Below are 41,926 nucleotides of genomic sequence, written 5' to 3'. Positions count from 1 at the left end.
TTGCTTTCTCAAGACGGTTTCCGCGCGTCAGACGCCTCATCTCCGTCTTGAGAGATGGCCACGATTCTATGATTTGAGCAAGAATTAAAGGGTTAACTAGTTCTTAAACTGGATGGCGTGCCCAACAGTTTCTTTTTGGTGAATCGTTGCCGTTGTCAGCTGACAACAACGGCCCCAGCCGGTGGAGCAAGCCTCTGTTTATAATTATAGCGTGAGTCGGCGGGACTGAACGGGCCCCGTCATTTTGTACCCTCGCCACCTGCTGCACCGATCAGTGTTGCTACCGTACGGATGCGCCGGCGCCCGCCTTCGATGGGCGCAAACTCCCTCACTTCTGGTCCAGTTACCGCGCGTCAGCGCTTACTTAGTTGCAGCGCTCGCGCCTTGATTCCTTGATTCCCGGCTTCCCAGCAAGCCGTTGCCCCGAAGTTCGCCTCCCTCGTAATCTATCGTCACGACCGGTGTTCTTACGAAGAGCACCCTTCCCGCCTCGCCTGACCTTGGCTCCGGCGCTCGGGCTGGATCCGGGCGGCGTGAAGTTTGCGATGTTGGCCCGCTGCGGCAAGCTGGGCTCTCGCGGTGTTCGATGCGTTACCGCGGCAACTTCGGCTTGGGCAATGAGCGAGCACTACACGGTCACAGGTCTCCGCAGGACGACAGATGTCGAGCAATCGACTCCACGCTTGCTCTTGCGCCGTCTGGCCACACCGAGGCGGAGCACCAGCCGCAACGGCGACCACTGGCGCGGCGCTAAGAACGGCCCCCCCACATCGGGGCCCTTGCGAACCGTTGCGGCAAAGAAAGCCAGTGTACGCTCGGGTCACCACCTCGACCCACGCCGTGCCGTAGATCGGCCTTGTGCCAGGACGGGTCCAATCCCGACGCGTGGCGTTCCAGTGCCCGAGGTTCGACGCTCCGATCGAAAGCCGGAGGCTTCCATGTCCGGGAGCGTCGCCCTCCTTTGATGGAGACCCATAGGTTTGTTGTCAGCTGACAACATCCATCCTCTTGGTCCGGTCCGCGCAACGAAACATGCCTGTGATCCGATCAGGCAGGCGAACGCGCTGCCGGCCATGGGGAAACAGTGCATCGTCAGAGCGGGCCGAGCGACTGCTTCGGCCAGTTCATCAGGGAGCCATCCGAAGCGTCAGGCATTGGAGCGGTCCTCCGTTGGCAGCAAGGTCGGCCAACGAGTCCGATCGGCGCGTTGAGTGAGACCGATCGGGCAGTCGAAGACGAAATGGTGCCATAATACCACTAACCCGGAGCATTTGGCCACTGACAACAAGTGCCTGCCAAGGAGATGTTGTCAGCTGACAACAACTGCGCTTGCGATCATATGTGGGCTCATTTTGCAGACACTCGTCCCCTCCAATCGCACCAAACGAGGGCCTGGAAGATCCTCGACCGTTGTTTGGTCGGGGGCGGGGAGCGTGATCCGCAGAGCGAGAAGCCGGCCGACAAGGCATTCCGCCATGGCCTCTACGACCATACCTTGACGACGACGAAGGCCCGAGCGCCCGGAGTAGAGAGCCGGTGGGAGACGCGTTCGGCGAGGGGGGAGGGCGCCTTCCACGCCGCGTCCGCTGATCGATCTCATGCCTGGCGAGCGTGAATTTGCTGCTTGCCGCCAAGAACGCTGTTTGCGTCTGACGTCCAACACTAGCAACAAGCGGCGATTTGCGACCGGAGTGGGAGAACCCGCACCCGCGCGGTCGGGATCGCTGGAGACCAAGGGCGGGCAGGCCATTGCATTAGCCCGCGATCGGACGCTTCCGCCGCACCCACCGCCGACCAATGCACCGCTTCGAACCCCGCGTTGTGGAGGAAAGGGACCCAGCACGGCGACAGGTTCATGTCGATCAGGAATGCGCTACAAATCAACCTCGCGCTCCTCGGGCGCGCGAGGCCGCGTGGCTCAGGGCCTCGAGCACGTCCTCGCGCGCGAGATAGGGATAGTCGGCAAGCAGCGCATCGATGCTGCGGCCGGCGCCGATCTGGCCCACGATCATGCCGACGGTGACGCGCTGCCCACGTATGCAGGGTTTTCCGCCCATCACGGAGGGATCTTGCGTAATTCGCCTAAACTCGCTTATGCATTACGCCTCGACAATCGCAATGCCAGCCTCTCAAAGCCGGTGCTGAGCGGGCATTCGAGGTGGCACGGGCATCCGGGAAGGGAAACGACGACGATCTCTGGTCGATCTTAGAGGCCCGCGGGCGCGATTTTCCGGGGCTGTACTCGGCAGACTCACTGGTTTGCGTCTCGGCGCCCAACACCATAGCGATGGTTCTAGCGAGAGGTCGGCGGGAACACGCACCGCTATGACGGAAGCTACCTTTATGATAGCTTCCGTTTCAACGATCCCCGCTAAGGTTATCAAGACCTTGTCATCCGGCTACCAAATCCCAGATCCGCTACCCTGGGCCCCTATCGCCAGTCTGCTCGCGTCCGCCGAGGATGCTCTCGCTCGGCTCGACGAGCGCCTCGCCAAAAGTCCGATCCGCGAAGGGTGGATCAGCCGGACGCACTTCACCGATGCGTGCGCGAGTCTATGGCTGGAAGGTGAGCTCGTCCACCTCGAAGATCTCGTTCTTCACGATGAAGGCATGGACATCCGCGCCCCCACACACGAGCTCACCCGCGCCCACACGGTCCTGCGCACCCGCCGTCGCATCGCCGCGGAAAAACCCGACTGGGCGCTGTCTGCGGCCGGCCTGGCCGAACTGCGCGGTCGGGGTGAGCAGGCCAAGGAGGGGAAGAGTAGCCGGAACGAAGGCGAAGCAGCGATGGACCACGATGGGGGAGGGGACCAGAACGAGGAGGATCTCGATGGCGCGCTCGGCATCATCGAGATCGATCCGCATCTGGCCGCCACTTTCGCCGCTGTCGATGCCGCGAATGCCAAGACCGAGCGGATGCTCGCCAGCGCGAGCCAAGTCCGATCCGAGCGGGACTCACTGGTGTACGATCTCGACTGGGACGAGGACGAACGTCTCGACGACTGGCACGCCATCATCGATCAGAGCCACACACTACCGCCAACGCTCGCGGCCGCGCTCGCGGCGGAAGCCTGGGTCACGATCGAACCGCTGCAGCACACACTCTGGCTCGGCCGGCTGCTCGCCGCTGGCCTGCTGCGCGCCCGCGGCAAGACCCGTTGGCATCTTCCCTGCTTGCATGAGGGACTCAAAGCCATCCCGCGTGAACGCCGGCGACCGCGCGACGCCGCAGCGCGGCTCGCCGTGCAGCTTGAGGCGATGACGGCCGCCGCCGAGGCCGGCTGCAAAGACCACGATCGCTGGCTGATGACCAGAAACCTGCTCGCCCGCAAGCTCGCTGGCCGCCGCGCCACTTCAAAACTGCCGGCACTCCTCGACTACGTGCTGGCCCGGCCGATCGTCTCGGCCGGTATGATCGCGGAAGAGCTCGGGATTACGCCCCGTGCGGCCCAAAACCTCGTCACCGAGCTCGGCCTGCGCGAGGCGACCGGGCGGGGACGCTATCGGGCCTGGGGGATTTTGTAGGGCGGCTGAAACCGCTGCCCATCACGGCAGCGGATCAATGCGGATGTCGGCCGCGAGTGTGATGGTCAGCACGGAATTGACGAGCAGATCCTGTGGACGTTCGCGACCAGCATCGGTGAGATGCGCGATCACAATGTCCATCAGCCGTTGCGCCTCGAGGCGCGCGACCGACGGCAAGATGATCAGACCGGGTGAGCATCGACGCTGCCGGCGAGCTTTCTGAAATCATCGGCATTTTCGGTGACGATGATGCGGTCTTCCTCAATAGCGCGCGCGAAGACGACGTGATCGGGATCGCGCAGCCGGCCGCGATCGGACGGATGGATCGCATCGTGCAGACCGTCCTGGTTGAGATGCTGGCTGAGCGAAGGCGAAATGCACTCGTCGATGAAAAACTTCACGCCGCCGATCCCCGGTGGCGCAGCACCGGGCGGCCAACCTGTGGATGAGTTTTTGCGTAGAGGAGGGCCGCCTCGAAAGCCCCGCGTGGGATATCGGGATAGTCCTCCATCAAGGTCTCGATCGTGTCGCCTGACGAGAGGCGGCCGTGGATCGCGCTCACGGTCAGGCGGGTGCCCTTGATGACCGGACGCCCACCTTGGACGCCCTCGGCGACCTCGATGAAGGCATCCCGGTCCGCAGCATAGCGCTCCGCGCGCTCGACCGCGTCGCGGGTCAGGGGGCCGACACGCAGAACCACTGCCGGCGCCACTTCGATCTCGGCCGTCTTCATGGCTGAAGGCGAGAGTGCGGCCAGTTCGCGCGCGACAAGCCTCTTGTCATTGACGGTTAGCCGCCGACCAAGAGACTTCACCGCAGCGGCAAGGGCAACCGCATGCAGCGGCAGCAGCCTGCCGCTGGCACCGCGGCCCGCGCCGAAGACTTTCTGCTCGAGCGCCTTCTCAACAACTGTCTTCGAGGTCTCGGCCAGAGCTGCGACTTCATTGGGGGTCAACAGGGCGGCACGCATAATTCACTCCTTGCCAGGAACGAATTATGGGAGCCTGGAAGGCGAGAATTCAAGGGGCCCCAAACAAGACACCCGATCCGGGTACCAGATGCAAGAAATAGCTGCGCTCTTTGCAGGCCGGACTCGACGACCAAACTCGGATACTCGTCGACGGCATAACCGCAGCGAATGATCTGGGCCTGACTGACGCCGTCCCGGCCAAAGTCGTGGTGCGTGCACACCGATGCTCGTCGCCGCGCGATCAAACTCGGCAACCTGACGCCTTCGTCCGACCCGTTGCCAGTAAGCTATTCTGTCCGGGCCACCAGCGATGCGCGCCATCCAAGCGCTTCACTGGTTGCGCGATCTCCGCGTGCAGAAACCAGAAAGGCCCCGCATTCGACGGGCCACGAATGTCACCACTCTTGCTCCGCAGCTTTTCGGAGCGCGGCGGCACGGCGTTGCGCAAAATGTGCTTCGACCTCGGAATCATCGAGATTGGGCCGGGTTTCCGCCAGCGCCTGGCTCACCTTCTCACGAAACCAGCTATCGTAAGCTTGGCTGTTGCTCACGAGTTCCAGAGGAAGCATCCCTTCATTGGCCGTGCGCGTCAGCAGGATCCGAACGGCGTCGGATACCGTGAGACCCATGTTTTCCAGAACCGCAGTGGCCTTTTCCTTCACGTCCGCATCGATGCGGGTTTGGACCAAGGCATTCGAAGCCATAGCGACCTCCCTATTCTCACGCGCAGCGAAATGTAATACATTTGAATGACATGCACCAGTGGCTATCACGGCCCCGTGACCCGAGGCTGTGACAGCGGGCAAATGGCCCCGCCTTTCGGCGGGGCCATTGCCGTGGGCCCCTCAATCCCGATTCGGGCGGGACCAGATGAGCTGGAGACCTTCCTGGCCCTCCACCTCGATCAGGGTGGCATAGATCGGAGCCGGGAAGCTCGGATCGTCCAGCTTGACCGAGAGGTAATCGCGCTCGGTGTCCCGGGCGGTCTTCTGCCAAGCGGCTCCCAGCTCGACATTGCCGGCGAAGATGCGGAAATGCGGTCCCTTGTCGGAGGGGTTCTCGACCCGGACCAGCTTGGCTTTGGCATTGAGAGCGAGGGTGCGAACAGTGCCGGTGAAGCCGTTGCCGGTCGAAGTGAAGGTGCCGATGGTCGCCATTGTCGTGTCCTTTCAGTTTTCCGGGCCGCCCATCGCGGCCTCGATGGCTGGCGGCAGACCGGAGGCGATCGACCCGCACCCCGAAGGGGCCGGCACGCAGTAGAGGGCAGCCAGGGCACGACTTTCTTGGCTTGCGCGAGGAATGGACGCGCAGCGGCCAGGGGAAGAAAGTCGTAACCGGCTGTTGCGGGGATAAGAGCGAGGCGGCGCTTTAGCGACGACGGCCTTCGGTCAGACATGCCAAATCGAGGACGACGTGGGTGTGCCTGAAGAGACGGCCGAGGAACACGACTTGCGATCATCGAAACGTTGACCGAGGAAAGAACCCGATCACCGCTCATCGCACACATCTGGCAACCCCTCAGGCTTGCGGGTCGACACCCCAAACGGTAAGCGCGCTAGTCTTCCGTCAAGAGAGCCACGCGGCCCGAAAGTGAATCCGAAGGCCGCGAGCGAGATTGCTCGGCACAGCGACGACCTGTGCAAAGTCAGAACGTCGTCCTCCTCGAAGGACGGCACGCAAGCCCCAATCAGGTGGCGCAGCACGAGGAATGAAGGGACGCTGGCCCTGGAGCGGCCAACAAGGCCGCATCTCTGCGCTGAATCACCGGATAGCTAAGGGGGCCGGCAAGCGCCGGCGTAAATCACGCTATAGGCTCATCATGCTGCCTCCTCGACGTCTACGGGCTTCGGCTGCTGGTCGTGCAGATAGGCGACGGCGCGTTGCGCATGCGCAGCTGCCGAGAAGATAAAGCGCTTCTCACTCGACAAAACGTCCAACCACGATGCGAGGTAGCTGGCATGATCCGGTCGCGGTTCGAGTTCGGGAGAAATCCCGAGATCCGCGCAGAGGAAGCAGCTCCCGAGCTCGGCGACCAGCTCTTCGCGTGCGCGCTCGCTCCGATCCTTGCCATATCGGCTGAGATCGCGGTTGACGCGGTGAACGGGAGCGGTCCAATGCGCGGTCTCATGGGCTCTGACGGCGACATAGGAGGCGGTGTCGCGAAAACTGTCGATCGTCGGCATCTGAATGTGATCGGACGAGGGCGCGTAAAACGCCATCGAGCCGCCATGCCGAACAATCGCGCCGGTATTGGCAAAGAAAGCGTCGGCGTTCGCGTTACGCTCAATCGTTGATGCGACAGCGGCCGGCCGACCGTAATAATGCTCGGGCAAGCCATCGATTTGATCGACACAAAAGACGGTATAGGCCTTCAAGAAGGAGATATCCCTTTCGATTTCGTCGCCGCGAGCGTCGGTCTCTGTCTTGGTGAAGCGGCTCGCGTAAACCACGGTGCTGCCAGTCTCGCCCTTTCGGACGTGCGCGCCGAGTTCGCTGGCCTGCTTGAACGTCATCCAAACCGGAGAGCAGAAGCCGCGCGCGATGGCTTCTGACCAAAGCAGCACGACGTTGATACCCGTATAAGGCTGGCCGTTGTGTCGCAGCGGTCGCCTGATGTGGCCTGCGATATTCGCGGCCGCCCAAGGTTGGACCCAAGGGCGCACACCGCGTTCGAGCTCCGCGACAATGCGGTCCGTGATGCGGACGTACAGGTCGCCTCGCGCCTTTTCTCCGTTCCTGTTCATTATAATGACTCCGTTCGGGAGGCCGCGCCCATCGCGGCTCCTCACGGGGTCCGCCACCGCCGGGCCCAAGGTCCGCGCACCCGCAAGGGCCGAAGCACCGCGAAGGACGGCAAAGCCGTTGCGCGGGCCTTGGGTCCGGCGCAGGACCTCGGACCGGGAGGGGCCGACGATGGCGAGCAGCACGGGCGGCGGCTCCCTTTGTTGCAGCGGCAGCCCGAAAAAGGGCCGATCTTGCGGACCGGCCCGTCGGTGGCCGAAGGAAGAGGCGCGGGGCCGAGGCCCCGCGCTGAGGGTTAGTCGAACGCCGACATCTGCGCCTTGGCCGCCTTCCGGCCCACGATGTCGGTCGTGTTGTCGACAGGACGCTCGAAAGGCTTCCAGGTTTCGCCGACGACCTTTTCGTAGGCGGCGACGGCGCCTTCAGCGGCCATACGAAGCGCGTGAGCCTGTACGCCCATGTCGGCGGCGAATTCACGCTTGCGCTGTGCCTGGCTATCGAAGCCGACCGGACCATCAAGGTCCCCATCGCGGCTGTCGTTGGCGAGCTTGGCAGTCGCATCTCGCGCTTCAGTGACTGCGCGGGTGTAGAACTGGCCGGCGCCATGCGCGGAGCCGACATAAGCGCCGACGATCCGCTGAAGGTGAATCTGCATTGCGCGTTCACTCAGGCCGTCCTTGAGTGCGTCGGCGGTTTCGATGATGAGCCGCTCGTGCAGGTCGCGGATGCTATCGCTGTCCAGGATCGCAAGGCCGAAGCTTTCGGAGATGCGCTGTGCCTGTGCCGAGTCGGGGCAGGCGAGCCGGACCATTTCGAGAGTGGTGCCCTTGCGAAGCGGGATGACACGGGCGCTGGCGCGAGAGGAGCGAGCAGGTTTGGTCATGGTGAATTCCTTAGCTGGTTTCGCCGTCAGGTTCGATCCGGCCCCTGCCGGACCTCCCTTCGGGTGCGGTCGCCCAGCGCCGCCGGGATGAGGGCCGCTTCAAGGTCCGGGGACCGCCAGGCGAGCGAGGTCCGGCTGCGGACAAGCAGGGTCCAGCTTGCTGGAGCCCTGCGCCGAACGCAGCCGGGCCTTGCCGAGATCGGCGGTTCCTGGTCGCTTGCGACTTGGCCTTGAAGCGGACCGCCGGCGGCGCAGACGGCAGCAAACCCGAGGGGAGAGCCGACAGGGTGCGGCCCGGGTTGGCGAATGCGGAAAGGTTCGACCAACAGACCGCAAGCTTCGCGCCGTGCGTGCTCGAGATGTTCGCCTGAAGCGAGCCGCAAGGTCGGCTTTGGCCCCGCTAGGCCGCAGCGCCATGTCGCTTGCGCGGACGACAGTCGGCTGGACTGGGACATTCGTCCTTGCACTCCGGGTCGTCACGAGCGGGGCGAGACTCCGGCGCGCATCGAGCCCGCAGCATCTCGATCGCAGCATCTTGCCGGGCGAGCTTGCGCGAGAGTGCATCGATCTCCGGCTGGCGCTCTGCGGTGATCGCCGCAAGGTTTGAGCGATAGCGTTCGAGGAAAGCGCGCGGGTCAGGCAGCTTCCCGCGACGGTATCCGGACCGCTTACGGCCAAGCTGCGGGATCAGCGTCGTCATGCGGCGGATGATCTGCCGATCGATCATGTCGATCTGGCGCTGCGTCTGGCGACGCGCCTCCTCCATGCGCGAAAGTTGGGCGAGGCGTTCGGGGGAAGCCTTCATGGCGACGTCCTTCCCTGCCAACCGATGAAGCTCGATGATCCCGAATAGACCGGGTGGCGAGTCTCATCGACGACGAAGCCGAAGCGGCCAATCCGGTACTCGTCGGACGGGACGAGGAAACGTCGCTCCTCGGTACCCGCGCCGCGTCTGCCGCCCGGCGTGGCGATGACTTCGACAAAGCCCGGCTGCTGATCCGATGAGATCGCCGACACGACGATCCAGTTGTCGGCGTGGTCCTTCTCGAAGGCGCACCGATCCTTCTCACGGGATTCGCCGGGCTGTAGCACGATCCGGAAAATTGCCTCCCACGCATCGGGCCAGCTATCCTTGATGGTGCGTTCGGCGCAGCACCGCTCGTAGCTGGTGAACAGATGCGGGAAGGTGATCGCCACGATCGCCCAGGCCTCGTCTTCCTCGTACCAGCCGCTCCGCGCGCGCAGTACAGGGCTGACCCTGCGGTTGCGCTCGGCCGAGAGATGGAAACCGCCGTGGCCCGCCGTCGAATGGCAGACAATGCCCTCCGCATAGACGGTTGCACCCTGCGACGAACCCCATGGCGTGTTCGCATTGGAGCCGGTCTCGCGACGGCCGAGCGCACGCATCTCGCGCTGATGCTCGGCGTTCTGCACGACCTTTGTCCGGAAGGCCGCCTCGTCGGCGAGCCCGCCTGAATGGCCGTAGAAGTCAGAGCGCTTCCATTCGGCGATCGGCCGGTTGATGCGCCAGCCGGTCGCGAGATAATGGCGGGCGTCGCGTCCCGCCAACATGGCGAACGCCGTATCGCCGACGCGAGCGACGAGATAACCGTCGCCACTGCGGCCGAACTCGACCTCGGGAAATCCAGAATTCGAGTCCGTCATGGTGGCGAGGGGTGAGGGCGTCCTCATGCGGCCGTCCTCCCCTCCATGACGTCGGCTGCCGGCGCATCGGTTGTCACCTCGTCGAGAACCGCATCCGGATAGCCGTGGCTCTGCAGCCAGGTTTCGGCGTCGGCGCGGCTGCTGGCGAGATAGACGAGTTCGGTGTCCTCGCCAGGTCGGCTGAGCACGCGGACTGCACCGACCCTCGGGCGCTCGGTCACGACGAACCTCAGGTCGCTGTCGACCGAGAAGGTCCGGTGGACGCGAAGCACCACAACACCGCCGCCGCCATAGTCGCTGGCGTGCAGTGTGATGGTGGCGCCAATGACGGTGTTGCCGACGCGGCGTTCTGCCTGCTTGCGGATCAGCCGACCGCCGCTGTTGCGGTGTTCCCAAGCCGCGAGCTTCTTGCGGTGCTGCTCCGGTGGCCGCGGCGTGCCGTCAGAAAACCGGATGATCGCTCCGAGCGGGACGAGGTCGTAGATCAACTGCGCGGACATGGATGTCCTCCTGTTCATGGGTGTTGGAAACGAAGCCGCCGCCGGCTGGGCCGGCGGCGGGATGTCGTTCGGATCGCCGATGGCGGCCCGAGCTACTCAGCCGCCTCACGGAACGCCTCATCACCCGAGGCTTCGCCGCTGTCCTCGTTGCCAGCGTCCGGGTCCTCAACCTGGTCTTCGACCTCGTCAGCGGTGACGGCGTTCTTCGCCAGCCACGCCAGCAGGTTGACCTTGTCTGGAGCGAACAGCGCTGCCGGATGAACGAAGCGGCCTTCCTTGAAGTGCTCGACCAAAGCGGCGCGGGTGTCCTTCACCTTCTGGCGCGGGAGAACCGACGCGTCCTTGCACGAGCCTTCCAGCGCGGCGCGCGACAGGCACGACAGGAAGTCGTCAGTGCCCATGTTCGGCAGGAAGTTGTCCGCTCCGACCACCTCGCCGGCGAGGCGCGCAACGATGCCGCTGTCGGTGCGGTTTTCCCGGCACGAGAGAACCTCAACGAGGATCGAGCGCGCCGCAACGCGCAGTGTCTCCATGTCGAGGACGAGCTTGCCATCCTGATCGAACAGCGTCGCTGCATGGCGTGCAATCCGGCGGTTGCCGTAATAGGTGCCGCCGCTACCGGAATCGACGGAGACGTTCTGGCCGGCGAAGGCGAGGATCAACAGCGCCATCAGCGCGTCATCCTCGACGGGCGCGCGCGCCAGCGCCTCATGGAGGGCATCCGTTCGGAAGTCGCCGATGATTTCGACGCCCTTGCGCGTCACGTCGGGACGCGGCTTCGAGGCCGCTGTGCTCTCGTCGGCAGCGTCAGTACCGGCCGCCGTGCCCTTGTTCTTCGACTCCTTCGCCGCGGGCATGCGGTAATGCACGCTCTGCACCCGGCCGTCACGGTCGAGATACATCGCCGTGCAATCCGTCTTCGACGGCTTGCCGTAGACGCGCTCCGCCTTCGGCGGCAGCTTGACCTCGCCCCAGTTCGTCGTCTCGGCGATGATGCCCTTCTTCGGCAAGTTGTTCGTCATCCACTCTTGTTGCGCGCCAAGAAACGCCTCGACATCTGTGGTGTAGCGGCTGTCCTCGTCCGCCGGCGCGAACAGGTCCTCGACCCATTGGATGCCGTAGGCCTGGGCCAGGTCGTCGCCGAAGCTGGCGTGACGAGCGTACATGCGCACCTTGGTCAGGGCCTGAGCCACGCTCCCCCACGACACCTGCGGATCCGCCTTGGAGGGCTTGTGCTTCTTCCAGACCTCCTTCTGCTCGTCGAGCGACGCCGAGGCGATGGTACGAAGCTGACGTTCGTCTGGCATGTCGCCCTTCGCCATGTGATCGAGCATGATCGGCAGCACGTTGGCGAGCAGGCGGAGCTTCCTGATCTGCCGGACGGGCAGGGTCAATGCGACGCCGATTGCCTCTTCGGTCCAGCCGAGCGCGACGAGGCGTTCGATCGCGCGCCACTGGTCGACGGGATTGAGCGCTTCGCGCGCGATGTTCTCGATCATCGAGCGCATGGCACCGTTGTCGTTCGCTGCCTCGTCGACGAGGACGTCGATCTCCTCGAGGCCGGCGGCGATCGCCTGCCTCACGCGGCGATGACCCGCATTGATGACATAGCCGTTGCCGCCACCGGTCTCGGGCGTGATGACGGGCGGCTGGACGATGCCGACGGCCTTGATCGTCGCGAGCAGCAGGGCGTCGGCCTGCGGCGTCGACTTCGTCTGGCGCATGCGGTCGGGATTTTCGTTGAGCGCACGCGGATCAATCTTGATGAGTTGCATGGGACTTCTCCTGTTCGGGTTCGCGGACCGCGCCTTGCGGGCCCTTCCTCGTCTTCTTCCCGAAGACACCCCCGGGCCCCGCGGAGCGGTCGGGCCGGCACAACTGCGGCCGAGCATCCCTGCCAGGCCGGACAAGCAGGGCTAACAGCCCTGCGAAGGACGACGGGCTGGGATCGCGCAGGCGGCGGTTGAGCGTCAGCGTTGCCGACCTGACCACTCTGCGAGCGGGTCTTCCCTTCCTCCCTCATCACGCTGCGATTGCGCTCCCGCCCGTGCCCTCCACATCCGTCGCAAGGGCTTTCTCGACCTCCGCCAACTGCCGCCGCTTCGCGGCGAGATCGGCTGCGAATGCGAATTCGCCGTCCTCGCGCGATCGGTACGAGGCGAGCCGGCGACGCGCGTCGGCGAGACGCTGGCGATAGCGCTCCCGCTCGCCCTCGAAATCGTCAAATGCATGCTCAAGGCGAGAGATCGCGCCGAGCGGCGTCACCGTGACGGCCAACTCGATCTCACGCTCTTCCCCGGTGCGGATCAGCATGGTGCCGTAGCGATAGCCATCGCGGCCGTAACGCTCGCCGGAGTATTCGAGGTCGAACCCACCGATCGTTGCGATGATGGTCTCGCCCTCCTGCTGGAGTTGCAGGAGGGTAAGGATTTCCTTCATCAGCGCGCGGCCGGCCCCCTTGCGCTCGACATAGCGCTTGCCGGCCACGGTCGCGGCGAAGGCGTCGCCGGCGGTCGGAACAAGGCGCTCGATATCCTTGCCGACCTCCGCGATCCGCCGCGTGCAGAACTCGATATCGCGTTCTGCGTCCCGGATCTGCCGGCGGACGGCGTGCTGGTCGTCGATATGCGCCGCACGCAGACGTTCCAGCCGCGCGATGTCAGCTTCGAGCCCTGCCTTCTGCATCAGCCGCTGATCGCCGCTCGCGATCGCCTTGGCCATCGCAAACTGATTGGCCTGGCCTTCGCCGAGATCCTCAAGCCGACGGATGGAGGTGTCGCCCGAGAGCGCCGCGGCGATGAAGCGGGCCTTGCGCTCGTTGTTCTGCCACATGCTCGCGTCGAGCGAGCCCTCGGTCGCATAGGCGAAGATGTCGATCACGTCGTGCTGGTTGCCCTGGCGCTCGATCCGGCCCTCGCGTTGCGCGATCTGCGACGGCAGCCAGGGCACGTCGAGGTGATGGAGCGCCTTCAGCCTGAGCTGTGCGTTGACGCCGGTGCCCATCGTGTCGGAGGAGCCGATCAGGAAGCGGACCTTGCCCGCGCGCACGTCACCGAACAGACGCTGCTTGGCCTCGGACTTCTTGTAGTCCTGCATGAAGGCGATCTCGGACGCGGGAACGCCCATGCGAATGAGCTCGTCTCTGATCCAGCGATAGGCCGAGAAGCCGCGCGTCTTCTCGACGCTAATGGTTCCGAGGTCGGAGAAGATCATCTGCGCGGCGCCCGGCAGCTCGTACGGCTTGCCGTCGGCGCGCACGTAAGTTTTGTCCGACGTCTCCTCCCAGATGCGGAAGGCGTTGGCGACGAGGAGATTCAGCTTGCTGTCCAGCTCATTGTCGTTCGACGGATCGACGAGGCGCAGGTCGATCGCCGCGTGGCGGCCGTCGGTGATGACGGAGAGCAGGATGTCGTCACCCAGCTCCGGCGGCCGGTCGCGCGTCTCGATCGCCTTGATCCGCGCGTCGAGCAGGGCTTGGTAGCGCTTGAATGCCGGCGTCGGCTTTGCGGTCACGATCTGGCGCTTGCCCGTCGAGATCGCCGGGACCTTCACGTACTGCCGCAGGTCCTCCGGCATCACCACGTCAGCGAAGGACCGGAACATGGCGATCAACTCGGGGACATTCACGAACGTGGCGAAGCGTGTGACCGGCTTGTACCTGCCGGACGGCTGGAGCTCGAGCTCCGTCGAGACATCGCCGAAAGTCGAGGCCCAGGCGTCGAACTCGTGGAGCTTGCGATCCAGAAGTGCGCCGTATCCGAGATAACGCTGCACCGAGAACATCTCACCGAGCGTGTTGGTAATCGGCGTGCCGGAGGCGAGCACCAGCGCCCGCCCAGGGTTCTTGGTCTCGATGAAGCGCGACTTCACATAGAGGTCCCAGGCGCGCTGCGAGCCGTTGGGATCGACGCCCTTTAACGTCGACATATTGGTAGCGAAGGATAGCTTACGAAACTCCTGCGCCTCATCGAGGATGATCTGGTCGACGCCGATCTCGGAGATGGTCAGGAGATCATCCTTGCGCGTGGCCAGCGCTTCGAGCCGTTCCTTCAATCCCTCCTTCAGGCGCTCGAGGCGTTTGCGCGAGACGCGATCGTCGCTCTCGACCTTGGTCAGGAGCTGCTCGTAGAGTTCGAGCTCGTTCTGGATCATCTTCTGTTCGAAGGCGGACGGCACGCCGATGAAGCGGAAGGCCGAATGGGTGATGATGATCGCGTCCCACGTTGCGGTCGCGGCGCGGGACAGGAAGCGGACCCGCTTGTCCTTGGTGAAGTTGGTGTCATCGGCGACGAGGATGCGGGCACCGGGATAGAGCGCCAGGAACTCGCGCGCCGCCTGCGCCAGGCAATGGCCGGGAACGACAAGCATGGCCTTGACAATCAGGCCGAGCCGGCGCTGCTCCATGATCGCGGCCACCATCGTCATCGTCTTGCCGGCGCCGACAGCGTGTGCGAGGTAGGTCGCTCCAGAGGCGATGATGCGCCAGATGCCGCGCTTCTGATGTTCGTAGAGAACGAATGCGCCTGAGGCGCCCGGCAATTTCAGATGCGAGCCGTCGAAGGCGCGCGGCACAATGTTGTTGAAGCGGTCATTGTAGACCCGCGCCAGTCGGTCGGTCCGGTCCGGATCGGACCAGATCCAATTCTGGAAGGCGGACTTGATCCTCGAGAGCTTCTCCTTGGCGGCCTCGGTGTCGACGACGTTGAGGACGCGTCGCTCGCTGTCGCCATCCTTGATGGTGTCGAAGATCTGCGGGACGGAGGAATTGAGCGCATCAGAGAGAAGCTGGCCTGCGTGCCGCCGCTCCGTGCCCCATTCCGACGTGCCGGCGGCCATCCAGCCGAGCTGGCGGGCCTCCACGGCCCACGAGGCCAGTTCCGGCATGTGGTGGATCCTGATCTCCGCACCCATCGTCTCCTTGACGAAGGCGACGATGTCGGCGGCGGGAATCCACGGCGCGCCGAGGCGCGCGGTGATGTCCGAGGGCCGAAGATCGGCGGGCTGCACCTCCTGCAGCGCCCTGACGTTGCGCTCATAGGTCGGATCGAGCGCGGCCGCGGCCTCCGCCGCCGCAAGCTTCGACCGGACCGCGCCGGATAGATAAGCGTCCGCCGTCTGCCAGGAACCGTCGGCAGGATCGTGGAAGATCGCGCTGCCGAGCTCGGCGATCACGTCGTCCGCGTCGCGGTGCACAAGCTCAGCGATGTGGCCGGGATCGACATGGCCGCGCTCGTTGAGAACGACGGCCAGCGCGTCGGCGGCGCTGGTGATGACGGGCGGCGCTGGCGGGGCAATTACCCGCTCGGTGAAGATCGGGCCGGGCCTCGCTGTATCGGATTCGAGGTCGTAGTCCTCGATCGAAGCGACCAGCCAGCAGTCCGGGTCGTCTAGGAAGGGCTGGAGGTTGGGGCGGCGATGCGTCTCGCGGACCTCGCCGGTTTCCGGGTCTTCGCTCGTCGACACGACGGTCGTGTTGATCGGGCCGAAGGCGCGCACGAAGTTCGACCACACGATGCGTAAGCGGACCTGTGCGTCCTTCCACGGCCGGTCGAGTTCCTGATATTTCAGCACCTCGCGGACCGCGTCGCGGATCGGGATCAGCTTCTGGATGATCCGAGCGTGCTTCTCCGGAACACCATCGGAACTGCGGCCCTTGCGCACCGTGACGGCAACTGGCCGGCCGCCAAGCATCTGCATCAAGCCATGCCGGCTATCAAGCAGATAACTGCCCTCGCGCGCCGTGAGGCTCGCCGAGCTCTCCGACTTCGCCGGCACGGCCTCGCACTCGTCGTTGGGGTCGACCGCCTCCGGTTCGCCGTCATAGATTGCGTTTGGAAGGAGGGTGATCGCCTCGTCCAGTGCGGTCGCGAGGTCCTCGCCGTCACGCGGCGCACAGGTGTAGGTCTCGCCAAACGGGCCGGAGGTCAGCGCGTGCGCGCCGAGCACAAGGTGGCGATGGCACGCGAACCAGCGGCTGACCCGGCTTGCGCCCTCGTCCTCGGTCGCCGGGCGCACCTCGTCGAGCTCGAGCCACGAGAGGTCGCCTTCTGCCTCGCCGTGCTTGCGCCGCCGGAAGAACAGGATGTCGACCACGACGTCGGTGCCGGCATCGGCGCGGAAGCTACCCTCCGGCAGACGGATTGCACCGAGGAGATCGGCGTGCTTCGCGATCAGCGCGCGCGCCGAGCCATCCGCCTTATCCATCGTGCCGTGCGACGTGACGAAGGCGGCGAGACCGCCCGGCTTCAGCAGCTTGATCGCCTTGACGATGAAGTAGTCATGGAGCCGCAGACCGAGCGAGCGCAGCGCGCGGTCCGAGCGGACGGTGCGATCGGAAAAGGGCGGATTGCCGATAACAAGGTCGAACCGCGCCGGCAGCTCGGTGCGCGCGAAATCGCCGGTGACGATCCGCGCCCGGGACTGCAACAGCCGCGCGATGCGCGCCGTGACGGGATCGAGCTCGACGCCGGTGACGTGGGAGACCTCGCGCAGAACCGGCGGCATCAGCGCCGGAAACAAGCCGGTGCCGATGCCGGGCTCGAGCACGCGGCCACCGCGCCAGCCGAGGCGCAGCAGACCCGCCCACATCGCCCGGACGATGAACTCCGGCGTGAAATGGGCATACTGCGTACAGCGTGCCAGCGAAGCGTAGTCAGCCTCATCGACCGCATCCTGCAGATCGGCCCCGATCTCGTCCCAGCCCTTCGCGAATTCGGTTTCGCCTGGTCGGCGGAAGACGCCATTGGCGAGCTCTGAGGCGCCGAAGCCGGTAAAGCGGATCAGTTGCCGCTGCTCCTCGGCCGTCGCGGGGCGCTCCTCGGCCTCGATCTGTGCGGCGAGCCGAACTGCGGCAATGCTGTCGCGGGCGCGCTGCTTCCAGCCCTTTGCGAGGCCGCGCTCGCCGGAAAGATAGAAATTGTCGCCGCGCTTGCGGGGACCGGACTCTGAGCGCCGCGCCGATCCTACCGCCGGCGCAGCCGAGGCCGGCGTCGAGGGCGGCGGATCATCGTCATGGTCGTCACCGCCGAAATCGGCAGCGAAGGCCGTGACGCCGAGGCCCAGGCTGGATGAAAGGGCGGTATTGCCGAAGAGGTCGAGGGTGAAAGGATCGTCATGCGACATGGAAAATGTCCTCCAGTTGGGCGCGCGCCGCCGTCCGCCGACGCGGGCTGCGGCGGACGGCACGGCGTTGCGGGAGTTGATGAGTGGGCCGGCGCCGGGCCGGGGCTGAAATGCGACGCCCGGCGCGAGACCGGGCTATCGCGGGGCGGGGAGGGAGGTCGGGCTAGGCCGCGACCGTATCCGGCAGATGGCGGAACTGCACCGGTAGCTTGGCCGCGATCTCTGCCTCGGTGAGGTCGTCGAGCAGCTTCAGAACCGTGCCCTTCTCGCCGGCATAGACGAGTACAGTGCGGCGGCCGCGCATGGCCTGTGGCCAGCGCTCGCCGGCATAGCCGCGATAATCGTCATGCGTGCTCGACCAGATGTGCTCGAGCCGCTCGTCGCGCGTCATCGCGCGCAGGGGCCGTGACTCGCGCTCGATGATCGCAGCCTTCATGCGCTCCGGCGACAGCCGATCGGAAAGATCGCAATAGCCATGGAACCAGCGCCGCTTTCCGTCGATGGCAAAGGCGAAGAAGATGCTGGTGACGCTGCCCGTCATGAATTCGCGCATCGCGAACATGTCAGCGCGCATGAACAGCGGCGGCAGGATCTCGAGCATGTCGTCGTGCTCCCGCTCGTTGATTTCGAACCACTCACCGGCGAAGAGATGTTGGCCTTTACCTTCGGCCATCGCGGGATCACCACGATGGCGGTTGAACAGGCGGTGCATCTCGTGGCGGGTCGCAACGCCTTCGAAGACCTTGCGGATAGTGGGGGAGGTGTGCATGGGCGGCTCCTCTAGGCCTGGTCGGACTGACAGCGCGAGCGATCCGCCTGATCTCTTCGTCACTTCAGTCCTTCATCACACCTCCTCGCCGGCCGCATCGCAGGTCCGGCGGGTCAAGGGCCGCGGAACGCGGGCGAAGCCCCGCCCTTGACGCGCCGGCCGCGCATGCGGCAGCGCCTCATTCCCATTTCATTTCCCTTCCATCATTGTTCGATCTCCGTTTCCTTTGCTCAACGCCGAGGGATCGAGACGCACTCTGCGGAAGCCTTGGCGCGGCGCCGCCACGCGGCCTGCGCGTCGCTCTCGCGCGCTACATCAAGAGGTCGCCGTCAGGCTCTTAAATCCTCGTTCCAGTCGCCGGCGCACGGCCGCAATCGGTCATAGCGCGCACTTGCATCCGCCGCGATGGCGCGAACACGGTCGGCGTAGATGTCGCCCTGCCGATTGTTGTCGGTTGCTGCCACGAGCCAAGCGTTGGCGCGCTTGGCCAAGCCGCGGATGGCGTCATCGGTTGCCGGCGACCAACCGCCGCCGGTGCTGACATAAAGGGTGTCAGGGCGCAGGACCTCGATCGCGGCGAGGCTCATGGCATCGATGGCCGCCTCGGTGATGCAGATCCGCTCGGACTCCTCCGACCCGAACCGAAAAAGCTCCTTGGCGCCGTCCGTGGCAAAGCCCCGCCATACCGGTCCACGTTCCTCCCAGCCTGTGAGCGCTCCAGTGGAATCGTGATGCGCCGCCCACATGCTGCCTTGGGGGCCTTCTCGCAATCGGTCGTTAGCGACCGCCTGCTTCACGATGTCTGCCGGCAGGCCGCGCTCGCCGGTGAGATAGCGCCAGGCTGGCGAGCCGGGGCGCGGCCTGAAACGACGTTTCCACCGTTCTGCAACGGACGCGAGGGCCTTGGGCCTTGCGGGGCGCTGCCACGCAGGTAGGCTGGGAACGAAGCCAACCACATCCGCAACACGATCACATGCCTCGACGAAACCAGCGGCACCGAGATGTTCGGCGAGCAAAAACACGTCCCCTTTCGCCGGCGACAACGGATCGAACCAGCCGCGGCCTTGGTGGATGACAATGACGATGCTGCTGTCGCGGCGATACTTGATCGCGCGCCGGGTGCTTTCCTTGACGTCGACCTTCCAGCCGTCTTTTTCCAGCACAGCCGCACAGCCAACCTTGTTGCGCAGCGCTTCGATTTCTCTCTTGTCCATTTGTCTGCACCGGGGTCGCGCAAGCGACGTCCAGCCCCTTCTTCTGTTGGTCTCAGTTGTTCCTAGTCTTGCGGCACATCCCCGACCGGCCGCGAAGCCTGCCGAATGCAAGGGCGCGCTGACCAACCGTCAGTCGCCGGATCGTCGGCGCGGCGAAGCCTCCCTTGCAGCCGGCATGGCGCGAGCGGCAGCCGGTCACCCGGCTCAATGAGCCGGGCACCAGGGGTCGTATTCATGAACGATGGCGTCCTGATCGCCGTCGTATTCGCTGGAAACCATCACGCCGAACTCGTTCTCAGTCTGAAAAAGGATGACCGGCACCATCAGCGTGCGGGCCAGATCGAAGGCGTGGTTCTGAGCGAGGGTGAGATTGTACGACATGAAGGGCTCCTGTCTTGCGGCGGGGACCATCCCCGCTCGACAGGCGCCGACGTGTTCAGGGGCGGCTGCGGTCACCTCGTAGGCGAAGCCGGAGAGGTCGCACGCTTGCGTAGCGAACCCCTTGCGGGTTGATCGTGGAAGGCCGCACCAGAACCAAGGAAAGCCCATTCGAGAGCGGGGTTGGTCCTTCACCGGACGCATGTGAGCCGAAACGCACATGGGTTCGTTCCGCGGATGCAGTGTCGGTCTGATTGTCCGCGAGAACAGCCGCCGTCCTTTTGTCCAAGCAAAAGTCGATTTGCCCACCTGGCGGGTGCTCTGCGCAATTTCCGCGTCCGTTCGACGTCTTCGAGGCCATAGGCATCGCTTGCATTTGGGAGTTCGGATCCGACGCTTATACGGGAGCCTGCGAGAGACCCAGTAGCTGTTCGGGACTTAGGCCGCTTCGCGTCAGGGATGGCAGCCCGTAAGGGGGAAGACCCGCCCGCGGGGCTTCAGCGAAGCCAACAGCCCGGCCCGCAGGGCGACGCCCATCTTCTTCGCAGTCGAAGGCGCACGACAGCCAACATATTTTCCGAGACCAGTCGCGAGCACCTCATGGCTTTCGTCATTGATATTAAACTTTTGAATCGAGAGCCCTGATCGATTCGATAAGTTAATTGGACAGCGCTTTCGATGGTTGCGATTCTTGCGCATGTCCGAACTCACGGTGCCATACCTCGTGCTCCAACGGTGCGATCCGGCCTGCAACATGGCCAGGTTCTATGTCCTCACGATCGAACCGACTCTGTTCGGTGACACAGCGTTGGTGCGCGAATGGGGGCGTCTCGGCCAACGCGGCCGCCGGCGGATGGATCTGTTTGCTGGGAGGGTCCAGGCCGTAGAAGCACTCGAGGCGTGGCTCGTCCGCAAAAGACGCCGTGGTTATGTTCCAAAGACTCCCGCACCTTGAATGCAGCCGCCCAACCTACCATCCCGATTGAGCCGCGATATTGGAACTTCTTACAATCGGACAGTTGTTTTGCGCATTACGGGAGCAATCCCTGCCGAAACGCGAGGGCCACGGCGTGCGGGAGGGTCAATGCAGCAAGATTTCGCCTGGCATTGTCCAGATGAAACTTCACTCCTCGCGGCGTGACATTGAGAAGCTCCGCAATGTCCTGCATCGTCTTGCCGTCAGAGATCCACGCGAGACACTGCCGCTCGCGCTGTGTGAGTGGGCTCGCCATCCCGCTGCCTGCTGACACGCGTCCGATCTTGGCGCTCACATGGGCATGGTAGGTGAGACCCACCCTGTACAACACGTCTTCCGATGTCTCGATGAAGCGATCGAGCCCAAGACTGCGATCGTCGACCGCCAGCGTGAATGCCGCGTACTGGTTTTGGCTGGAGGGAATACGAACGGTGAGGCCGGTCCTGATCTTGAAGCTGAGCGCATCGTCGAACAGGCGGCGTTCTTTCGCCGACTTTGCACTTCGCGCCTCACGGCCATCCCACAGGAACATCCGATTTGTGCTTCGCGGCTCCTGAAGAACGGGATCGATGTTGTGATATCCTTCCCGAAAATAGTGGCTGGTCCAACTCTTCGGATAGGATGAGATCAGGTTGGGGCCATTCACGCGCTGACCAAAATAAGCGAACCACCGAAATCCCAATGCATGCGCGGCTCGTTCCGCGACGCGCCGAAAATCATCTTCCGTATGGGCAGAGTGAAGACAATCGACAAACTCGTTGCACGCCCTCTTAACATCTTTCATTGCACCACTTCAGTTACTTCCAAGTCCCCAAACGCGATACCTTCGATGATTCGCGCTATACGTGCATGGCATCTATTGACACGTTGCGGCAGCTTTGCGGCAAGAACAATTCTAAACCTGCGTTCTGACAGACTCGAAATCAGGTTTGAGCGCCGCCCTCAGGCAGCAACGGCAAGCGCGGTCGTCGAAGTTGAAACAGCCTCTGACTGCGGCGCTCAACACAATGATTTTCTCCGTCCGCGGAGGACGAGAAATTCCCATTCTTGCGTGTCGGCGCTTTCCGAGACTGCGCGCGCGACGATCGCGCGCTGCGATTGTTGCTCACGGCCCCAACAGTTCCACAACGCCCTGTCAGAACTGACAGCGCAACGCTGTGACCACGACTGCTTTCTTGATCTCGAAGCTGTGATTCGTAAGCTTGAGGTTAAGAATGAAGGTCATTGTGCGCACACGTACAGCGCTCTTGCGCGACCCTGAACTAACGGGGGGAATGCATCGCCTGCGAGGGCGCGTCTTCAAGGAACGGCTCGATTGGGACGTCTCTATCTCCGATGGGTTGGAGATTGATCAGTACGACGCATTCAACCCGACCTATCTGTTGGCGCTCGAGCAGAACGCCGTTGTTGGTTGCGTTCGCCTGCTACCTGGACACAACATGCTCGCCGATACGTTCCCGGTGTTGCTGGATGGCCACGCGGCGCCCAAAGCAGACCGGATCTGGGAGAGCTCGCGCTTTTGCGTTGATACCCAAAACGTCGCAACGATAGCCGAGAACGGCTTGCGGAAAGCGACGTTCCTGCTCTTTGCGGGAATGATTGAATGGGGCCAGCGGCGCGACCTTCAGGCCATAGCAACCGTCACTGATCTGCGCATGGAGCGCATCCTGCGCCGGGCTGGATGGCAGCTCGATCGCCTCGGCACACCTCGTCAAATCGGGGCGACCAAAGCCGTGGCTGGACTGTTGCCGATCACCAATGACGCTCTGGATGCGATCCGAGCGTCCGGGAAGATTTCCGGACCTGTGATTGAGGTGCCGTCAAGCCCAGCGCTGGCGGCTTAGCATCGAACGTCTTCAGCTCCGACAAAAAGGTTCTCAGCCATGGATCCCGCTGCATTTGCGGCTCTGGTCGAACAGTGCGCGCCGACGCCGGATCTGGTGCGACCGCTGACAGCGATTGTGCGGCAGGCAAGTTCGTTCGAGCCGCTGCTCATCACAATTGCCGGGCGCAAGCCGATTCCAATTCAGGCAAGCGACCGTAACGAAGCCATCCAGCTCGCGACCGAGGCCAGCGCCACGGGCCAGCAGGTCCGGACCGGTCTTGCTCAACTTGATGCCGAGGAAACAAAGCAGGCCGGCCTGACCGCTGCCACGACATTTGACGCGTGTCAGCACATCGCAGGACTTGGCAGATTGTTTGACGCGCGACTGCAAGCAGCGAACATGAAAATCCCAGACCGCGACCAGGCGATTGCCCGCGTTGTCGTGAGCTTCACGACCAAGAGCTCGAGCAAACAGCCCGGACCCCGCATTCAGCCGATGGCGTCCGTCGGTGCCGACGAGTCCACGGGTGACGTGTCGCCCATCAAAACACCGGCACACACTACCGGTGAACCTCCGCGCTGGGACGTCTATCGCTCGGGACTCGGCACGTCCGCCTTCGTCTATGCACGATGAGGACCGTCATTGTTTCATTTTCAACTCAATACCGCGGTCCGGATTGTCCGGCTGCACTTCTAATCGGAGCCGTGCCATGACTTCTCCTCTTAAACACTCCGCTGCCCTCCTTTGCATGGGTGCCGTTCTCAGTATCGCCTTGGTCGAGCCCGCGCTGGCGCAGACCGCGAACATCGAAGGCGTGCTGCAGAACATTGTCAACATGCTGACTGGGAACGTCGCTCGTCTGCTGGCGACGCTGGCAGTCATCATCGTCGGCATCGCCTGGATGTTCGGCTATCTCGACCTTCGCAAGGCCGCCTATGTCGTGCTCGGCGTCGCCATCACCTTCGGCGCCTCCGAAGTGGTCTCGACCTTGACCGGAGGTCATTGATGGTCGATGCCGCGCGTCTCACGGAGGACACCTTGTTCTTGGCCTGCACGCGTCCCGCCATGATTGCCGGCGTCACGATGGAGGCGATGGCGCTCAACGTCATGTTCTCCTGCATCCTGTTCCTGGTGGCCGGGAGCATCATCTACGGCCTGGTCGCGATTCCCATCCATGGGCTTTGCCGCATCATCTGCCGCCACGATCCGAACATGTTCCGGATTCTGATCGCCTGGATCGAAACCCGAGGACGCGCGCGCAACGCGACCTTCTGGGGTGGGTCGTCCTGCACGCCGCTCACACTCATTAGGCGATATCGGCCAAGGGACCTCGGTTATGCGTAAGGCGGCGCTTAAATCCCGGGAGATCGAGCCCGATGTCTACCTGCCGTTCGGCCGGCACGTGACCGATACGGTGATCAGTCTGTCAACCCGCGCGATGCTCACGGTGATCCGGATCGATGGCACCTCGTTCGAGACTGCCGAAACCTCGGACCTGAACGATCTTCACGGCAAACTGAATCTGACCCTGCGGAATGTTGCAGATCCGCGGCTAGCGCTCTGGACCCATCTGGTGCGCCGCCGGACGTCGGTCTATCCGGACGGCACCTTCCGATCGAGCTTTGCGGCGTCACTTGACGCACAATACCGCGAACAGCTTCAGAAAGAGGCGCTGTTTCGCAACGACCTCTATCTGACGGTGGTTTGTCATCCCGGCCGCGCGGCGACAGATACGGCGGCCGCGTTCTTCAGGCGGCTTGGCCGCAGCGCCGGGCACTCCCTCGAGGTCGACGGCGCGGCCCTGAAGCGGCTTGACGATGCGACGCGAGATATCGTTGCGGCACTCGATCGTTATGGCGCCCGTGCGGTCGGATTGGCTGAGCGCGGCGGCATCACCTTCTCGGAACCAATGGAGCTGCTCCACGCGCTCGTCTCCGGGGAATGGATGCCGATGCCATTGCCGCAAGGGCCGATCGGCCCCGCGCTCTATTCAAATCGCATCATCTTCGGACGTGAAGCTCTCGAGATTCGCAGCGCCGGCGGATCGCGCTTCGCTGGCATATTCGGACTCAAGGAATATCCGGCGTCCACCCGGCCTGGCCTGTTGAACGCGCTGCTTTCGGCGCCGTTTGAGCTCATCGTCTCGCAATCCTTCGCGTTCTTGGCAAAAGCGGACGCCAAGACGGTCCTGACGCGCAAGCAGAACCAGCTGGTCTCGGCTCAGGATCCGGCCGCCTCGCAGATCGACGAGCTCTCTGACGCGCTGGACGATCTCGAATCCAACCGGTTCGTGGTCGGAGATCATCACCTTTCGCTGCTGGTCTACGCCGATACGCCTTCGCAGCTGCAGGATCATATGAGCGCAGCACGGCGTGCTCTGGCCGATGCGGGTGCGGTGGTCGCCCGGGAAGATCTTGGACTTGAAGCTGCCTATTGGGCGCAGCTGCCCGGACTGTTCAAGTACCGGGCACGCACTGGCGCGATCAACTCGCGGAATTTCGCGGCGTTCTCTCCGTTCCACACCTATCCCACCGGACAACCTGCGGGCAACCATTGGGGGCCGGCGGTGGCGATGCTCAAAACGGCGTCCGGCTCGCCGTACTATTTTTCCTTTCATCATGGCGATCTCGGCAACACGTTCATTTGCGGCCCCTCGGGGTCCGGCAAAACGGTCGTGCAGAACTTCCTGCTGTCGCAGGCCGAGCGGTTAGGGGCCTCCTACGTCTTCTTTGACAAGGACCGGGGCGCCGAGATCTTCGTGCGCGCCGCCGGCGGCACTTACCTGACGCTCCACAACGGCGTTGCGACCGGCTGCGCGCCGCTCAAGGCGCTGGAGCTGACGCCAGCGAACCTGTCCTTCCTGAGCGAACTGGTCCGGAAGCTTGTCACGCCGGACGACCGTCCGCTGACAGTGATCGAAGAGGAGCGCATCGATTCCGGGTTACGAGCACTGGGTCAACTGCGGCAGGCAGAACGTTCGTTCGGGACTCTGCGGGCCTTTCTCGGCCAGCAGGATCGCGAGGGCATTGGTGCGCGGCTCGAGCGATGGTGCCGGGGCGCTCCTTTCGGCTGGGTGCTCGATGGCGATCACGACGCCATCGGCCTCGACGCCCGTTTCATTGGCTTCGACATGACGGATCTTTTGGATCATCCGACCGTTCGCACACCGCTCATGATGTATCTGTTCCATCGGGTGGAGCGCCTGATCGATGGCCGACGTCTGATCATCGACATCGACGAGTTCTGGAAGGCGCTTGGAGACGAGGCATTTCGGGATCTGGCCAACAACAAGCTGAAAACCATCCGCAAGCAGAACGGCGTGATGGTGTTTGGGACGCAGTCGCCCCGCGACGCGCTGGCCTCGCCGATTGCGCATACCATTGTCGAACAGTGCCCGACCCAGATCTTCCTGCCGAACGCGCGGGGAACGCGCTCGGACTATGTCGATGGCTTCCATCTGACCGATACGGAATTCCGCCTGATCAAGGAGGAGCTCGCGCCTGAAAGCCGGCGCTTCCTGGTCAAGCAGGGCCACAACTCGGTCGTAGCGGAACTTGATCTCGGCGGTTTCGACGACGCGCTCGCCGTTCTGTCGGGACGGACGGAAACGGTCGAGCTGCTCGATGGCATTCGCAAGCAAGTCGGCGACGACCCCGCACAATGGCTGCCGGTGTTTCATGCGAAGCGGAGAAAGGGCCAGTGATGAGTCAGCGTATGCCGGCGATTATCGCCTCCCTGTCAGTCGTGACCCTCCTGATGGCCTCACCTGTGCAGGCGGAAATTGTGTTCGACCCGAGCGTATTTGCGCGGCAATTCGAGCAGCTGACGGAATTGAAGAAGCAGGTCGACACTCTGACGTCGCAGCTCAAGGTCGCGCAAGATCAATTGAACCAGTCCAAGCAACTCTATGACAGCTTCAACAAGCGGACCAACGCCAATGACATCGGAGCGCTCTTAAACACGCCACAGTTCCGGAAAGTGCTGCCCCAACAGTTCTCTGACATCGAACGTCTCGTCGCGGGGCAGGGTGGCGGCAACTTCGCCGATGCCATCAACCATTATCTTTCGCAGAACCGCGCCTATGCCGGCAACAACGGCAATTCGTATTACCAGAGCGAGCTCGACCGGATCGCCCGCCAGACCGGAGCGAAGCACTCCATGGGGCAGGCGATGTACGACACCGCCTCGCAGCGCATTGATGCCCTTGAGGAGCTCAGAGCTCGCATCAGCTCGGCGACTGACGCCAAGGAGGTTCTCGATCTCTCAGCGCGGCTGCAGGCCGAACAGGCGCTGCTGCAGAACGACGTGCTCCGAATGCAGGGTCTGGCAATGATCCAGCAAGCCCGCAAGGACATGGACGGTCAGCGGGAACGCGAAAAACAGCAACAACTGGTCGATGAAATGGAGGCGGCCCTGCAATGACGAGGCTAACCATTCTTTTGATGGCTGTCGCCGCGGCCCTTGCGGGCTGCAACGACGCCGACAAGGGTGAACAAACCAGAAGCGTCGGCTGGTTTCTTGATCATCGTGACGAGCTTGCGGTGGCTCTCAAGGGATGCAGCGACAATCCCGGAGAACTTCAAATGACGCCGAATTGCATCAATGCGAATGAGGCCCGCAACCAAGTCACCGTCCAAGAGATGGAAAACGCCCTGAAGTAAGGATTGCCGCGATGGCCATAAACGTCTTTGACAGCTTCCTGAAGGAATTCGAGCAACCGATCACAACATTCGTGTCGACCTCGGTATCGAATCTCGCCTCCTACGTTGATGGCCCCCTGCGCACGGCCGTGATGCTCTATGTCATTCTGTATGGCTTTGCGGTGATGCGAGGCGCGATCTCTGAACCGATCATGGAATTCGCCTGGCGGGCAATGCGGATCGTCGTCATAGTTCTGCTGGCGACGAATTCCAGCGCGTTCCAGCACTACGTCACCGGTCTGTTCTTCGATTCCTTACCAAAGGAGATCGGCAATGCCTTGGGGGGCTCCGGATTGAATACCAGTTCCGGAGCGCCGTTCGATCTGCTGCTTTCCAAAGGAATTGACGTTGCCAACAAGATCTACAAACAAGCTGGCCTGACCAATATCGCGCCCGCCCTGATTGCGGCCATTCTCCTGGTCTTTGTGGCCGTTGGGTCGTTCCTGCAATTTGCGATCATGCTCTACGCCAAAGTGGGCCTTGGCGTCGTGATCGCGCTGGGGCCCATCTTTATTGCACTGGGACTCTTTGAGGCAACGCGCCCGTTTACGGAGGCCTGGCTTCGGCAGCTCGCGAACTTCGTGATCCTTTTGGTGCTGGTGGACGCTCTGGTCGGGCTGATGCTAACGACCCTCAGCGGATTCATCGACAGGTTCGCGGCAAACGCGGGAACGGCGGGCGAATTGGTCGTGGCCGCAGTCGCGATCAGTGCGGTGTTGGGTCTGTCCGGATACATCGCGCTTCAATTGCCGATCATCGCAGGCGGTCTGGCCGGGGGCGGTGCGTCGCTCGCAAGCCGACTGGTCACAAGCCCAATGATCAACAATGCCGCGGCCGCGGCCGGAGGGGCCTATGCCGGCGCCCGCTGGTCGGCCAGCCGCGGCCTGGCCGCAGTAAGAGCCAGCCGCCAGGGCGGCAGCATGCGGCGCACCCGCTCGCAAGGGACGACGGCGGCCTAAACCATAATAGTCGCCGGTATCAGGCGGCAGAAAACGACAGGGGCATCAGAACGATGTGGCGTCGACTATTCATTATATGCGTGATCGGATGGCCGCTTGGCGGCTGCGGGACTTGGTCAAAAGGTCCACCGTCTTGTGATGGCCTGGCTCGACGGCCGCTCAATCGCTCGTTGTGGGACTGGGAATCCGGCGCGTCGCCCGCGACACCCGACCCGTCAGCTCCACCATCTGAACCCATCATCCGGAAGGGCGACAGTGGCCCGCCCGCACCTTCGCTCCATCTCGCCGCGTCCGGCCGCTGGGCCGGGATTGCGGCCTCTTACCGCCCCTGCGGCAAGGAGGCGTGAGATGGTCGGGCATGATGACCTGAAGAGCTATTTCGACAATGGGCGGCGATGGGAACAGGATCTGCTGCTCTCGGCCCATCGCTCGCGGCGAACCGCGTGGGTGATTGCCGCGGGCGCCTGCGCATTGGCGGCCGCCTCGGTCGGCGCGGTCGCAGCGTTGGCACCGCTCAAGACCGTCGAGCCGTTCGTCATCCGGGTCGATAATACGACCGGCATCGTCGACACTGTCTCCGCGCTCAATTCGACGCCGGCGCGCTACGATGAGGCCGTCACCAAATATTTCCTTGGACGCTACGTTCGCGCGCGCGAAGGTTACAGCTATCCGGAGGCCGAAACCAATTTCCGCACGATTTCGCTGCTTTCTGGGCAGGGCGAACAAGCCCGCTTCGCAGCCTGGTACCGCGGCTCCAATCCCGAAAGCCCGCAAGTCGTTCAAGGCCGTTTCGGGGTCGCGACGGTGCGGATCAAGGCGATCTCGCTGCTGGCCGACAATGTCGCATCCGTGCGTTTCATGAAAGAGAGCCGCAAAGGCGAGGAAACCCATGTGACCCATTGGGTTTCGACACTGACGTTTTCCTACGCCAATGCGCCAATGTCTTCCGCCGACCGCCTGGTCAATCCGCTCGGCTTTCTGGTTTCGGAATATCGCGCCGACCCGGAGGTCGTGCCATGAAACATTTCGCGCTTTTGATGAGTCTTGCCCTCGGATTTGGGGGACCGGTGCTGGCACTGCAGCAGCCGACGCCGGGGCAACATGACGCGCGCGTGCGCACGGTGACCTACGATCCTGCCAATGTGGTCCGCCTCAACGGCGTCATTCGCGCTTCGACCCAGGTTGTGTTTGCCGATGACGAGGAGATCGCGCATGTCGCGATCGGGGACGCGATCGCATGGGAAGTTGCCCCGGCGGGTTCGATCCTGTTCCTCAAGCCGCGCGAGAAACATCCACCGACCAATCTGCAGGTCGTCACCACCCGGCCCGACGGGCGCAAGCGTTCCTATCAATTCGAGCTGTCGATCGCCGAGACGACGCTCGCGGACAGCTACTTCGTCGTCCGTTTCGCCTATCCCGGCGACGAGATCGAGCGCCGTCGCATTGAGGCGGCTGCCCGGGGCGCCGAGCGGGAAGGCGCGCTGATCGACCAGACCTTTGACCTGCATCATGCCTATGGGGCGCGCAACTGGCGCTTTTCGGCCCAGGGCTCCATCGATCTGGAGCCCGAAGCCGTGTTCGACGATGGCAAGGAAACCACGTTCCGCTTCGCTGGCAATCGGGAGATCCCGGCGATCTACCTGATCAATTCGGACGGCTCTGAAAGTCTGGTGCCCAAGGATGTCCGCGGCGAGCTCGTGGTTGTCCACGCCACGGCCCGCGAGTTTCGGCTGCGTAAGGGCGACACCGTACTTTGCATCTTCAATGAAGCGTTCGATGCGGTCGGGGTCAATCCCGGCACCAACACCACAAGCCCCTCGATCGAGCGGCGGGCGAAGAGATCATCTCCAATCCTTAGGGCACGATAGGCAGGCGCAACATGAGCGAAGTTGAGAATGAGGCGCTTGCCGGCGACCGCGGCATTACCCCGGTGGGAGGAGGGGACAATGGTCGAGCGGCGATGCTCAAACGTGGCTTCGGCGCGCTCGCGCTCACGGCCTTTGCATTCCTGATCATCTGGGGCACCTGGAAGAGCGATAAGCCGGTCAGCGATTCCGCCCGCAAACTCATGATCCGCCAGGCCGCCGCGTTCGAGCCCGCCCAGGAGCCACCTGCAGCGCCGATCACGACGGCCTCCATTCCGGTCGCGCCAATCTCGGCCGCACCAGCGGCACCCGCGCCCGCGCCGGACCAGATGCTCGAAAGCGGGCGGCGCGCGCCGGTGCTGGCCTATAATCGGCCGGTCACATCGGGGCGTCCGGCCCGTGATGCCCAGACCGGAAGCGCCCCTGTCGATCCCTATGATTTTGGGCGGGCAGAGCCGCGCAACGAGCTTGCCGACAAGCTGAAACCGACGCCGATCGAGGGCGTGCGCGCCGCGCGGCTTCCCAATCGCAATCTTCTGGTCACCCAGGGCACGTCGATCCCCTGCGTGCTGGAGACCGCGATGTCGTCGGATGTCGCCGGTTTTGTCTCCTGCGTCGTAATACGCGACGTGATGTCGGATTCAGGCAATGTGGTGCTCATGGAAAAGGGCACGCAAGTGGTCGGCGAATATCGCGGCAATGTTCGGCGCGGCTCAAAACGCATGTTCGTCCTGTGGACCCGCGCCAAGACACCAACAGGTGTCGTCGTGGCGCTGGCGTCGCCTGCCACGGATGCGCTCGGCCGCGCCGGGTTCGACGGCGATATCGACACACATTTCTGGGAGCGCTTTGGTTCGGCGCTATTGCTGTCGATCGTCGGCGATGCCTCCTCCATTGGGCGCCAGCAACTGCAAGACGGCTCGATCCAGATCAACAACACGGCTGGCGCGACCAACACGGCCGCCGGCATCGCCGTCGAGCAGTCCATCAACATTCCGCCAACGCTGAGCAAGAACCAGGGCGAGCTGGTCAACATCTTTGTCGCGCGCGATCTCGATTTTTCGTCGGTCTACCAACTCAAACGGATCGAAAGCCGCACGCAGATTCTCGACCGCACCCTCCCAGGAGGCATCGTCGGGCCGGCTACGGTGACAAAATGAGCCAGGTCGCATCCATCGGACATGATGGCGGGCGTCTGGTGCTGGCGCGCTATCTCGAGCCGCTGGCTCCTTACCTCGCGGACGACGCCCTGACCGAAATCGTCGTCAACCGTCCCGGCGAGATCTTCGTGGAAGGGCCTGACGGTTGGGCCCGGCATGAATCGGCAGCCCTTACGCACGCTTACCTCTCTCATCTTGCAACCGCAGCCGCAAGTCACACCCGACAGGACATAGGGCCGGAATACCCGGTGGTCTCAACCAGCCTGATCGGCGAGGAGCGCTGTCAGATCGTGGTGCCGCCAGCGGTCCCGGCCGGCACGATCAGCTTGACCATTCGCAAGCCCTCGACACTGACCATGAATCTGGACGCTTTGGAGCGGACAAGGCTATTCGACGAGGTCCGCTCCGCGAGTGACGAGCTGACCGCCGATGAGCATCGATTGCTCGCTCTGAAAGACGCCGGGCAGTGGCGCGAGTTCCTCGAGCTTGCGGTGCACACCCGCCGCAATATCCTGATCTCAGGGGCAACCGGCTCGGGCAAGACCACTCTGTCCAAGGCGCTGATTGCAGCGATCCCAGCGCATGAACGGCTCATCACCATTGAAGACACGGCCGAGCTCGTCATCCCGCACCAGAATTGCGTCCGGCTGCTCTACGCCAAGGATGGGCAGGGTGTGGCCAAAATCGGCCCCCGTGAACTGCTCGAATCGTCCTTGCGCATGCGGCCCGACCGGATCCTGCTGCAGGAGCTGCGCGACGGCACCGCCTTCTTTTACCTCAGGAATGTGAACTCGGGGCACCCTGGATCGATCACGACGGTTCACGCCGACAGCGCCCGTCTTGCCTTCGAACAGATGACGCTGTTGGTCAAGGAAAGTGCCGAGGGACGTGACCTTCATCGGGACGATATCCGTTCGCTGTTGTTGCATCTGGTCGACGTCGTCGTCCAGATGGAGAAGCGTAACGGCCGCTATCGCATTTCGGAAATCTACTATGACCCCGTTCGCAAACGCGACCACGCCCGTTAAGGTGGCGAAGGGCACAGCGCTTGCGCTCGGGGCCGGAGCAGTCTTCCTGCTGGTCGCCTCGAACGTTCTGCTGCTCGGGCTCAGGCACCACGATGGCGGCTTTCACTGGCTGGAGATCGCCACAGGCTGGCCGCGTTATGGCGCTGACCCACGTTTCGACCGCTGGCTGACGCTGTCGACCCTGGCCGGGCTGATTGTGGTCTTTGGCCTACTGGGCGCCATCCTCCGGCACCGGCCGCTTCCGCTTCACGGCAAAGCCCGTTTCGCGTCCGAGCGCGAGATCAAGGCTGCCGGCCTGCGATCCAAGGAGGGTCTGCTGCTCGGCCGCAAAGACGGTGCAATGCTCTGCTTCGGCGGATCGGAACACGTCCTCCTCTATGCCCCAACGCGCGCCGGGAAGGGCGTCGGCTATGTCATCCCAAACCTACTCAATTGGCCGGATTCGGTCGTCGCGCTCGACGTCAAGAAAGAGAACTGGGATCGCTCCGCCGGCTTTCGCGCAGCCCATGGCCAGGAGGTCCATCTGTTCGATCCCCTTGACGAGAACGGTCGCACCGCACGCTACAATCCCCTGGGCTATGTGCGCAGTGATTCCGCCGACCTTTATGACGATCTGCAGCGCATCGCGGTGATGCTATTTCCGGCCGAAAGCCGGGGTGATCCGTTCTGGTTCGAGGCGGCTCGTTCATCCTTTGTGGCGATTGGCGGCTATGTCGCGGAGACGCCGGGCTTGCCGTTGACGATCGGCGAGATCCTGCGCCAGCTGTCGGCGACCCAGGATCTCAAAACCCACTTTGACAAAGTCATCGCCGTTCGCAGCTCCAGCCCGTCGCCACTGTCGCGGCACTGCATCACCGCACTGAATGATTTCCTGGCCGCCTCCGAAAACACGCTGAACTCGGTCCGCAAGACTGTGACGGCCCGCCTCGGCCTCTGGCTCAATCCCCGCATCGATGCCGCAACCTCGGCCAATGATTTCGACCTGCGACAGCTGAGGCAGCGGCCGATGTCGATCTATCTCGGGGTGACGCCCGACAATCTCGACCGCATGGCGCCGCTTCTCAATCTGCTGTTTCAGCAGGTGGTTGATCTGAATACTCGCCAATTGCCGGAGCAAAACCCTAAACTCAATCGGAAGCTACTGTTGCTGCTCGATGAATTTCCAGCGCTAGGCAATGTCAATGTGCTGGCAAAATCGGTCGCCTTCATCGCCGGATACGGCATCCGCCTTCTCACCGTGGTCCAAAGCCCGGCACAATTGCGCGCGATCTACGGGATCGACGCGGCCCGCAACTTCATGACCAACCATGCCGTCGAGGTCGTGTTTGCCCCGAAGGAGCAGGACGTGGCGAATGAGCTCTCGGAGCGTATCGGCTACGATACCGTGAAAGCGCACAGCCGCAGCGGACCAAAAGGGCTCGCCATGCGATCCACCAGCGAGACGATCTCCGAGCATCGTCGCGCCCTGATGCTGCCGCAAGAGCTGAAGCTGCTTCCGAAATCCAAGGCCTTCATACTTGGGACCGGCATTCCACCCATCATTGTCGACAAGATCGTCTACTACGAGGACAAGGCGTTCCTGCCGCGATTGCTGCCAGCCCCCATCCCCAAGATGCCGAAGGGCCGCTCGAATGCGCTGCTTGACGCCGAAATCAAGGAACTCCGTTCCGAGGTCGCTGAACTCCGCGCGGTGTTTCGGTCACGGCCGATGACCGACGAGGAGGTCGCCGACCCCTCGACGATTCCTGCCAACGCTTCATTCGATTTCGGGGATGTGGATGTCGACCTCGAAGGCCTCTCCGAAGATGACATGAAGGCCTGGACCCTGAATTATATCGATGCCCAAGCCATTCCGCCGGCACGACGGTCCGGCCGCAAGAAGAACGAGCCGCAGCATGAACGACACACGTGACGATAGCGAGGATTTCAGTCTCGAGCGGCAACGTCGCACGGGTCGCGGTTCCAATAGAGACAAGGGGGGCGACGAGTCCGCGACCAAGTCAGCGCCGATCGACAAGACATCCTCCGCGGCGGTCCAGGATAGCGCGTTCCCTGATCGTATCCGTCGTGCTCGTTCCCGCAAACACGCTGGCCATTAACGTCTTCGACTACATGGCCCAGGCCGTTCACGGCCTCCCGGCCTATCCGGTCGACATTCTCGTTGCCGCCGAGGGACCGATGCTTGCTGCGGACCTGATTGCATTGCTTATGGAGCCGCGCTCGAGCGATCAGCATCTTGCCGCCGCGATCCTGGACGGGCTTGCCGCGTTCGAGCTCGGCAGAACCGAAGAGGCATCGGTAGGGGCGCGCCGAAAGGCCGCCCGATATCGCGACCTAGCCACCGCTGTTCGAGGCCGTGGAGTAGAGGGCCTTGAAGCACGCGGTATCGGACCCGGCATCCGAAACCTTATGGACACCGTCGCAACCTTGGCCCTGTCGGGAGATCCTATGACGGACTGGCGGGCCATCCGGGCCCGACTCAATGCAAGCGACCGTAAGGAGTTCCAGGTCGTGGCCAGGGAAGCGCGTCACATGCGCCTGTTGCGGCGCGGCGCCCAAATCGAATCCAGGCTGGCCGAGGCTTGGCGCACCCATGGTGCCTATAGCCACGCTCGTACCTTGCTCGCCGCCGCCGTCGTCGAAGATCAGTTCGCGGCAACCACCCGGCCGCAACGGGGCGTCACCGTCATGACGATCCACAAAGCCAAGGGAAAGGAATTCGACGAGGTCATCGTCTTCGAAGGCCAATTCCAGCGCTACCTCCAGCGCGCCGGCGCCGATGGCGAACGCTCCGCCCGCTTCAACCTTCACGTTGCTACAACCCGCGCGCATCGTGCGGTAATGATCATGACGCCTCAGGACAGCCCGTGCCACCTCCTGCCGTGATAAAGAGCCATGATCAATAAGCCGCGCAAACATCACTTCGTACCGGAGTTCTGGATCTGGCGTTTCACTCTCGTGGTATGATAAGAAGACCGATCGTATCGGTGATTGCTCGTGCAGCCATTGATGTAGGTCGCCACTTTCCGAACCTTGCAGCCGAATGGCGTCGACGACACGAAGGCTCGAGCCGAAGCGTGTTTGGCCTGATCTACTCTGCCGCTTCGCCCTTCACCTCAATCATCAGCACATCAAGACTCTCGATCTCTTGCATTGCCCGACCGGCTATGCCCTGGAGGTCGCCGTAGAGGCCGGCGGTGGAGTCGAGCACGCCGCGGAGCTGTTCTTCGCGCTTCGCCCAAAGCCGCATCATCGTCTTGCGCTCGCGGTCGAGGTCGGCCTGCATGTCGGTGAACTTCTCCACGATCGCATCGATGCGATGGCGGAAGCGCGGACCGGTCAGATAGCCGTACATCATCTCCATTTTGGTCTGCTGGCCTTCCTGAGCCTGACGGCTGCCGGCGAGGTCGATCAGCCCGTGCCGGAGCACGATGGCGAGAGGAACGGCGAACCGGGGCTCCGCAACCCAAACATTGTCGACCAGTCCGAAGGTTTCTATTTCCTTCGGCAGCGCGCTGGAGACAATGAGGGCGACCTCCGCTTTGGCCGCGCGCTGGTCGCTCCTGAGCTTGGTCAGCCAGTCGTCACTCCAACGTTTGGTCCGCTTCGATTCCCAGAGGATCGTGCCGCAGGTCTGCCCACCAGGACCGAACACGCGATGCAGGACGTCGCCGCCGAAATCGCCCTTCGGCACCGGCTCGATGAGGTCGCGCGGAAACTGATTGCGGAGCAGGGATTCCAGTTCGAGCTCCAGGGCTTCGCCTTGCAGCTGCTGCGAGCCCTGTTCGGCCCGGCGGCGGAGTTCCTCGATCTGCCGGTTCATGCCGGCGATCTGGGCTTCTTTCTCCGCGACTTTCGCCTTGAAGCCGTCCTCGGCATCCAGCTTCGCCTTTTCGCGTACAGCCGCAAGTGCCTGCTGCACCTTCGTTTCGATCGTGAGCTCGACTTCGCGCTTGGCGTCGTCGAGCTCGCGCTCCTTGCGGAGCATGTCCGCCTGGATCTTCTGGGCCGCGGCCAACTTCTCGTTGTTGGCTGCAAGCATCTGCTGCAAATCGGTCAACTGCCGGTCGCGGGTGCTGAGCTCGTCGGCGACCGCCAGACGCGCTCGCTTTGCTTCCGCCTCGGTGATGTTGGCCCGCTCTGCCTTCAGCTTAGCCGCAACCTGCTCGTCAACGGTCTCGCGAGCTTTCGCGACTTCCTCGCTGGCCTGCTTGAGCAGCGCTTCGCGCTGGCCAAAGTCTGCTTCCTTGGCCGCAAGCTGTTGGTCGAACTTGCGGCGCGTTTCGGCAATCAGGGGCGCCGCGAGCGATTCTGTCAGCTTGATTTCGGTACGGCAGTTCGGGCAGACGATCTGGGGATCGGTCACGGTATCGGTCCTCGGAGGATTGACCGCGATAGTACCGGGCGAGGGAGAGCTGTTTAAGCCCTGCGCGCGGGTTATCCCGCGCAATTGCGGCGGCCGCGGCAATGGCGGCCGCGCGTTTCCGTTGTTCTGTTCCGCCATGATCAGTTCCTCGATGCGCGAATGTCGCGCTCGCGCAGGACAGCCTCGACAATGCGGCGCAGGCGCCGCACCGAGCCGCCGGGCCAGTGCTTCGCGGCGGCTTCGCGCTCAACGCCATCGAGCGGCGGCACCCAGCTCTGGTCGAGGCCGCGCTCTTTGGCGAGGTCGGCGATCACCGCCGGCAGTAGAGCGTCCAAATGATTCGCCGCCGGTTTCGGAAAGGTCACGATGCGGAAACGGTCCCGGATAGGGCTCGGCAGCGGATCGAGAGCGTTGGCCGTGGCGATGTAGCTCACCTGCGATAGGTCGAGATTGGTCTGCAATGCGGGATCGGGATATCTGGAATTCGTCTCCGGCTCGAGAAAGCCGAGCAGGCAGTCCCATAGTCGGCCGTGGTCGGACCTCGTTGCAGCTTTCTCCAATTCATCCAGGAGGACCAATACGTTTGCCGTTTTGCCCTGCGCGATGGCGAGAAAAGGATGGCAAGGCTCGGCCGAGTACCAGCGCCGGTCGGTTCCCCCGAACACCGCACCGTCGGAACGACTGGCGTCGGTCCGCCAAACGTGGAGACCCAGCACCTCACCGATTCGGCGGGCAAATCGGCTCTTGCCGCCGCCGGGCTCGCCAACAATCAGGAGGGGACGGAGACGAATTGTGGTGCGGCCGACGAGATCGGCCAGCGCGAAATCGATGACGTCGATTGCGTATGGGAACTCGAACAGCAGAGCATTGCGCGCCTCCTGCAGAGGCGGCACCTCAACGAGCGGCAAAGGAGCGTTGATGACACTCTTCAGCGGTCCCAAAATATCCTTGAGCTTGACGTTCTTCATCTCCTCCGGGGACAGACGCGCGACCACGAGGCCATGATCTGGTGTGGAGTTTGGGGAAGGCTCCTGCTGCTGATTTGCGACAGAGATCTCGGCAGTCTGCTGCTTTCGGCGCTCCTCCTCTTCCTTCAATTGGCGGCGCAGGGTCGCCTTAGCAGCGGCGATCCGGTGCTCCGCCATGATGGGCCCGAGCGTGGTCGCGTTCGCGACGGCCCCGACATGCTTTGAGAGTAGGTCGCGGCAGGCCGGCAGAGCCGCCCAGCCGTAGGTCACTCCTTCGAGATCGCAACGCAGCTCTTCGTCAACGTCGCGACAAGCCTTTCGGAAAGCTTCGACCAACGCCTTCCCGACCCTGCGATAGTCGTCGAAGGTCTCTGCTGAGCACGGCAGTGGAAGGCACAGCAAGCGCACGCAGTCCGAGAGGCTGCGCAGGACCGGCTGGTCCAGACTGACGGCTCGCTTGTCGAGCTCGGCCGCAAGGGCAAGTCCGGCATCCGTACTCAGCGCTGTAAGGGCAAGCCCGGCATCCGCTCTCAGCGCTGTCGCCCAATGCGCGGTCTGCGGAAGGCTAGGGCAGAGCTCGCTAATCTCGGCAACCAGACGCTCCTCGATATGGAAAGCGCCTTCCTTGACGAGCATCGCGTAGCGCAGAAGGCGGGGCAGTGCCTGCAGACGCTCATCCAAATCGGACGAATCAGCCGCGGCTCCGGTCGAGGCCGCGTCCTCCGCCGCCGGCAGATCGAGGTCATCGCCATTATCGCTCGTGGCGCTCATGCTCGGTCCTCCGCTTGGCCGTTGACAACATCCACCATCAAGCCGTTGCAGAATCCGGGGCGCCGGAGCCCGCCCGGGCGAATCTCGCGGCCAAGACGCGTTTGCCAGGAGGCCGACAACTCGGTTGCGAGGGAATGGTTGAGTTTAACGCGGTGAAGGATACTCGCGAGGACCAGAGTGGCTGTCGCGTCGCCGGCGAGGGCGCAGCGCAGCAGCGCCGTCATGGCGATGTCGACCGTCAGCGTCACCTCGTGGATGGGCAGCAGCGAGAACGCCACCCCGACCGCTGTTGCGGCGTCACCGCGCAGCGCCGCAGCAAAATCGTCGTGCCGGTCCATCACGCAGATGGTGTCAAGCGTGTCGATCAGCAGCAGATGCTCAGCATCGCGGAGGAGATAGGATGGCAAGGTCCGCCACCACGCGAGTGGGGAGAAGTCCTGAGCGGCGAAAGGCCGCCCGGAAGTGGCCGGCCCGGAGATCTGCCGGGCAAGATCGGGAGCATTGCCGATCGGGTCAGCGAGGCCCCGATGCCGGCGCTTGCGCGCCGGCATTTCCATTTTGTTCGACATGATTGATCCCTCAGCCCGCGATCAAGATCGGCTCGGGATAGCGGCGATTGACCCACTTGCCGCTGCTCACATGCGCGCCGGTCACGACCTTCGCCGCGATGGCAGCCGACGGAAAGCAGACGGCCACGCGGAGGCGCGCCCGATCCTCAATGCCAGGGATAATGGCCAGCGCGTCGGCCGCGGCGAGTTCGGCCCGGCGGGTGCGCAAGATCGGGTTGACGCTCGGGTTCACGAGGCTGCGCACCTCCGAACCGGCCGTCACTACAAAACCGTCGCGGACCGGGTAGCCCCGAGCCCAGAGGTCGCCATAGGCGAGCTCGAGTTCACTACCGAGCGGGGGCAAGCCCGTCACGTCGATCTGCATCGGTCCGGTGTCTTCCGGCCCGATCGCCATATCGGTATCGACTGCTTCCGCCTTGCGGCGCTGGCTCGCGAAGTTGCTGCGCAGCACACGACATCCGGCGTCGAACAGGAGGCGCTCGCCGTGCTCGACGAAGTGGTCGAGCGAGGCGCGCTTGTGGTTGGGAAGCTCCAGCACTTGCGGGTTCGTCCCCTTCATGATGTCGACCAAACCGGCCTGCTCGGCGATTTGCGTGAGACGGAACTGCAGGTAGACGGCCGCCGTCTTGTCGAACCAGGCGCGTTGGTAACCCGAGATGACGTAGACCTCGCGGGCGAACGCCTTCGACGGATCGCCGGAATGCTCGCCGAGCCTGCGACCGGCGTTGCCGGTCTCGCCGATATAGGCCGTCGCATGATCCGCAAGGATGTAGCAGGCCGGCATAGCGGCGAGAGTGAGCGAGATGTCTTTCACCATCGCGAACGGGAAGGCCGAGACGGTGAGGCGACCGACGTCGTCGTGGACCTCCCGAAGGCCGGCGATGCCGCCCATCGGACGGTGGATGTTGCTGGTGCAGGCGGGCTGCGCGGAGGTGTTGTTGAAGAAATAGGACATTGTGTATCTCTCTGGGTTGAGAGATCACGAAGCCAACGTCGTTAAACTAGACCGGACCTTTGAGCCGTCGCGCCTTCACTGCGGATCATCGCAATGAAAGGTGTTCGGCATCATCGGCTTTTCGATTTGCGTCTTCGAGCTGCGGCGAGAGCAGACGCTCGGCATCTGCGAGCCGCAGGTACGTGACGAAACCGATCGATCGGTCCATGTGGCGCAACTGCGTCACACGACGTCGGGCCGCGCGATCTGGTCTAGCCGATGAACAGCTGGGTGATGGGGCAGGTCGTGTCGGTCGCCAGGGCCACCGGGTTGGCGGTGGGTGCGCTGCCGACGTCGGTCAAATTGGACCGAGCCTGAAACACCAGAGAGGGATGGGGCAGAGGCGCCGAATCGGCGCTATAGTCAAGGTTAGCCATGATCGATTCCTTACAATCGGTTTGTGGTCAGGCTGTCGTTCGGTGTTCCACCACCGGGCGGCAGCCGCTTCCAAATATGCTTATGCGTGCGACGAGATACCAGCCTTGCCGCGACAGTATGGTTAATCCGGTGGTAGGAATTGGGCATTACTGCCTGCAGCCGCTACGGCGGCCCGCTCCGCTTGAGCGCGCGCGTCGGGTCAGGGGCGACGTTGCTATGCGCGCGAGAGCGCGGTTGTAAGAGGCAATGCGCAGAGGCTGCAGGCGCCGTCAAGCGCGGGAATGCCTCGATCAGCCGGAAGTGGCTGCTGCTCGCCGGGGCTTCAGGCCCCCTGCGAGCAGCTCATTCGGCGGTCATGGCCTCCCTATTTGGAATCCGGGCGACACTGTTTCCTGACCGACGACGCCATTACATCTTCGATGACATCGTTGCAGAAATTGGAATAGCACGGTTCTTGGTGGGCGGCTGGGTATAGCTTACGTTGTCCGCGCTATTCCTTGGCCGCCTGACGCCATGCGCCTGGACTTGCGCCAACAATGCGGCTGAAGTGTCGCGAGAAATGACTTTGATCGCTGAAGCCGCACTCCGCTGCCACATCGGCGAGCGGCAACCGGTCATCGCGCAGCTTTTTTTTGGATAGCTCGATGCGCTGCTCAACTAGCCAGTTGTGCGGCGTCACTCCTACGGAAACGCGAAACGCGCGCGCAAAATGGGCAGTTGATAACCCGCATTCCCGCGCCAGATCCTTCACCGACACTCCGCCCTCGAGGTTGGCGCGCAGAATTTCCTTCGCGCGTCGCTCCCGCCATGGTGCGAGCCCACTCTGCCGAAGCCGCGACACTGGCCGCATGCCTCCATAGGTTTGAGCGACATGCACCCCGAACGCCAGCAGGACGTGGTCGAGAAACAACCGGTTAGCTTGGTCGGGTTGGCCGAGGGCAGGCAGCAGCAGCCTCCCGAGGCTCGATATTGTAGCGTCGTTGACGCCCGCTCCGGGTTTATAGCTCAGATCACGAATTCGCGGCGAGTTGGCCTCGTCAGCGATCGCATCCAGCACCGCACGCGGCAGATAAAAAACCAGAGAGTGATAGGGCTTGTCGAGGAGGACGGTGGGATCTCGCTTCAGGTCCTGGAGACAAGTCTCGCCAGCCCGCACGTCGCACACCGGCGCTCGTCGGCCACCCTCACAATATACACGACCAGGAACATCGCGGAGGTGCAAAGTGAGGAGAAAAGCATCCTCCTGCCGAATCGAAGCGCTCATTTCCGACGGCGGGTTATCACATCGAAGTTCAGTGACGGCCATCTCACCTTTGCGACATGCCCGGGTAACCATTGCCGGTGCGGTTTCGACTCGGAATCGCTCGCCAAGTCGTTGTCCATAAGCTTCTGTCATCACTCCATCCGTTCGAGGGTTTCGTCGTGCGCTACGGGGTTCGCGGTGTAATGCTTCCCGCCGCACACGCTGGTTTGAGGTAGGCATAGGTACAATTCGAGTTTGAGGCAGGCAAAATTCGCGAAACCTAACGTTTCTTACAAATAGTGACCAGATTGGACCTATTCGGCGTTTTTGCATGCCCGCTGCAGCGGCATCT

The 41,926-nt window shown here is 63.2% G+C and carries 39 protein-coding genes and 1 pseudogene; 17 read left to right on the top strand and 23 right to left on the bottom strand.

The window, feature by feature from the left end:
* Positions 1–1,662: 1,662 nt before the first annotated feature.
* Both QA640_RS48230 and QA640_RS48225 read right to left on the bottom strand, forming a co-directional pair.
* A complete protein-coding gene (locus tag QA640_RS48230; RefSeq protein ID WP_283043897.1) occupies positions 1,663–1,857 on the bottom strand; it encodes a hypothetical protein in 195 nt (64 codons plus the stop codon).
* A gap of 23 nt (positions 1,858–1,880) precedes the next feature.
* Complete coding sequence (locus QA640_RS48225; RefSeq protein ID WP_349253792.1) at positions 1,881–2,057, bottom strand: DUF433 domain-containing protein; 177 nt, start codon at positions 2,055–2,057, stop codon at positions 1,881–1,883.
* A 286-nt stretch (positions 2,058–2,343) separates the two neighbouring features.
* On the opposite strand from QA640_RS48225, the gene QA640_RS48220 reads away from it, so the two are divergent.
* Positions 2,344–3,528 (top strand): RHE_PE00001 family protein, encoded by a 1,185-nt coding sequence (locus QA640_RS48220; protein ID WP_283043896.1) that lies wholly within the window; start codon positions 2,344–2,346, stop codon positions 3,526–3,528.
* A 182-nt stretch (positions 3,529–3,710) separates the two neighbouring features.
* Here QA640_RS48220 and QA640_RS48215 read toward each other — a convergent pair whose 3' ends face one another.
* Together QA640_RS48215 and QA640_RS48210 are read right to left on the bottom strand one after the other, a co-directional pair.
* Entirely contained in the window at positions 3,711–3,929 is a 219-nt protein-coding gene (locus QA640_RS48215; RefSeq protein ID WP_283043540.1) for a DUF5615 family PIN-like protein, read from the bottom strand.
* Positions 3,926–4,498, bottom strand: a complete 573-nt coding sequence (locus QA640_RS48210; protein WP_283043539.1) for a DUF433 domain-containing protein — start codon at positions 4,496–4,498, stop codon at positions 3,926–3,928. The genes QA640_RS48215 and QA640_RS48210 overlap by 4 nt, the downstream gene beginning before the upstream one ends.
* A gap of 128 nt (positions 4,499–4,626) precedes the next feature.
* Between QA640_RS48210 and QA640_RS48205 the strand changes: the two are divergent.
* A pseudogene (locus tag QA640_RS48205) lies at positions 4,627–4,883 on the top strand (DUF6088 family protein); the annotation flags it as partial.
* A 10-nt stretch (positions 4,884–4,893) separates the two neighbouring features.
* On the opposite strand, the gene QA640_RS48200 reads toward QA640_RS48205, so the two are convergent.
* From QA640_RS48200 to QA640_RS48145, 12 genes are all read right to left on the bottom strand, one after another.
* Complete coding sequence (locus tag QA640_RS48200; RefSeq protein WP_283043538.1) at positions 4,894–5,202, bottom strand: type II toxin-antitoxin system RelB/DinJ family antitoxin; 309 nt, start codon at positions 5,200–5,202, stop codon at positions 4,894–4,896.
* 141 nt (positions 5,203–5,343) lie between these two features.
* The gene (locus QA640_RS48195) at positions 5,344–5,655 is read right to left on the bottom strand and encodes a DUF736 domain-containing protein (protein ID WP_283043537.1); all 312 of its coding nucleotides are present in this window, start codon (positions 5,653–5,655) and stop codon (positions 5,344–5,346) included.
* 660 nt (positions 5,656–6,315) lie between these two features.
* Positions 6,316–7,242, bottom strand: a complete 927-nt coding sequence (locus QA640_RS48190; RefSeq protein ID WP_283043536.1) for a zincin-like metallopeptidase domain-containing protein — start codon at positions 7,240–7,242, stop codon at positions 6,316–6,318.
* Between the two features lie 293 nt (positions 7,243–7,535).
* Entirely contained in the window at positions 7,536–8,123 is a 588-nt protein-coding gene (locus QA640_RS48185; protein WP_283043535.1) for a hypothetical protein, read from the bottom strand.
* 400 nt (positions 8,124–8,523) lie between these two features.
* The gene (locus tag QA640_RS48180) at positions 8,524–8,928 is read right to left on the bottom strand and encodes a hypothetical protein (protein WP_283043534.1); all 405 of its coding nucleotides are present in this window, start codon (positions 8,926–8,928) and stop codon (positions 8,524–8,526) included.
* A complete protein-coding gene (locus tag QA640_RS48175; protein WP_283043533.1) occupies positions 8,925–9,815 on the bottom strand; it encodes a hypothetical protein in 891 nt (296 codons plus the stop codon). Before QA640_RS48175 ends, QA640_RS48180 begins: the two co-directional genes overlap by 4 nt.
* Positions 9,812–10,288: a hypothetical protein gene (locus QA640_RS48170; protein ID WP_283043532.1), complete on the bottom strand. Its 477-nt coding sequence runs from the start codon at positions 10,286–10,288 to the stop codon at positions 9,812–9,814. Before QA640_RS48170 ends, QA640_RS48175 begins: the two co-directional genes overlap by 4 nt.
* 92 nt (positions 10,289–10,380) lie before the next feature.
* A complete protein-coding gene (locus tag QA640_RS48165; protein ID WP_283043531.1) occupies positions 10,381–12,063 on the bottom strand; it encodes a ParB/RepB/Spo0J family partition protein in 1,683 nt (560 codons plus the stop codon).
* A gap of 247 nt (positions 12,064–12,310) precedes the next feature.
* The gene (locus QA640_RS48160) at positions 12,311–17,410 is read right to left on the bottom strand and encodes an N-6 DNA methylase (RefSeq protein ID WP_283043530.1); all 5,100 of its coding nucleotides are present in this window, start codon (positions 17,408–17,410) and stop codon (positions 12,311–12,313) included.
* 163 nt (positions 17,411–17,573) lie between these two features.
* The gene (locus QA640_RS48155; protein WP_283043529.1) at positions 17,574–18,179 is read right to left on the bottom strand and encodes a DUF1419 domain-containing protein; all 606 of its coding nucleotides are present in this window, start codon (positions 18,177–18,179) and stop codon (positions 17,574–17,576) included.
* Between the two features lie 329 nt (positions 18,180–18,508).
* Positions 18,509–19,393 carry a DUF3991 and toprim domain-containing protein gene (locus QA640_RS48150; protein WP_283043528.1) on the bottom strand — a complete coding sequence of 295 codons (885 nt, stop codon included), beginning with the start codon at positions 19,391–19,393 and terminating at the stop codon, positions 18,509–18,511.
* 204 nt (positions 19,394–19,597) lie between these two features.
* Positions 19,598–19,774 (bottom strand): hypothetical protein, encoded by a 177-nt coding sequence (locus QA640_RS48145; RefSeq protein ID WP_283043527.1) that lies wholly within the window; start codon positions 19,772–19,774, stop codon positions 19,598–19,600.
* 694 nt (positions 19,775–20,468) lie between these two features.
* Here QA640_RS48145 and QA640_RS48140 point away from each other — a divergent pair.
* A complete protein-coding gene (locus QA640_RS48140) occupies positions 20,469–20,726 on the top strand; it encodes a WGR domain-containing protein (protein WP_283043526.1) in 258 nt (85 codons plus the stop codon).
* 76 nt (positions 20,727–20,802) lie between these two features.
* On the opposite strand, the gene QA640_RS48135 is transcribed toward QA640_RS48140, so the two are convergent.
* Positions 20,803–21,531 (bottom strand): LuxR family transcriptional regulator, encoded by a 729-nt coding sequence (locus QA640_RS48135; RefSeq protein WP_283043525.1) that lies wholly within the window; start codon positions 21,529–21,531, stop codon positions 20,803–20,805.
* A 430-nt stretch (positions 21,532–21,961) separates the two neighbouring features.
* Here QA640_RS48135 and QA640_RS48130 point away from each other — a divergent pair, with 430 nt between their 5' ends.
* The 14 genes from QA640_RS48130 (at position 21,962) to QA640_RS48065 (ending at position 35,171) form a co-directional block, all read left to right on the top strand.
* The gene (locus QA640_RS48130) at positions 21,962–22,591 is read left to right on the top strand and encodes an acyl-homoserine-lactone synthase (RefSeq protein WP_283043524.1); all 630 of its coding nucleotides are present in this window, start codon (positions 21,962–21,964) and stop codon (positions 22,589–22,591) included.
* A gap of 39 nt (positions 22,592–22,630) precedes the next feature.
* Entirely contained in the window at positions 22,631–23,206 is a 576-nt protein-coding gene (locus tag QA640_RS48125; RefSeq protein WP_283043523.1) for a type IV secretion protein, read from the top strand.
* 76 nt (positions 23,207–23,282) lie between these two features.
* The gene (locus tag QA640_RS48120) at positions 23,283–23,579 is read left to right on the top strand and encodes a TrbC/VirB2 family protein (RefSeq protein WP_036029551.1); all 297 of its coding nucleotides are present in this window, start codon (positions 23,283–23,285) and stop codon (positions 23,577–23,579) included.
* Complete coding sequence (locus QA640_RS48115) at positions 23,579–23,917, top strand: type IV secretion system protein VirB3 (RefSeq protein ID WP_283043522.1); 339 nt, start codon at positions 23,579–23,581, stop codon at positions 23,915–23,917. Before QA640_RS48120 ends, QA640_RS48115 begins: the two co-directional genes overlap by 1 nt.
* Positions 23,910–26,276, top strand: a complete 2,367-nt coding sequence (locus QA640_RS48110) for a VirB4 family type IV secretion/conjugal transfer ATPase (RefSeq protein WP_283043521.1) — start codon at positions 23,910–23,912, stop codon at positions 26,274–26,276. Before QA640_RS48115 ends, QA640_RS48110 begins: the two co-directional genes overlap by 8 nt.
* A gap of 11 nt (positions 26,277–26,287) precedes the next feature.
* Complete coding sequence (gene virB5, locus QA640_RS48105) at positions 26,288–26,995, top strand: P-type DNA transfer protein VirB5 (RefSeq protein WP_283043520.1); 708 nt, start codon at positions 26,288–26,290, stop codon at positions 26,993–26,995.
* Entirely contained in the window at positions 26,992–27,234 is a 243-nt protein-coding gene (locus QA640_RS48100) for an EexN family lipoprotein (protein WP_283043519.1), read from the top strand. The genes virB5 and QA640_RS48100 overlap by 4 nt, the downstream gene beginning before the upstream one ends.
* Before the next feature lie 11 nt (positions 27,235–27,245).
* Positions 27,246–28,232, top strand: a complete 987-nt coding sequence (locus tag QA640_RS48095) for a type IV secretion system protein (RefSeq protein WP_283043518.1) — start codon at positions 27,246–27,248, stop codon at positions 28,230–28,232.
* A gap of 348 nt (positions 28,233–28,580) precedes the next feature.
* The gene (locus QA640_RS48090; protein ID WP_283043517.1) at positions 28,581–29,252 is read left to right on the top strand and encodes a virB8 family protein; all 672 of its coding nucleotides are present in this window, start codon (positions 28,581–28,583) and stop codon (positions 29,250–29,252) included.
* Positions 29,249–30,100, top strand: a complete 852-nt coding sequence (gene virB9 / locus QA640_RS48085) for a P-type conjugative transfer protein VirB9 (RefSeq protein ID WP_283043516.1) — start codon at positions 29,249–29,251, stop codon at positions 30,098–30,100. The genes QA640_RS48090 and virB9 overlap by 4 nt, the downstream gene beginning before the upstream one ends.
* Before the next feature lie 11 nt (positions 30,101–30,111).
* Positions 30,112–31,257, top strand: coding sequence for a type IV secretion system protein VirB10 (gene virB10, locus QA640_RS48080; protein ID WP_283043515.1), 1,146 nt, complete (start codon positions 30,112–30,114; stop codon positions 31,255–31,257).
* Positions 31,254–32,285 (top strand): P-type DNA transfer ATPase VirB11, encoded by a 1,032-nt coding sequence (gene virB11, locus QA640_RS48075; RefSeq protein WP_283043514.1) that lies wholly within the window; start codon positions 31,254–31,256, stop codon positions 32,283–32,285. The genes virB10 and virB11 overlap by 4 nt, the downstream gene beginning before the upstream one ends.
* The gene (locus QA640_RS48070; RefSeq protein WP_283043513.1) at positions 32,251–34,197 is read left to right on the top strand and encodes a type IV secretory system conjugative DNA transfer family protein; all 1,947 of its coding nucleotides are present in this window, start codon (positions 32,251–32,253) and stop codon (positions 34,195–34,197) included. The genes virB11 and QA640_RS48070 overlap by 35 nt, the downstream gene beginning before the upstream one ends.
* Positions 34,198–34,352: 155 nt before the next feature.
* Positions 34,353–35,171 (top strand): 3'-5' exonuclease, encoded by an 819-nt coding sequence (locus QA640_RS48065; RefSeq protein WP_283043512.1) that lies wholly within the window; start codon positions 34,353–34,355, stop codon positions 35,169–35,171.
* A gap of 205 nt (positions 35,172–35,376) precedes the next feature.
* Here QA640_RS48065 and QA640_RS48060 read toward each other — a convergent pair whose 3' ends face one another.
* The 6 genes from QA640_RS48060 to QA640_RS48035 form a co-directional block, all read right to left on the bottom strand.
* On the bottom strand, positions 35,377–36,651 hold the full coding sequence (locus tag QA640_RS48060) for a DUF2130 domain-containing protein (RefSeq protein ID WP_283043511.1): 1,275 nt from the start codon (positions 36,649–36,651) through the stop codon (positions 35,377–35,379).
* Positions 36,652–36,791: 140 nt separating this feature from the next.
* On the bottom strand, positions 36,792–38,390 hold the full coding sequence (locus tag QA640_RS48055) for an AAA family ATPase (protein WP_283043510.1): 1,599 nt from the start codon (positions 38,388–38,390) through the stop codon (positions 36,792–36,794).
* Positions 38,387–38,959: a hypothetical protein gene (locus QA640_RS48050; RefSeq protein WP_283043509.1), complete on the bottom strand. Its 573-nt coding sequence runs from the start codon at positions 38,957–38,959 to the stop codon at positions 38,387–38,389. The genes QA640_RS48055 and QA640_RS48050 overlap by 4 nt, the downstream gene beginning before the upstream one ends.
* A 10-nt stretch (positions 38,960–38,969) precedes the next feature.
* The gene (locus QA640_RS48045) at positions 38,970–39,914 is read right to left on the bottom strand and encodes a hypothetical protein (RefSeq protein WP_283043508.1); all 945 of its coding nucleotides are present in this window, start codon (positions 39,912–39,914) and stop codon (positions 38,970–38,972) included.
* Positions 39,915–40,165: 251 nt separating this feature from the next.
* The gene (locus tag QA640_RS48040) at positions 40,166–40,330 is read right to left on the bottom strand and encodes a hypothetical protein (RefSeq protein ID WP_283043507.1); all 165 of its coding nucleotides are present in this window, start codon (positions 40,328–40,330) and stop codon (positions 40,166–40,168) included.
* Positions 40,331–40,821: 491 nt separating this feature from the next.
* A complete protein-coding gene (locus QA640_RS48035) occupies positions 40,822–41,727 on the bottom strand; it encodes an AraC family transcriptional regulator (protein WP_283043506.1) in 906 nt (301 codons plus the stop codon).
* Positions 41,728–41,926: the final 199 nt, after the last annotated feature.

The sequence above is a fragment of the Bradyrhizobium sp. CB82 genome (genome assembly GCF_029714405.1).
In the GTDB taxonomy this organism is placed as follows: domain Bacteria; phylum Pseudomonadota; class Alphaproteobacteria; order Rhizobiales; family Xanthobacteraceae; genus Bradyrhizobium.
Note: the sequence above shows the minus strand (reverse complement) of the source record. Positions and strands in the feature narration are given on the sequence as shown.

Coding starts and splice junctions, on each gene's coding strand:
- QA640_RS48230 (WP_283043897.1), bottom strand. CDS start 1,857: ATGAACCTGTCGCCGTGCTGGGTCCCTTTCCTCCACAACGCGGGGTTC.
- QA640_RS48225 (WP_349253792.1), bottom strand. CDS start 2,057: ATGGGCGGAAAACCCTGCATACGTGGGCAGCGCGTCACCGTCGGCATG.
- QA640_RS48220 (WP_283043896.1), top strand. CDS start 2,344: ATGATAGCTTCCGTTTCAACGATCCCCGCTAAGGTTATCAAGACCTTG.
- QA640_RS48210 (WP_283043539.1), bottom strand. CDS start 4,498: ATGCGTGCCGCCCTGTTGACCCCCAATGAAGTCGCAGCTCTGGCCGAG.
- QA640_RS48200 (WP_283043538.1), bottom strand. CDS start 5,202: ATGGCTTCGAATGCCTTGGTCCAAACCCGCATCGATGCGGACGTGAAG.
- QA640_RS48195 (WP_283043537.1), bottom strand. CDS start 5,655: ATGGCGACCATCGGCACCTTCACTTCGACCGGCAACGGCTTCACCGGC.
- QA640_RS48190 (WP_283043536.1), bottom strand. CDS start 7,242: ATGAACAGGAACGGAGAAAAGGCGCGAGGCGACCTGTACGTCCGCATC.
- QA640_RS48185 (WP_283043535.1), bottom strand. CDS start 8,123: ATGACCAAACCTGCTCGCTCCTCTCGCGCCAGCGCCCGTGTCATCCCG.
- QA640_RS48180 (WP_283043534.1), bottom strand. CDS start 8,928: ATGAAGGCTTCCCCCGAACGCCTCGCCCAACTTTCGCGCATGGAGGAG.
- QA640_RS48175 (WP_283043533.1), bottom strand. CDS start 9,815: ATGAGGACGCCCTCACCCCTCGCCACCATGACGGACTCGAATTCTGGA.
- QA640_RS48170 (WP_283043532.1), bottom strand. CDS start 10,288: ATGTCCGCGCAGTTGATCTACGACCTCGTCCCGCTCGGAGCGATCATC.
- QA640_RS48165 (WP_283043531.1), bottom strand. CDS start 12,063: ATGCAACTCATCAAGATTGATCCGCGTGCGCTCAACGAAAATCCCGAC.
- QA640_RS48160 (WP_283043530.1), bottom strand. CDS start 17,410: ATGTCGCATGACGATCCTTTCACCCTCGACCTCTTCGGCAATACCGCC.
- QA640_RS48155 (WP_283043529.1), bottom strand. CDS start 18,179: ATGCACACCTCCCCCACTATCCGCAAGGTCTTCGAAGGCGTTGCGACC.
- QA640_RS48150 (WP_283043528.1), bottom strand. CDS start 19,393: ATGGACAAGAGAGAAATCGAAGCGCTGCGCAACAAGGTTGGCTGTGCG.
- QA640_RS48145 (WP_283043527.1), bottom strand. CDS start 19,774: ATGTCGTACAATCTCACCCTCGCTCAGAACCACGCCTTCGATCTGGCC.
- QA640_RS48140 (WP_283043526.1), top strand. CDS start 20,469: ATGTCCGAACTCACGGTGCCATACCTCGTGCTCCAACGGTGCGATCCG.
- QA640_RS48135 (WP_283043525.1), bottom strand. CDS start 21,531: ATGAAAGATGTTAAGAGGGCGTGCAACGAGTTTGTCGATTGTCTTCAC.
- QA640_RS48130 (WP_283043524.1), top strand. CDS start 21,962: ATGAAGGTCATTGTGCGCACACGTACAGCGCTCTTGCGCGACCCTGAA.
- QA640_RS48125 (WP_283043523.1), top strand. CDS start 22,631: ATGGATCCCGCTGCATTTGCGGCTCTGGTCGAACAGTGCGCGCCGACG.
- QA640_RS48120 (WP_036029551.1), top strand. CDS start 23,283: ATGACTTCTCCTCTTAAACACTCCGCTGCCCTCCTTTGCATGGGTGCC.
- QA640_RS48115 (WP_283043522.1), top strand. CDS start 23,579: ATGGTCGATGCCGCGCGTCTCACGGAGGACACCTTGTTCTTGGCCTGC.
- QA640_RS48110 (WP_283043521.1), top strand. CDS start 23,910: ATGCGTAAGGCGGCGCTTAAATCCCGGGAGATCGAGCCCGATGTCTAC.
- virB5 (WP_283043520.1), top strand. CDS start 26,288: ATGCCGGCGATTATCGCCTCCCTGTCAGTCGTGACCCTCCTGATGGCC.
- QA640_RS48100 (WP_283043519.1), top strand. CDS start 26,992: ATGACGAGGCTAACCATTCTTTTGATGGCTGTCGCCGCGGCCCTTGCG.
- QA640_RS48095 (WP_283043518.1), top strand. CDS start 27,246: ATGGCCATAAACGTCTTTGACAGCTTCCTGAAGGAATTCGAGCAACCG.
- QA640_RS48090 (WP_283043517.1), top strand. CDS start 28,581: ATGGTCGGGCATGATGACCTGAAGAGCTATTTCGACAATGGGCGGCGA.
- virB9 (WP_283043516.1), top strand. CDS start 29,249: ATGAAACATTTCGCGCTTTTGATGAGTCTTGCCCTCGGATTTGGGGGA.
- virB10 (WP_283043515.1), top strand. CDS start 30,112: ATGAGCGAAGTTGAGAATGAGGCGCTTGCCGGCGACCGCGGCATTACC.
- virB11 (WP_283043514.1), top strand. CDS start 31,254: ATGAGCCAGGTCGCATCCATCGGACATGATGGCGGGCGTCTGGTGCTG.
- QA640_RS48070 (WP_283043513.1), top strand. CDS start 32,251: ATGACCCCGTTCGCAAACGCGACCACGCCCGTTAAGGTGGCGAAGGGC.
- QA640_RS48055 (WP_283043510.1), bottom strand. CDS start 38,390: ATGAGCGCCACGAGCGATAATGGCGATGACCTCGATCTGCCGGCGGCG.
- QA640_RS48050 (WP_283043509.1), bottom strand. CDS start 38,959: ATGTCGAACAAAATGGAAATGCCGGCGCGCAAGCGCCGGCATCGGGGC.
- QA640_RS48045 (WP_283043508.1), bottom strand. CDS start 39,914: ATGTCCTATTTCTTCAACAACACCTCCGCGCAGCCCGCCTGCACCAGC.
- QA640_RS48040 (WP_283043507.1), bottom strand. CDS start 40,330: ATGGCTAACCTTGACTATAGCGCCGATTCGGCGCCTCTGCCCCATCCC.
- QA640_RS48035 (WP_283043506.1), bottom strand. CDS start 41,727: ATGACAGAAGCTTATGGACAACGACTTGGCGAGCGATTCCGAGTCGAA.